Source organism: Brevundimonas goettingensis, from assembly GCF_017487405.1.
In the GTDB taxonomy this organism is placed as follows: Bacteria; Pseudomonadota; Alphaproteobacteria; order Caulobacterales; family Caulobacteraceae; genus Brevundimonas; species Brevundimonas goettingensis.
Genome location: NZ_CP062222.1, coordinates 662,672 through 719,807, shown reverse-complemented (window position 1 = coordinate 719,807; position 57,136 = coordinate 662,672). Strand labels below are relative to the sequence as shown.

The 57,136-nt window shown below is 68.7% G+C and carries 49 protein-coding genes and 1 tRNA gene (2 of these 50 cut by a window edge); 33 read left to right on the top strand and 17 right to left on the bottom strand.

The window, feature by feature from the left end; translation table 11 throughout:
- From uvrA to IFJ75_RS03565, 4 genes are all read left to right on the top strand, one after another.
- On the top strand, nt 1-1,144 hold the final stretch of the coding sequence (uvrA, locus tag IFJ75_RS03580) for an excinuclease ABC subunit UvrA (protein ID WP_207871322.1). 1,793 nt of this gene lie to the left of the window's left edge; 1,144 of the gene's 2,937 nt are visible here — the last part of the coding sequence; its start codon lies beyond the left edge, outside the window; the stop codon is at nt 1,142-1,144.
- Between the two features lie 239 nt (nt 1,145-1,383).
- Nucleotides 1,384-1,851: a hypothetical protein gene (locus IFJ75_RS03575; protein ID WP_225896972.1), complete on the top strand. Its 468-nt coding sequence runs from the start codon at nt 1,384-1,386 to the stop codon at nt 1,849-1,851.
- Nucleotides 1,852-1,903: 52 nt separating this feature from the next.
- Nucleotides 1,904-2,362: a hypothetical protein gene (locus IFJ75_RS03570; RefSeq protein WP_207871320.1), complete on the top strand. Its 459-nt coding sequence runs from the start codon at nt 1,904-1,906 to the stop codon at nt 2,360-2,362.
- Between the two features lie 29 nt (nt 2,363-2,391).
- Nucleotides 2,392-2,892 carry a hypothetical protein gene (locus IFJ75_RS03565; RefSeq protein ID WP_225896971.1) on the top strand — a complete coding sequence of 167 codons (501 nt, stop codon included), beginning with the start codon at nt 2,392-2,394 and terminating at the stop codon, nt 2,890-2,892.
- Between the two features lie 48 nt (nt 2,893-2,940).
- Here IFJ75_RS03565 and IFJ75_RS03560 read toward each other — a convergent pair whose 3' ends face one another.
- Entirely contained in the window at nt 2,941-3,108 is a 168-nt protein-coding gene (locus tag IFJ75_RS03560; RefSeq protein ID WP_207871316.1) for a hypothetical protein, read from the bottom strand.
- Between the two features lie 187 nt (nt 3,109-3,295).
- On the opposite strand from IFJ75_RS03560, the gene IFJ75_RS03555 reads away from it, so the two are divergent.
- Both IFJ75_RS03555 and IFJ75_RS03550 read left to right on the top strand, forming a co-directional pair.
- Nucleotides 3,296-6,871 (top strand): polysaccharide deacetylase family protein, encoded by a 3,576-nt coding sequence (locus tag IFJ75_RS03555; protein WP_207871314.1) that lies wholly within the window; start codon nt 3,296-3,298, stop codon nt 6,869-6,871.
- Nucleotides 6,865-8,466, top strand: coding sequence for a pectate lyase (locus tag IFJ75_RS03550; protein WP_207871312.1), 1,602 nt, complete (start codon nt 6,865-6,867; stop codon nt 8,464-8,466). The genes IFJ75_RS03555 and IFJ75_RS03550 overlap by 7 nt, the downstream gene beginning before the upstream one ends.
- 17 nt (nt 8,467-8,483) lie before the next feature.
- On the opposite strand, the gene IFJ75_RS03545 is transcribed toward IFJ75_RS03550, so the two are convergent.
- Nucleotides 8,484-9,152: a hypothetical protein gene (locus IFJ75_RS03545; RefSeq protein ID WP_207871310.1), complete on the bottom strand. Its 669-nt coding sequence runs from the start codon at nt 9,150-9,152 to the stop codon at nt 8,484-8,486.
- Between the two features lie 187 nt (nt 9,153-9,339).
- Between IFJ75_RS03545 and IFJ75_RS03540 the strand changes: the two genes are divergently transcribed.
- Nucleotides 9,340-9,999 carry a CPBP family intramembrane glutamic endopeptidase gene (locus tag IFJ75_RS03540; protein ID WP_207871309.1) on the top strand — a complete coding sequence of 220 codons (660 nt, stop codon included), beginning with the start codon at nt 9,340-9,342 and terminating at the stop codon, nt 9,997-9,999.
- A 50-nt stretch (nt 10,000-10,049) separates the two neighbouring features.
- Here the strand turns inward: IFJ75_RS03540 and IFJ75_RS03535 are convergent.
- Nucleotides 10,050-10,126, bottom strand: a tRNA-Lys gene (locus IFJ75_RS03535).
- A gap of 195 nt (nt 10,127-10,321) precedes the next feature.
- On the opposite strand from IFJ75_RS03535, the gene IFJ75_RS03530 reads away from it, so the two are divergent.
- The 4 genes from IFJ75_RS03530 (at nt 10,322) to IFJ75_RS03515 (ending at nt 17,789) form a co-directional block, all read left to right on the top strand.
- The gene (locus IFJ75_RS03530; protein ID WP_207871308.1) at nt 10,322-10,579 is read left to right on the top strand and encodes a hypothetical protein; all 258 of its coding nucleotides are present in this window, start codon (nt 10,322-10,324) and stop codon (nt 10,577-10,579) included.
- 142 nt (nt 10,580-10,721) lie between these two features.
- On the top strand, nt 10,722-12,497 hold the full coding sequence (locus IFJ75_RS03525) for an autotransporter assembly complex protein TamA (protein WP_225896970.1): 1,776 nt from the start codon (nt 10,722-10,724) through the stop codon (nt 12,495-12,497).
- Complete coding sequence (locus IFJ75_RS03520; protein WP_207871306.1) at nt 12,494-16,729, top strand: translocation/assembly module TamB domain-containing protein; 4,236 nt, start codon at nt 12,494-12,496, stop codon at nt 16,727-16,729. The genes IFJ75_RS03525 and IFJ75_RS03520 overlap by 4 nt, the downstream gene beginning before the upstream one ends.
- A 7-nt stretch (nt 16,730-16,736) precedes the next feature.
- Entirely contained in the window at nt 16,737-17,789 is a 1,053-nt protein-coding gene (locus IFJ75_RS03515) for an NAD(P)H-dependent flavin oxidoreductase (protein WP_207871302.1), read from the top strand.
- Here IFJ75_RS03515 and arsC read toward each other — a convergent pair.
- Complete coding sequence (gene arsC, locus IFJ75_RS03510) at nt 17,786-18,127, bottom strand: arsenate reductase (glutaredoxin) (RefSeq protein WP_207871299.1); 342 nt, start codon at nt 18,125-18,127, stop codon at nt 17,786-17,788. The genes IFJ75_RS03515 and arsC overlap by 4 nt on opposite strands.
- A gap of 1 nt (nt 18,128) precedes the next feature.
- Complete coding sequence (locus IFJ75_RS03505; protein WP_207871297.1) at nt 18,129-18,644, bottom strand: hypothetical protein; 516 nt, start codon at nt 18,642-18,644, stop codon at nt 18,129-18,131.
- Between the two features lie 102 nt (nt 18,645-18,746).
- On the opposite strand from IFJ75_RS03505, the gene IFJ75_RS03500 reads away from it, so the two are divergent.
- The 5 genes from IFJ75_RS03500 to IFJ75_RS03480 all read left to right on the top strand — a co-directional run bounded on the left by IFJ75_RS03500 (nt 18,747) and on the right by IFJ75_RS03480 (nt 25,199).
- Nucleotides 18,747-19,997 carry a hydrolase gene (locus IFJ75_RS03500; protein ID WP_207871295.1) on the top strand — a complete coding sequence of 417 codons (1,251 nt, stop codon included), beginning with the start codon at nt 18,747-18,749 and terminating at the stop codon, nt 19,995-19,997.
- 3 nt (nt 19,998-20,000) lie between these two features.
- Complete coding sequence (locus IFJ75_RS03495; protein WP_207871293.1) at nt 20,001-21,008, top strand: arginine N-succinyltransferase; 1,008 nt, start codon at nt 20,001-20,003, stop codon at nt 21,006-21,008.
- A gap of 8 nt (nt 21,009-21,016) precedes the next feature.
- On the top strand, nt 21,017-22,435 hold the full coding sequence (gene astD / locus IFJ75_RS03490) for a succinylglutamate-semialdehyde dehydrogenase (protein ID WP_207871292.1): 1,419 nt from the start codon (nt 21,017-21,019) through the stop codon (nt 22,433-22,435).
- Nucleotides 22,432-23,781 carry an N-succinylarginine dihydrolase gene (gene astB, locus IFJ75_RS03485; protein ID WP_207871291.1) on the top strand — a complete coding sequence of 450 codons (1,350 nt, stop codon included), beginning with the start codon at nt 22,432-22,434 and terminating at the stop codon, nt 23,779-23,781. The genes astD and astB overlap by 4 nt, the downstream gene beginning before the upstream one ends.
- 128 nt (nt 23,782-23,909) lie before the next feature.
- Complete coding sequence (locus IFJ75_RS03480; protein ID WP_207871290.1) at nt 23,910-25,199, top strand: MFS transporter; 1,290 nt, start codon at nt 23,910-23,912, stop codon at nt 25,197-25,199.
- Nucleotides 25,200-25,202: 3 nt separating this feature from the next.
- Here IFJ75_RS03480 and phhA read toward each other — a convergent pair whose 3' ends face one another.
- Both phhA and hspQ read right to left on the bottom strand, forming a co-directional pair.
- Nucleotides 25,203-26,078, bottom strand: a complete 876-nt coding sequence (gene phhA, locus IFJ75_RS03475) for a phenylalanine 4-monooxygenase (RefSeq protein ID WP_207871289.1) — start codon at nt 26,076-26,078, stop codon at nt 25,203-25,205.
- A 45-nt stretch (nt 26,079-26,123) separates the two neighbouring features.
- A complete protein-coding gene (hspQ, locus tag IFJ75_RS03470) occupies nt 26,124-26,438 on the bottom strand; it encodes a heat shock protein HspQ (RefSeq protein WP_207871288.1) in 315 nt (104 codons plus the stop codon).
- A 147-nt stretch (nt 26,439-26,585) separates the two neighbouring features.
- On the opposite strand from hspQ, the gene IFJ75_RS03465 reads away from it, so the two are divergent.
- The gene (locus IFJ75_RS03465; protein ID WP_207871285.1) at nt 26,586-27,737 is read left to right on the top strand and encodes a Ppx/GppA phosphatase family protein; all 1,152 of its coding nucleotides are present in this window, start codon (nt 26,586-26,588) and stop codon (nt 27,735-27,737) included.
- A 3-nt stretch (nt 27,738-27,740) separates the two neighbouring features.
- Here IFJ75_RS03465 and IFJ75_RS03460 read toward each other — a convergent pair whose 3' ends face one another.
- The 4 genes from IFJ75_RS03460 to IFJ75_RS03445 all read right to left on the bottom strand — a co-directional run bounded on the left by IFJ75_RS03460 (nt 27,741) and on the right by IFJ75_RS03445 (nt 30,924).
- The gene (locus IFJ75_RS03460; RefSeq protein ID WP_225896969.1) at nt 27,741-28,757 is read right to left on the bottom strand and encodes a peptidylprolyl isomerase; all 1,017 of its coding nucleotides are present in this window, start codon (nt 28,755-28,757) and stop codon (nt 27,741-27,743) included.
- 23 nt (nt 28,758-28,780) lie between these two features.
- Complete coding sequence (locus tag IFJ75_RS03455; RefSeq protein WP_318781059.1) at nt 28,781-29,701, bottom strand: peptidylprolyl isomerase; 921 nt, start codon at nt 29,699-29,701, stop codon at nt 28,781-28,783.
- Nucleotides 29,698-30,186, bottom strand: coding sequence for a pantetheine-phosphate adenylyltransferase (gene coaD, locus IFJ75_RS03450; RefSeq protein ID WP_207871284.1), 489 nt, complete (start codon nt 30,184-30,186; stop codon nt 29,698-29,700). Before coaD ends, IFJ75_RS03455 begins: the two co-directional genes overlap by 4 nt.
- A gap of 87 nt (nt 30,187-30,273) precedes the next feature.
- Nucleotides 30,274-30,924, bottom strand: coding sequence for a response regulator transcription factor (locus tag IFJ75_RS03445; protein ID WP_207871282.1), 651 nt, complete (start codon nt 30,922-30,924; stop codon nt 30,274-30,276).
- Nucleotides 30,925-31,204: 280 nt separating this feature from the next.
- Here IFJ75_RS03445 and IFJ75_RS03440 point away from each other — a divergent pair, with 280 nt between their 5' ends.
- The 6 genes from IFJ75_RS03440 (at nt 31,205) to mdoH (ending at nt 39,910) form a co-directional block, all read left to right on the top strand.
- Nucleotides 31,205-31,732, top strand: coding sequence for a DUF4402 domain-containing protein (locus tag IFJ75_RS03440; RefSeq protein WP_207871280.1), 528 nt, complete (start codon nt 31,205-31,207; stop codon nt 31,730-31,732).
- Nucleotides 31,733-31,820: 88 nt separating this feature from the next.
- Nucleotides 31,821-32,708, top strand: a complete 888-nt coding sequence (locus tag IFJ75_RS03435) for a fimbrial biogenesis chaperone (protein ID WP_207871278.1) — start codon at nt 31,821-31,823, stop codon at nt 32,706-32,708.
- Nucleotides 32,705-35,431, top strand: a complete 2,727-nt coding sequence (locus IFJ75_RS03430) for a hypothetical protein (protein WP_207871277.1) — start codon at nt 32,705-32,707, stop codon at nt 35,429-35,431. The genes IFJ75_RS03435 and IFJ75_RS03430 overlap by 4 nt, the downstream gene beginning before the upstream one ends.
- Nucleotides 35,431-35,937, top strand: coding sequence for a hypothetical protein (locus tag IFJ75_RS03425; protein WP_207871276.1), 507 nt, complete (start codon nt 35,431-35,433; stop codon nt 35,935-35,937). Before IFJ75_RS03430 ends, IFJ75_RS03425 begins: the two co-directional genes overlap by 1 nt.
- 78 nt (nt 35,938-36,015) lie before the next feature.
- Nucleotides 36,016-37,830 carry an acyltransferase family protein gene (locus tag IFJ75_RS03420; RefSeq protein ID WP_207871275.1) on the top strand — a complete coding sequence of 605 codons (1,815 nt, stop codon included), beginning with the start codon at nt 36,016-36,018 and terminating at the stop codon, nt 37,828-37,830.
- Nucleotides 37,831-37,981: 151 nt separating this feature from the next.
- Nucleotides 37,982-39,910 (top strand): glucans biosynthesis glucosyltransferase MdoH, encoded by a 1,929-nt coding sequence (gene mdoH, locus IFJ75_RS03415; protein ID WP_207871274.1) that lies wholly within the window; start codon nt 37,982-37,984, stop codon nt 39,908-39,910.
- Nucleotides 39,911-40,003: 93 nt separating this feature from the next.
- On the opposite strand, the gene gcvA is transcribed toward mdoH, so the two are convergent.
- Complete coding sequence (gene gcvA, locus IFJ75_RS03410; protein WP_207871272.1) at nt 40,004-40,933, bottom strand: transcriptional regulator GcvA; 930 nt, start codon at nt 40,931-40,933, stop codon at nt 40,004-40,006.
- Between the two features lie 127 nt (nt 40,934-41,060).
- Between gcvA and cysG the strand changes: the two genes are divergently transcribed.
- The 6 genes from cysG (at nt 41,061) to IFJ75_RS03380 (ending at nt 47,214) form a co-directional block, all read left to right on the top strand.
- Entirely contained in the window at nt 41,061-42,446 is a 1,386-nt protein-coding gene (gene cysG, locus IFJ75_RS03405; protein WP_207871271.1) for a siroheme synthase CysG, read from the top strand.
- Nucleotides 42,443-42,721, top strand: a complete 279-nt coding sequence (locus IFJ75_RS03400) for a DUF2849 domain-containing protein (protein WP_207871269.1) — start codon at nt 42,443-42,445, stop codon at nt 42,719-42,721. The genes cysG and IFJ75_RS03400 overlap by 4 nt, the downstream gene beginning before the upstream one ends.
- Nucleotides 42,721-44,388 (top strand): nitrite/sulfite reductase, encoded by a 1,668-nt coding sequence (locus tag IFJ75_RS03395; RefSeq protein WP_207871268.1) that lies wholly within the window; start codon nt 42,721-42,723, stop codon nt 44,386-44,388. Before IFJ75_RS03400 ends, IFJ75_RS03395 begins: the two co-directional genes overlap by 1 nt.
- On the top strand, nt 44,381-45,502 hold the full coding sequence (locus tag IFJ75_RS03390) for a phosphoadenylyl-sulfate reductase (protein ID WP_207871267.1): 1,122 nt from the start codon (nt 44,381-44,383) through the stop codon (nt 45,500-45,502). The genes IFJ75_RS03395 and IFJ75_RS03390 overlap by 8 nt, the downstream gene beginning before the upstream one ends.
- A 46-nt stretch (nt 45,503-45,548) precedes the next feature.
- A complete protein-coding gene (locus IFJ75_RS03385; RefSeq protein ID WP_207871265.1) occupies nt 45,549-46,577 on the top strand; it encodes a cysteine synthase A in 1,029 nt (342 codons plus the stop codon).
- A 100-nt stretch (nt 46,578-46,677) separates the two neighbouring features.
- The gene (locus IFJ75_RS03380) at nt 46,678-47,214 is read left to right on the top strand and encodes a hypothetical protein (protein ID WP_207871263.1); all 537 of its coding nucleotides are present in this window, start codon (nt 46,678-46,680) and stop codon (nt 47,212-47,214) included.
- A gap of 3 nt (nt 47,215-47,217) precedes the next feature.
- Here the strand turns inward: IFJ75_RS03380 and IFJ75_RS03375 are convergent, their stop codons facing one another.
- Complete coding sequence (locus IFJ75_RS03375) at nt 47,218-48,993, bottom strand: SLC13 family permease (protein ID WP_207871261.1); 1,776 nt, start codon at nt 48,991-48,993, stop codon at nt 47,218-47,220.
- Between the two features lie 146 nt (nt 48,994-49,139).
- Here IFJ75_RS03375 and IFJ75_RS03370 point away from each other — a divergent pair, with 146 nt between their 5' ends.
- Nucleotides 49,140-50,195: a mechanosensitive ion channel family protein gene (locus IFJ75_RS03370; protein WP_207871256.1), complete on the top strand. Its 1,056-nt coding sequence runs from the start codon at nt 49,140-49,142 to the stop codon at nt 50,193-50,195.
- Here the strand turns inward: IFJ75_RS03370 and IFJ75_RS03365 are convergent.
- From IFJ75_RS03365 to rlmJ, 4 genes are all read right to left on the bottom strand, one after another.
- A complete protein-coding gene (locus IFJ75_RS03365; protein ID WP_207871254.1) occupies nt 50,192-51,277 on the bottom strand; it encodes an HlyD family secretion protein in 1,086 nt (361 codons plus the stop codon). The genes IFJ75_RS03370 and IFJ75_RS03365 overlap by 4 nt on opposite strands.
- Nucleotides 51,278-51,309: 32 nt before the next feature.
- Nucleotides 51,310-52,986 (bottom strand): MFS transporter, encoded by a 1,677-nt coding sequence (locus IFJ75_RS03360; RefSeq protein WP_207871252.1) that lies wholly within the window; start codon nt 52,984-52,986, stop codon nt 51,310-51,312.
- The gene (locus IFJ75_RS03355; protein WP_207871250.1) at nt 52,983-53,537 is read right to left on the bottom strand and encodes a TetR/AcrR family transcriptional regulator; all 555 of its coding nucleotides are present in this window, start codon (nt 53,535-53,537) and stop codon (nt 52,983-52,985) included. The genes IFJ75_RS03360 and IFJ75_RS03355 overlap by 4 nt, the downstream gene beginning before the upstream one ends.
- Nucleotides 53,538-53,638: 101 nt before the next feature.
- The gene (rlmJ, locus tag IFJ75_RS03350) at nt 53,639-54,454 is read right to left on the bottom strand and encodes a 23S rRNA (adenine(2030)-N(6))-methyltransferase RlmJ (protein ID WP_207871248.1); all 816 of its coding nucleotides are present in this window, start codon (nt 54,452-54,454) and stop codon (nt 53,639-53,641) included.
- A 105-nt stretch (nt 54,455-54,559) separates the two neighbouring features.
- Here rlmJ and IFJ75_RS03345 point away from each other — a divergent pair, with 105 nt between their 5' ends.
- The 3 genes from IFJ75_RS03345 to IFJ75_RS03335 all read left to right on the top strand — a co-directional run.
- Nucleotides 54,560-55,594, top strand: a complete 1,035-nt coding sequence (locus tag IFJ75_RS03345; protein WP_207871247.1) for a DNA topoisomerase IB — start codon at nt 54,560-54,562, stop codon at nt 55,592-55,594.
- Between the two features lie 71 nt (nt 55,595-55,665).
- Nucleotides 55,666-56,067, top strand: a complete 402-nt coding sequence (locus IFJ75_RS03340) for a hypothetical protein (protein ID WP_207871245.1) — start codon at nt 55,666-55,668, stop codon at nt 56,065-56,067.
- 105 nt (nt 56,068-56,172) lie between these two features.
- Nucleotides 56,173-57,136: the start of a TonB-dependent receptor gene (locus tag IFJ75_RS03335; protein ID WP_207871243.1), read on the top strand. It continues 1,481 nt past the right edge of the window; the window shows 964 of its 2,445 coding nt (coding positions 1-964); its start codon is at nt 56,173-56,175; its stop codon lies beyond the right edge, outside the window.

The window sequence follows — 57,136 nt, the reverse complement described above, 5'->3', positions numbered from 1 at the left end:
CAAGTACCTGACCGGCGAGCGCGAGATCGAACTGCCGCCCGAGGGCCGCCGTCCCGTCAACCGCAAGAAGATGCTCAGGATCTCGGGCGCGACCGGGAACAACCTCAAGACCGTGACCGGCGAGATCCCCGTCGGCCTGTTTACCTGCGTCACCGGGGTGTCGGGCGGCGGCAAGTCGACCTTCACCATCGAGACACTCTACAAGGCCGCCGCGCGCCGCCTGCATCAGGCCTCCGACGCCCCCGCCCCCCACGACCGCATCGAGGGGCTGGAGAATTTCGACAAGGTCATCGACATCGACCAGTCGCCGATCGGCCGCACCCCGCGTTCGAACCCGGCGACCTACACCGGCGCCTTCGGTCCGATCCGCGACTGGTACGCGGGCCTGCCGGAGTCCAAGGCGCGCGGCTACGGCCCCGGCCGGTTCAGCTTCAACGTCAAGGGCGGCCGCTGCGAGGCCTGTCAGGGCGACGGCCTGATCAAGATCGAGATGCACTTCCTGCCCGACGTCTACGTCACCTGCGACGTCTGCAAGGGCAAGCGCTACAATCGCGAGACGCTGGAAATCGTCTTCAAGGGCAAGAGCATATCCGACGTTCTGGACATGACGGTCGAGGAAGCCGGGCAGTTCTTCAAGGCCGTGCCGCCGATCCGCGACAAGATGCTGACCCTCAGCCGGGTCGGCCTCGACTACGTCAAGGTCGGCCAGTCGGCGACCACCCTGTCCGGCGGCGAGGCCCAGCGGGTCAAACTGTCCAAGGAGCTGTCCAAGCGCGCCACCGGCAAGACCCTCTACATCCTCGACGAGCCGACCACCGGCCTGCATTTCGAGGACACGAGGAAGCTGCTGGAGGTGCTGCAGGAGCTGGTCGACGCGAGCAACACCATCGTGGTCATCGAGCACAACCTCGATGTCATCAAGGTCGCGGACTACCTGCTCGACTTCGGCCCCGAAGGCGGCGACGGCGGCGGCGAGATCGTCGCGGTGGGCACGCCCGAGGAGGTCGCCCGCAACGAGCGCAGCTGGACCGGCAAATACCTCAAGGAGGTCCTCGACCGCCACGAGACCCGCCGCAAGGCTCGCGTCGCCGCACTGACGGCGGAGAACAAAGCCAAGCCAGCAAAGGTCCGCAAGACGGCGTGAGCGCCATGGTGAGCAAGAGGTGAAGAGTGAGCGTAGGAGTGAGCAACAGGTCAGGCCTCAAGGCTCCTTGCTCACTCGTCACTGACCCAACCACAATCTGGAGGTCCGGAAGTGCGGCCTTTCGGGGGTTCGCCGAACGCGCGTTAAATTCATCACAGGACGAACAATCGTTAACAGCCGTTAAGCTGAACCGTGAACCGCCTCGTAGCTCTCGCGTTGGTCCTGCGAATGCGAGTTTGATGATGTTCAAGGTCCTTGTCCCTGCTGTCGCCGCCCTCGGTCTGGTCGCCTTCGCGGCCAAGACCCAGGACTGGTCGCACGAAGACGCCGAGCCCTCGGCCGTCTCCGCCATGGCCCAACCGGTCATGGGCTGGCACCTCAGCTATGAGGGTCCGATGGCCAAGCTGGCGTACGGGGTCGAGAACTCCGACCAGCTGGCCCTGATGGTCACCTGCGCGCCGGGCGACCGGTCCGCTGTGGTCTATGGCGACGTCCTGCCCGCCTCCCCGCGCCTGGCCCAGGCCTCGCTGGGGTCGTTGGAGGACGAGGCGCGCATCCCGGTCACCGACCCGGCCCTGCAGAGCCTGGCCCGCAACGGGGTCATGCCGGTGGTCGGTGAAGCCGGTCCGACCCGCATCCACGCCAGCGACGCGGAACGCCGGGTCGTCTCGGGCTTTCTGTCCTATTGCGACCAGGCTGCCGCCTGACCATCTGCAAGCCTGACCATTCGGGGTTCACGACATCAGCGGGGGCTGAGCCATGACCACTACCCTCACCGCCCTGACGGCGGCGACGCATCTGGCGCTCGCCCTGTTGTCTGGCACGGCTGCCCAGGCGGCCGCCTGGACCTGGACCCTCTACGAGGGCGAAGGCCCCGTGGTTCTGGCCAATGAGGTGCCCGACACGCCGCAACTGAAGGCCACGCTGGAGTGCACGCCGGGATCGGGCGTCGCCCGGGTCTCGGTCTATGGCGGACCGCTCGCCGCCGGCATCGCCACCGTCACCTCCCAGGGCGGCTCGGCCCAGGCCCAGACCGAGGCCCAGGCCGGACGCGGCGGCAAGCTCGGCTTCGCCCTGCGCACCGACCATCCGGTCTTCGGCCAGTTCGTGGCCTCGGGCGACCTGACCGTCGCCGTCGGCGACCAGCATCAGGACGTCGAGATCGAAGCCGCCCACCTTGCCAAGCTGCGCCGCTTCGCGGACCTTTGCAGCGGATGAGACCCATTCACTGCAACCGGGACCGCTACGTGACCCCTGCCAGACTGCTGATCATCGCCGGTCTCGGCGCCCTGGCCACGGCCTGTTCAACCACCCGCGAGGGCGCGCCCGTTTCAGGCGCCTCCAGCGGATCGCCGCAGCCGGTGGCGGGGCTGGACTGGTTCTACCATCCGGACGCGGGCGAGGCGAAGCTGCTCTACGGCGTCGAGACCTCGGACGACCTGCGGCTGGGCCTGGCCTGCCAGAAGGGCGCGGGCCGGCTGGAGATCACCGCCAACGCCCCCCATGGGACCCGCGAGATCCATCTCGAGTCGGGCGGCGAGACCGAGCGCTTCCGCGCCGAGGGCGAGGCGTCGGAGCTGACCGACGGCGACTTCCTGACCGCCGAGGCCGCGACCTCGGCCCCGGTCTTCCAGCGCTTCCGCCGTGTCGGCTGGCTGGCCCAGTGGCAGGGCTCGCGCCGCGAGACCTATGTCCCCCACCCGTCGTCCGCCCCAGACATCGAGCGCTTCTTCGCCTTCTGCGGCTGACGCCGCTGGGGGCCTTCTGCGGCTAACGCCGCTTGGGGCCTTCTGCGGCTAACGACCCTCAAGCCCGCGCCGCTTCTCCTCGGGCGTCTCGTCCGGCTCCCCGTCGGCGTCGGCGTCGGTGAAGCGGGTCGGCCCCGTCCGCCCCGGATTGATGGCCATGGCGAACAGGGCGCCGATCAGGATCAGGACGCCCATTCCGACGATGAGGGTCTGCATGGCGGCTCTCCGAAGGGGACCCTGAGCCAACGCGGCCGGGACCCGGCGGTTGCCCTCCGCCGGCCCCGGACCAAAGACAGGTCGCCCCCGGACCTTGGCCGTAGGAATGTCCGGGTTCGGGCGCCGTTCTGACAAGGATCGGGATCACAGCGCCAGACGCGACTTCCCGCACCGATCGCCGATATCCATGACCGACGCCCCTGACGCCTCGCCCTCCCCCACTGGTCACGGCCATGGCGGCGGAGGGGGCGGCAAGCCGATCTTCCTCGACGCCACCGGGCGGCGGGCGCGGCGGCTGCGCTGGGCGGCCATCGCGGTGGCGGCGGTCGCGGCCGTGGTTCTGGCCAGCTTCGTCGCTAGTCTGGTGATCCTGCCGCGCCTGACCCATCTGGCCGTCGTCAGCCCCGCCTATTCCGGCCATGTGAAGCACGGCGGCCGTCACGCCGGGAACGCCCTGCTGCATCGCATCGCCCTCGACGACCGCCGGAACCGGGCGAAGCCGGTCTCCGCGGCCGGGACCATCGCCGGGGCCTGGTTCGCGCCCTGGGAGGACGGGGCGCTGGACAGCTTCCGCCATCACGCCGCCGACCTGACCCATGTCTATCCGACCTGGCTGGAGCTGAGCCCCGACGGCTCGGGCGTGCTGACCAAGGACTACGACCCCGCGAAGAACCCTACCACCGCGCCGCTGGTGCAGGCGGCGCGAGCCAATGGGGTGCGCATCGTTCCCGTCGTCGGCAACGCCACCGAGGGCTTGTTCGACCCGCACCGCATCGACCGGATGCTGGACGGCCCCAACGGCGAGGCCGTTATGAACCAGCTGGTCGGCTTCGTGGACCAGCACGACTTCGCGGGCCTGCAGATCGACTTCGAACAGTTGACGCCTGAGCAGATCCGGCGCGTCGTCCCCTGGCTGAGCCGCCTGCATCAGCGCCTGTCCGCACAGGGCAAGGAGCTGTCGATCGCGCTGGAGGTCAGCCTGTCCGACGCCGACATCCGGTCCCTGGCGGCGACCGTCGATTACGCCGCGGTCATGGCCTATGACGAGCATGGCGAGACCAGTGTCCCCGGGCCTATCTCCTCGGCGGGCTTCGTCGACCGGTCGCTGGACCGGTTCACCCGCCTGGTTCCCGCGAACAAGCTGATCCTCGGCGTCGGCGTCTACGGCTATGACTGGAAGGTCGGGACCGAGGCGGCCGACTCGATCACCAACACCGCCGCCCTGACCACGGCGCAGGGTTATCGTCCCGAGGAGGCCCCCGCCGAGGTGATCGACTTCGACCCCGTCGCCCTGCAGCCCACCTTCAGCTACCGCGACGACGCCGGCCGGATGCACGAGGTCTGGTTCCAGGACGCCGCCTCGGTCGCCAACGCCATGACCATGGCGCAGGGACGCGGCCTGCGCGGGGCCTCCCTGTGGGCGCTCGGCGAGGAAGACCCGACCAGCTGGAAGGTGTTCGGCAAGCACGCGGTCCCGGCGCCCCAGGCCGATGCGGCCATGCGCACCGTGACCCTGGCCCAGGCCATCGCCTTCACCGGCGAGGGCGAACTGCTGACCGTCACCCACGAGCCCCGCGCCGGACAGCGCACGCTGGAGCGCGATCCGTCCAGCGGTCTGATCACCGACGAGAGCTGGAGCGCCTGGCCCTCGGCCTGGACCATCCGCCGCCGCGGCGCGCCCGACCACGTCCTGGCCCTGACCTTCGACGACGGCCCCGATCCGGAATGGACGCCGAAGATCCTCGACATCCTCAAGGCCAAGCGGGTCAAGGCGACCTTCTTCATGATCGGCGACGAGGCCGTGGGCCATCCCGATCTGGTCCGCCGCGTCCAGGCCGAGGGCCATGAGATCGGCAACCACTCCTTCACCCACCCCAACATGGCCCATGTCGGGGACGAGCGGGTGCGGCTGGAGCTGACCGCCGCCGACCGGGCGCTGGAGAGCCTGACCGGACGCCAGATCACCCTGTTCCGCCCGCCCTACAACGCCGACTCAGAGCCCGACTCCTACGGCGAGATCGCGCCGATCGCGGTGGCCTCGCGCCTGGGCTATTCCACCGCGGGCGAGTCGATCGACCCCAACGACTGGGACCTGACCCGCAGCACGCCCGGCGGCGGGACGCACCGGCTGCGGCCCCAGGAGATCGTCGCCTCTGTCCTGGCCCAAGCCGACAAGGGCCACGCCATCCTGCTGCACGACGCCGGGGGCGACCGCTCGGCGACCGTGGCCGCCCTGCCCGCCATCATCGACGGCCTGAGGGCGCGCGGGTACGCGCTGACCACCATCGGCGGACTGGTCGGCCAGACGCCGGAGCAGACCATGCCCACCCTGCCGAAGGACGAGCAGTCGCTGATCGCGGCCGATCAGGCGGCCTTCGGCTTCACCCATCTGCTGGGCGTCATCCTGTTCTGGGGTTTCAGCCTGGCCATCGGCCTGGGCCTTTGCCGGATCGTGCTGATGCTGGGACTGGCCTCGGGCAAGCGCGCCCGCCCGCTCCCTGCGGCAGGGAGCGCCCTGCCCCGTCTCGACGTCATGGTCGCGGCCTATAACGAGGTGGAGGTCATCAACCGGACCATCGACAGCCTGCTCACCAGCCGCGACGTCGATGTGCGGGTGCTGGTCATCGACGACGGCTCGACCGACGGGACCTATGAGGCGGTCAAGGCGGCCTTCGGTCAGGACCCGCGCGTCCTGCTGCGCCGCAAGCCCAACGGCGGCAAGGCCTCGGCCCTGAATGTCGCCCTGGCCGAGGCGACCGCGCCGGTCGTGGTCGGGGTCGACGCCGACACCCAGCTGTCGCCGGACGCCCTGGCGAAGCTGGCCGCCTGGTTCGCCGATCCCCGCGTCGGCGCCGTCGCCGGCAACGTCAAGGTCGGCAACCGCCGCAACATCGTCACCCGCTGGCAGGCGCTGGAGTACATCACCAGCCAGAACGTCGACCGGCGCGCCCTGGCCCGTCTGAACGCCGTGACCGTGGTGCCCGGCGCCATCGGCGGCTGGCGCACCGAGGTGCTGCGCGCCGTCGGCGGCTATCGCTCCGACACCCTGGCCGAGGACATGGACCTGACCTGGCGGGTGCGCGAGGCCGGCTGGGTCATCGCCAACGAGCCCGAAGCCCTGGCCTTCACCGAGGCGCCAGATACGCTCGGCGGCCTGCTCAAGCAGCGCTTCCGCTGGAGCTTCGGCACCCTGCAGTGCCTGTGGAAGCACCGCCGGTCGGTCGGCAAACACGGCTGGTTCGGCGCCCTGGCCCTGCCCAGCCTGTGGCTATTCCAGATCGCGGGTCAGGTGCTGGCGCCCCTGATCGACCTGCAGCTGCTGATCGCCCTCGTGATCCGCCTGCTGTCATGGTGGGCGGCGGCGCAACACGCCGACATCAGCGCCAGCCCGGACACCACCCTGTGGCTGACCGTGGCGATCTACGCCACCTTCACCATGCTGGAGCTGGCGGCCAGCTGGATCGCCTATGGCTTCGACCGGGAGAACCGGCGCGACCTGTGGCTGCTGCCGACCCAGCGGCTGGTCTATCGCCAGATCATGTACGTCGTGGTCTGGCGGGCGCTGGAACGGGCCCTGACCGGCCTCGGCCAGGCCTGGGGCAAGCTGCGCCGCACCGGGGACGTGGTGCTGGAAGCCGGGAATGACACCGCTGGACATCTTGCCGGGCGCGCCGGATTAGTCATACAAATCTTCCCAAGAGATCGGCCCCGGGACGACGCTCCGTCCAACCCGCGGCGTCCCCCGGAGGAAGACCCATGCTGACCCGTCGTCGGTGGCTGCTGAGCGCGGCCGCCCTGCCCGTCGCCGCCAATCTCGTTCCAAACCTCGCCGTCGCCGAAGCGGCCACGCCGGAAACGGTGAAGGCGGCCATGAGCCGCGCGACCGCCTTCATGACCGACAAGGTCGCGTTGCACGGTGGCTATGTCTGGTCCTATCTGGCCGACGGCTCGCGCCGCTGGGGCGAGATGGAGGCCTATCCGACCATGATCTGGACCCAGGCCCCGGGCACGCCGGAGATGGGCCAGATCTTCCTCGATGCCTATCACGCCACCGGCGACGAACAGTACTACCGCGCCGCCGAACAGGCCGCCGACGCCCTGATCGCGGGCCAGCATCCGGCGGGCGGCTGGAACTACATCATCGACTTCGCGGGCGAGGACTCGCTGAAGCGCTGGTACGAGACCATCGGCAAGAATGGCTGGCGGCTGGAGGAATTCCAGCACTACTACGGCAACGCCACCTTTGACGACCACGCCACGGTCGAGTGCGGTCGCTTCCTGCTGCGGCTCCACATGGAGAAGGGCGATCCGAAGTACCGGGCGGCGGTCGACCGGGCGGTCGGCTTCGTCCTGGACAGCCAGTATCCGAACGGCGGCTGGCCGCAGCGGTATCCGCGGATGGGCCAGTTCTCGAACCACGGGCGGCCCGACTACACCGGCTTCATCACCCTGAACGACGAGGTGGCGGAGGAGAACATCAGCTTCCTGCTGGTCGTGCTGCAGCAGTTGAAGGACGAGCGGGTGCGCGCGCGCCTGATCAAGGCGATGGAGCTGATCATCGCCCTGCAGCAGCCGCAGCCGACGCCCGGATGGGCCATGCAGTATACGCCGGACCTGAAGCCCGCGACGGCCCGGACCTATGAGCCCGCTTCGATCACCCCGCACGGGACGGCGGCGGCGGTGGACCAGTTGCTCGACTACTACCGGCTGACCGGCGAGCGGAAGTATCTGGCGCGGGTCCCGGAGGCCATCGACTGGATCGCCAGCGTGGAGCTGCCGCCCGAGAAGCGCGCCCCGGACGGCCGCAACTTCTATCGAAACTACGAACCCGGGACCGGGCGGCTGATCGGCACCCACCGGCGGGGCTCGAACGCCCAGAACGGGGAATACTGGTCGGACTTCGACACCGAACACACCCAGCCGGAGAAGCACATCAATGTCGCCGCCCTGCGCCAGCGCTATGAGCGGGTGGCGGCGATGACGCCGGAACAGGCGACGCGGGATTCGGCGCTGCTGGGACGGGGCCCGTCGCTGCTGCCGCGCTATCTGATCACCTCCGACGTCGGCGGCTCGGACCTGAACGTCACCGAGACGCGGCAGGCGGCGGACGACGCGACCCTGCTGGTCAGTGAGCTGAACGCCGAGGGATACTGGCCGCTGGAGCTGCGCACCACCAGCCACCCGTATCAGGGCGACGGTCCGCCGGCCCCGCCGCCGGGCTTCGTCGACCGCGGCCAGGTGGGCGACGACTGGGACACCTCCCCCTTCACCGAGCCGTCAGGGCCGATGGGGATCTCCACCGGGACCTACATCAACAATATGAGCCGGCTGATCCGGTATCTGGACGGGCGCCGATGAAGCGCTGAAGCCCGCCGTCAGAACAGGGCCAGCACCACCAGCACGGGCACGAGGATGGCCAGGGCGCGGACGATGGCCCAGAGGGCGATGGCGGCCGCCTTCACATAGCCGATCGACAGCTTGTGGCGGAACCAGACGGTCTGGACGATCAGGAACCAGACCGCACCCACGATCATCACCGTCAGGCCGATGAGGTTGGGAATGTCGTGGCGCTGGAAGACGATGCCGCCCGCCGAGACGACCATCACGCAGGGCGCGGCCAGATAGCACTGGGCGTAGAAGGGCGCGCGCAGCGACTCGCGGCTCAGCCTCTTGCCCTGCCGGTGCACGAGGCTGGCCGCCGACACCAGCGGGATCAGGCTGAACACCAGCGAACGGAACAGCACCAGGTTCTGCTGCGACGCCGTCAGGGTCTTCATCGCGGCGGAGCCCGCCTCCAGCTCGGGAACATGGGCCTCTATGCCGATCAGGTTCCACAGGACGATGGTGGCCAGCAGGACCAGAGGCGGGCTCAGCGCGTCGTCGTAGCGCTTCTCTTCCGAATCCGCCTGTTCGCGGTCGGAGTAGTCCATCGTGGCCAGCGGCCGACGGATGATCCGCCACATCGTCAGGGGATAAAAGATCAGCCAGCTGGTGGCCTCGAAGATGAACTCCTCGAAGCTGCGCAGGATTTTCATGAAGTCCATTCGGGCCTCTCCGCGCCTGTGTGGGGATCAGCCTGACGAACACCGATCGCCTGTTCAACCCTGAATGGCTGCGATAGCCTCGCCTTAACCACGAAGGAGCCGCGCCATTACCCGTTCACCCCCGCCGGCGCGCGACTTTCCCTTCTATGCCGGCGTTCCCGTCGCGATTTCAGCGGGCGGCTGGTTGATGGTTATGGCGACCTGCGCCCTGGGCTTCGCCGCCCTGGTCTTCCAGGGCCTGATCTGGCCGACGGAGGCGGGCCGCTGGGCCGCGGTCGCCCTGTTCGTCGGCCTGCCACTCGCGGGCCTGCGGATCGCCGCCGGCGTCCACTGGCGCGCCCTGTTTGCCCCCATCAGGCTCAGGGACCTCGGCATCGGCCTCGCCTTCATGCCGCTGGTGGTGCTGGTCAGCGCCATGATCGCCCTGCTGGTGATGCACGCGGGCCCGACCGCCGCCAACCCGATCTTCGAGCAGTTCGGCAAGATGAGCGGGGCGCAACTGGCGCTGTTCGCCGCCAGCACCCTGCCGCAGCTGTTCGGCGAGGAGCTCATCACCATCCTGCCTCTCCTCGCCGTTTTGACGGCCTTGCGGTCAGGCGTTCGGATGCCGCGTCGGGCGGCCCTTCTGATCGCCTGGATCGTCTCGGCCCTGATCTTCGGCGCCCTGCACCTGCCGACCTACGGCTGGCATGTGGCCCAGGCCCTCGGCGTGATATTCGCGGCCCGCCTGGCGCTGACCCTGCCCTATCTGGTGACGAAGAGCCTCTGGGCCTCGACCGTGACGCACATCGTCAACGACTGGGCCGGCTTCCTGCTGGTGATGGGCATTACCGCCCTGAAGGGCTAGGCGGAGGGCCGTTTCGACGGGCGCGATGCGCTTCCGGAAACAGGCCCCCATGGTACGTCCTCTCGGGCTCGAACCGAGGACCCTCTGATTAAAAGTCAGATGCTCTAACCAACTGAGCTAAGGACGCGCCGTGGGGTGGGGGGCCTTCTGTTGCATCGCGCCATTCGGGTCAAGCCCGTGTCGCATCCTGAACGCAGGAAATGATCCGAAAGTCGCAGAACCGGCGCACGGAATCGCCACGGCAGGGGTGACCGGGGACCGGATGAGCGATATGGAACGGGTCTGTCCGGAGCGCGTTTTCGCCGGACGGGGGAGGACGACGATGAAACGACTGATTCTGGCGATCGCCATTTGCAGCGCAGCGGCCCTGGCCGCATGCGACGACGTCCGTCAGCCCCAGACCGAAACCGCCCCGCCTCCGCCCGAGGCCCCGCCGGTCGCCGAGGCTGCGCCCGATCACACCGCGCCCGCGTCGGACACCGTTCCCACGCCCCCGCCGCCGGTCGAAGGCACCCTGCCGCCCGACCAGCGTCCGTCCGAAGAGACGGTGAAGCCCGAAAGCGAAACCCTGTTCTACTGACCCCCGCCACAGGGTCGCCATCAGGGGATGATTTTCGCATCCCCCGGGCGGGCTTCAGGCAGACGAAGGCTCCAGTTTGATTTCACGGCCATTCCAGCCGGCCGACCGACCCCGGTGTCGCAAGGGCCCGTTCCGGATTGAAGTGCGGCTGGGGCTGATCGCCGCCCTTCTCGGCGCCCTCGCCTCCCCCGCATTGGCCGAGCCCAAGGCCCAGATTCGCGGCGAGATCGATGCCGCCCTGCGCGCCCAGCTGGCCCGCGCCGTGGGCGAGGTCGACGACGCCCCGGCCAACCGCTTCGAGGCCCGCCGCCGCGCCCGCTCCTCGGTCGAACTGGCCCAAGCCCTGCTGCGCTCCGAAGGCTATTACCAGGCGACCGTCGAAGACGTGGTCGAGGGCGAGGACACCCCCGTCGCCGCCATTAACGTCATTCCCGGTCCGCGCTTCCTGATCAGCCGGCCGGTCATCGACTGGATCGCCCCCGCACCCGCGCCCGAGGTGGAGACCGCCGTCAACGGCGAGCTGGGGTTGAACGTCGGCGATCCAGGCCGGGCCGTGGACGTCATCGCCGCCGAGGGCCGGATCGTCGCCGGCCTGACCCGCCGCGGCTATGCCGACGCGAAGACCGAACCGCGCCGGGTGGTGGTCGATCATGCCGGGTTCACGGTGCAACCGACCTACAAGATCGTCTCGGGCCTGCTGGTCCGGCTGGACGGGGTCAAGCTGGATACCGAAGGCTCGACCAATCCGAACTGGGTCGCGGGCCTGGCGCCCTGGCGAGAGGGCGACACCTTCGATCCGGACAAGGTCGCCGAGCTTGAGCGCCGGCTGCTGGACACCGGGGTCTATGACGGCGTCGGCGTAGCGCTTGCCCCTGCCGATCAGGCCAATGCCGACGGCAACCGGCCGGTCATCGTCAGCCTGAACGACCGGCCGCGCCGCATCCTGGAAGCCGGGGCCAGCTTCTCGACCGCCGAAGGCTCCGGCGTCGACGTCATCTGGACCTGGTTCAACCATTACAACCGCGCCGACACGATCAAATTCCAGGCCCGCGCCGCCAATATCGACAGCCGGCTGGGCGTCGATCTGTCCCTGCCCCACTGGCGCCATCCCGGCCAGACGCTGAAACTGTCGGTCGCCGCGGTCAACGAAGACACCGACGCCTATACCCGCACCGCCTTCACCACCTCGGCCGACCTGCAGCAGCGCATCGGCCGGACGTCCTATTACAGCTACGGCCTGGGGCTGGACGCCGGACGCTACTACGAAAACCGGTACGACCCGGTGACCCAGCTGCCGCTGAGCTTCGACCGCGACCTGGTCATCCTGACAGGCCGGGGCAGCGCCTATCTGGATCAATCGAACGACCCGCTGAACCCGACCAGGGGCTATCGCGTCACCCTGAATGTCCAGCCGACGGCGGTGGCGGGCGAGGACACGGTCCTGTTCCTTCGCGCCGAGACGCAAGGGACGATGTATGTCCCGATCGAGAAGGACGCCCATACCGTCCTGGCCGGGCGGATCCGGATCGGCTCGATCATCGGCGGGCAGGAGCTGACGGTGCCGTCGGACCGCCTGTTCTATTCGGGCGGCGGCGGTTCGGTACGCGGCTATGAGTACCAGGGCGTCAACCCGCGCCTGCCCGACAACACCCCGCGCGGCGGCCTGTCCCTGTTCGAGGGCTCCATCGAGGTGCGGCGCGACATCGGAGAGAGCTGGCAGGCCGTGGCCTTCGTCGACGCCGGGGCCATCGGCTTCCAGGAAACGCCCAACCTGACCAATATGCGTTACGGCGCCGGCGTCGGGGCTCGCTTCAAACTGCCGTTCGGTCCCGTGCGCGCCGACCTGGCCTTCCCGCTTTCGCCGCAGGAAGGCGACAGCAAGTTCCAGATCTACATCAGCATCGGTCAGGCGTTTTGACCGAGGAACCCGACATCGTCGAAGCCTTCAAGGCCGAGCCGGACACGCCGGCCAAGAAGGCGGTGAGGAAGCGCACGCGACTGCAGCTGGCGGCCTTCATCGCCGGGATCGTGACGGCCTCGCTGGTGGCCATCCTGCTGATCGGCCTGATCGGCGGGCGGATGTATCTGCTTTCGGACTCGGGGCGCGGCCTGGTCACCAGCTTCCTCGCCGGGACCAAGATCAGCCGTTATGGCCGGATCAATGTCGAGGGATTGAAGGGCGACCTGTTCGACGACTTCACGCTCGACCGGGTCACCATCACCGACAAGAAGGGCGTCTGGCTGGACGCGCGCAATGTGCGCGTCGACTGGTCGTACCTGCCGCTGCTGACCCGCCGCTTCCATGCCGACGAGATCAGCGCCGACAAGATCACCCTGATCCGCAGGCCCGAGATCGATCCGCCGGACGGCAAGCCGCCCCAGCCCGCCCCGATCAGCGTCGACATCGACCGGTTCGCCGCCAATATCGAGCTGCTGGAGGGCTTCTCCAAGGAATACGGCAGGTGGCGGCTGACCGGCGCCGCCGACATCCCGCGCTTCGGGGCCAAAGACGCCGAGGTCAACGCCTACAGCCTGAACCGTCAGGGCGACTATCTGCGGATGACCGCGACCTTCGGCGGCAAGCCCGAGGACCTGCGGCTGAACCTGCGCGCCAATGAGGCGCAGGGCGGACCGATCGCCGGCTCGCTGGGCTATTCGCCCGACCAGCCCTTCTCGGCCGTGGCCCTGATCAACGGGGAGATCGTCGATGCCACTGTGAAGACCGGCCAGTTCGTCCCGCTGGTGGTCAGGGGGCACTATGGCAAGGCCGGCGCGCGGATTTCGGGCTATGCGGACTTCAGCGGCTCGGACCTGCTGGAGCCTTTCGTCAAACGGATCGGCCGGACCGCCCGCTTCGGCTTCGCCGCCGTGCCGGACGAGACCCGCAAGGGATACCAGGGCGTCGGCTGGCGCTTCATTTCCGAGAATTTCAACTCCAACGCCCGAGGCCTGATCCGGATGTCGGACCGGTCGGCGCCCGACGGGATCCAGTTGGAGGTCGAGACCGGCTCCCTGACCCGGCTGCTGGGTCTCACGCTCGGCGGGCGCACGGCCTGGAGCGGGACCTTCCGCGGCGACGCGGCGACCTGGAGCCTGACCGGCCGCGCCACCATGCTGGCCGCCGACATAGCCAGCTACAAGGCGACCCGGATGACCGGCCCGCTGCATATCCAGGTCAAGAATGGCCGGATGGACATCGACGGCGACCTGATCACCAACGGCGGCTCCACCGAGGGGGTCATCGGCGCCCTGTTCGGCGCGACGCCTCGCCTGAAGGTCGAAGCGGCCCGGATGAAGGACGGCGCCTTCCTGTTCGAGAAGATCGACCTGGTCGGCCAGGGTCTGCTGGTGAACGGCGCCGGCACGCGCAACCTGACCGGCGGCCTCGGTTTCCGGGGTACGGCGCGGATCACCGACATCGGCCGGGTGCAGAAGGGCGCGAGCGGTCAGCTGGCCGGGACCATCACCGCCTCCAACCGCTCGGGTCAGCCGTGGCGGCTCGGCTTCGATGGACGCGGCCAGAAGGTGCTGACCGGCCTGTCCGAGCTGGACCGACTGCTGGGCCCGACCCCGCGCGTTCAGTTCGAAGGGCGGATGGAGCATGAGCTGACGGTCGACAAGCTGCTGGTCACCGGGACCATGGGCGAGGCCGCGGCCCGTGGGCTGATGGGCTTCGACGGCCGGCTGCGGCTGGCGCTCAACTGGAACGCCCGAGGGCCGTTCGGCGTCGGGCCGGTGGCCATCGACGGCGCCATGGTCGGCAACGGCGCCCTGACCGGCACCCTGGCCCAGCCGCGCGTGGATCTGACGGCGGGCTTCGACAAGGTCGACGCCGGGCCGCTGAAACTGACCCAGACCCAGCTGATCCTGAGTTTCCGCAAGGGGCTGGACGCCTCCGACGGTCGGGTGACCATCACCAGCGCCTCCAACTATGGCCCCGCCGCCGCCTCGGGCAGCTTCTTCCTGGGCGGAAAGGCGATCCGCCTGACCGATGTGGACGTCGACGCCGGGGGGGTGAAGGCGCAAGGGGCCATATCGCTGTCCGACAGCATCCCGTCGAGCGCCGACCTGACCTTCAGCGCCCGGCCCGGAGCCTTCATCGCCTCGGGCAGCGCCGAGGGCCGCGTCCGCCTGACCGAGGGAGGAGGCGATGACACCGCCATCCTGGACGTCACGGCCAAGAACGCCCGCCTGACCGGCTCGACCTATACGATCCGCAGCCTGGATCTTGAGGGGCGCGGCACCCTGTCCCGCCTGCCCTTCACCCTGGCCCTGGACGTCGGCGGCGACGTGCCGATCCAGTTCAACGGCTCCGGCGTCTATGCCCGCCCCAACAATACCGACCAGAGCGTCACCCTGCGGGGCGGCGGCCGGGTGCGAGAAATCAGCTTCACCACCCGCAACCCGGCGGTCATCGCCCTGGCCGGGGACGGCAAGGTGGCGCGGGTCGACCTGAACGTCGGCGGCGGCGTCCTGCTGGGCGAGCTGCGTCAGGATTCCAATGCGGCGGTCATCGAGGCCGACCTCAGCGCGGTGGAGCTCGGCTCCCTCGTCTCGGACCTGCGCGGCCAGATCACCGGCAAGGTCTCGCTGCGCGGCGCCGGCGATGATCTGGACGGCATCGCCAATGTGACCCTGAAGCAGATCCGCAGCGTCGACGCCCCGCGCGGCCTGGCCGTGGACGGCACCCTGAACGCGACCCTGAACAACGACGTCCTGCATGTCGTCGCCGCCGCCAATGACGACACGGAAGTTCGCGCCAACGTCGACCTGACCCTGCCGGTCGAGGCCTCGGCCGCGCCGCTGCGGCTGGCGGTGGTGCGGACTCGTCCTATGTCGGGCACGGTCTCGGTCCAGGGTCAGATCCAGCCGATCTGGGACCTGTTCCTGGGCGGTGAACGCTCCCTGGCCGGTCAGGTCAACGGCAATGCGACCATCGCCGGCACCATCGCCGAGCCGCGCATCAACGGCCGGCTGGACGTCAGGGAGGGCGCATTCCGCGACAACGCCACGGGCCTGCGCCTGAACGGCCTGACCATGGCCAGCCGGTTCGACGACACCACCGCCCTGATCGAGACCTTCGCCGCCAACGACGGGACCGGCGGCACGGTGACCGGCGACGGCCGCATCGGCCTGCGCGAAGGCTCGGGCTCCAGCTTCGAACTGGCGCTCGCGAAGTTCAGGATCATCGACAACGATATCGCCGAGGCCCACGCCTCCGGGCCCATCACCGTGGTGCGCGGCGCGGACGGCAACATCACCCTGACCGGCCAGATCGCGATCGACGATGCGAAGATCGAGGCCAATCCGCCGGGGGTGAACGGCGTGGTCGGCATGGATGTGGTCGAGATCAACCGCCCCGGCGGCGATCCGCCGGATCAGGACACGGCGAAGCAGCGCGGCCCGCAGTTCGGCCTGAACATCCGCCTGACCTCGCCCGGCGGCGACATCCGGGTGGTCGGGCGCGGCCTGAACGTCGAGATGCGCGTCAACGCCCAGGTCACCGGCACGATCGCCCAGCCGGTCCTGACCGGAAACGCCAGCGTGGTGCGCGGCGACTATGAGTTCGCGGGCAAGCGCTTCGTGTTCGACGACCGGGGCACAGTGGCCCTGTCGACCGATCCGGCCCTGATCCGGCTGAACCTGTCGGCGACGCGCGACGACCCGACCCTGTCGGCGACCGTCAAGGTCACAGGCACCGCCGCCGCACCCAAGATCGAACTGACGTCCACCCCGTCCCTGCCCCAAGACGAGATCCTGTCCCAGGTGCTGTTCGGCCGGTCGGCGTCGCAGCTGTCGGGCTTCGAGGCGGCGCAGCTGGCCTCGGGGGTCGCGTCCCTAGCCGGCGGCGGCGGCTTCGATGTGATCGGCAACCTGCGCGAACTGGCCGGGCTGGACCGGCTGTCGTTCGGCGGCGAGGCCTCGGCCCTGACGGTCGCGGGCGGGCGCTACATCACCGACAACGTCTATCTGGAGATCATCGGCGGCGGCGAAGGCGGGGCGGCGGTCAACGTCGAATGGCAGGTCCGCCGCAGCCTGGCCATCAGCTCCAAGGTCGGGGGCACCGGCGACGCGACCCTGTCGATCCGCTGGCGCCGTCAGAGCCGCAATCCCGGCGGACGGGCCGACAGCCGGCCGAACCGGAACTGACCGGGCGATGAGCCTTCTCGACCGGCTGAGCGTGTCGCTGCCCATCCTGCAGGCGCCGATGGCCGGGGTCTCGACGCCGGAGATGGCGGCGGCGGTCTCCAACGCCGGAGCGCTGGGCGGGATCGCGGTCGGGGCCACGGATGCGACCGGGCCGGCGGCGATGATCACGGCGGTGCGCGCCCTGACCCCGCGTCCGTTCAATGTGAACGTCTTCGTCCATACGACGCCGGTTGCGGACCCGGCGCGGGAGGACGACTGGCTGGGGGTCCTCGCGCCCCTGTTCGCCGGGTTCGGAGCCGAACCGCCGGCGCGGCTGAAGACGATCTATCAGAGCTTCAATGACGATGCGGCGATGCAGGCCCTGCTGGTGGAGACGGCCCCGCCGGTGGTCAGCTTCCACTTCGGCCTGCCCGGCGCGGATGTGATCGCGGCGCTGAAGGCGTCCGGCTGCGTCCTGCTGGCGACCGCGACGAGCCTCGCCGAGGCCCGCGCCGTCGAGGCGGCCGGGATCGACGCCGTGGTCGCCCAGGGCTGGGAGGCCGGCGGCCATCGCGGCGTCTTCGATCCGGACGCGGCCGACGACCGGCTGGGGACGATGGCCCTGACCCGACTGCTGGTCGAGCGGACATCCCTGCCCGTCATCGCGGCGGGCGGGATCATGGACGGGCGCGGCGTGCGGGCGGCGCTGGACCTTGGCGCGGTCGCGGCCCAGCTGGGCACAGCCTTCATCGCCTGCCCGGAGAGCTTGGCCGACAGCTTCTATCGTGAGGCGCTGGCCAGCGAGGCCGCCGACCATACGGTGATGACGCACGCCATCTCCGGTCGACCCGCCCGCTGTCTGGCCAACCGATTTACCGCATGGGGTCAGGCGAACGCCCTGCCCGCTCCCGCCTATCCCATCGCCTATGACGCCGGAAAGGCGCTGAACGCCGCCGCCAAGGCTCACGGCGACGGCGGATTCGGCGCCCAGTGGGCCGGTCAGGGCGCGCCCCTGGCGAGGTCCATGCCGGCAGCGGAACTGGTGGCTCGTCTCGTGCGGGAGATGGCCGCGGGGGTCTAGAGGACCTCCAGCACCCGTTCGATCGGGCGGCCGATGCGGGCGCCCTTGTCGGTTTCGAGGATGGGGCGTTCGACCAGGATCGGCTCGGCGATCATGGCCTTGAGGATGGCGGCGTCGGAGGCGTCGGCGGCGAGGAGGATCTTGGCGCCCTCCTCCTTGGTCCGCAGCAAGCCCCTGAGACCGCCGCCGGTCTCCGAAGCCAGCCGGTTCAGCGTCGCGGCGTCCCAGCCGGTCTTCAGATAGTCGACGATCTCCGGCTCGACGCCCCGCTCCCGCAACAGCGCCAGCGCATTGCGCGAGGTGCTGCAGCGGGGATTGTGGAACAGGCGAACGGTCAAATCAGTAGGCCGAGTTGGCGGCGTCCAGCTGGATCTGGTCGAGCTTGGAAATGCCCTTCAGTCCGGTGATGTGCAGGACGAACTGAATGATCTGGCTCACGACCGACAGGGCCGTCAGCCAGATGGGCGCCGACGGCATGCCGGGGACCATGCCCGAGAGAACCTGGGCGCAGGCGGTGGGCAGAAGGCCGAACAGAACGATCAGCACCATGAAGAGGATGGCGATCCACTTGGCAGGCTTTTGCCACTGCACGATGCCGAAGATGGCCGAGACGACCAACAGGGCGTAGCCGACGTACTCGCCGATCTTCGCGCCCGCCGCAGCCCCGGGATTGCTGCCCTGCATCTGGGACTGGGCGGCGGCGACGGCTTCGGCGAACTGGGGGTTCATCAGGGTCCAGAGCGCGCCGATGATTCCCACCACGACGCCGATGAAAATAGCGATGGCGCTGGCCCGGGCGGCCTTCAGGGCCTCGGCCTCGTTGGTGATCGGGGTGGTCGGCAACAGATGGGTCATGGGTGCTTCCTCAAGCTGACAGACGGCAACCCTAGCTTGCCGAACGGCGGAGCGAAACCGCCGACCTTCACCTTTTCGCTGGGGAAGCCTAGGGTCCCCCGGATGCGGATTCTCACCCCCGATCAGACCGTGCTGGACCATGTGGCGGCGCGGGAGGCCGCGATCATCGGCCGGGCCGTGGACTGGGCCGGGATCAACTCGGGCAGTCGCAACGCCGCCGGGCTGAACGCCATGCTGGACGTGCTGGAGGCCGAGGCGCGGCGCCTGCCGGCCGAGGTCGTGCGTATCCCGACACAAGGCTCGACCACCGTCGGCGACGACGGGACGGTGAAGGCCGAGGCCCATGCGGATGCGCTTCAGATCACCGCCCGGCCCGAGGCGCCGGTGCAGGTCGTCCTGACCGGCCATTACGACACAGTCTTCCCGGCGGAAAGCGGCTTCCAGTCGGTCGCGATGCGCGCCGACGGCGCCCTGAACGGGCCGGGCGTCGCCGATATGAAGGGCGGCATCTCGGTGATGCTGGCGGCGCTGGAGGCGTTCGAGACCCATCCGGATCACGCCCGGGTCGGCTGGACGGTGCTGCTGTCGCCGGACGAGGAAATCGGGTCGCCTGCGTCGGCGCCCCTGCTGGCCCGACTGGGCGCGGCGGGCCATGTCGGCATGACCTATGAGCCCGCCCTGGCCGACGGCACCCTGGCCGGCGAGCGCAAGGGCAGCGGGAACTTCCACCTGATCGTCACGGGTAAGGCCGCCCATGCGGGTCGGGCCTTCCACGAGGGGGCCAACGCCGTCGCCGGGGCCGCCATCATCGCCGCCGCCCTGCACGGCCTGAACGGCCGCCGCGAGGGGGTGACGGTCAATGTCGCCAAGATCAGCGGAGGCGGAGCCCTGAACGTCGTCGCCGACAATGCCGTGGTGCGGTTCAACGTCCGTGTCCCGGACGCCCAAAGCGCCGCCTGGATCACTGAAGCGATCCACGAGATCGCCGCGACGCCGCCGTACGAGGGGCTGACCCTGGATTTGCACGGCGGCATGACCCGCGCGCCCAAGCCGATGGACGCCAGCCAGACCGCTCTGTTCGAGGCCGTGCGCGAGACCGGCGCCCTGCTGGGCCAGACCATCGCCTGGACGCCGTCCGGCGGGGTCTGCGAGGGCAATAATCTGCACGCCGCAGGCCTGCCCAATATCGATACCCTCGGCGTCCGTGGCGGCGACATCCATTCGGATCGGGAGTTCGCCTGGCCCGACAGCTTCGTCGAGCGCGCGCAACTCAGCGCCCTGATCCTTTGTAAACTGGCCTCGGGCGAGATCGACGCCCAACGCCTGAAATCCCTGCGTCTGGAGACGATGTAAGAAATGCTCGTCGTCCGACCTGCCCTGCCCGCCGACCTCGACCATTTGCTGGAGCTGGCCATCCTGTCCGGCCCGGGCTTCACCAGCCTGCCCGAGGATCCGGACCAGCTGACCGAGCGTCTGGACCTGAGCCGCGACAGCTTCGCCGCCGCCATCCCGGCCGAGCAGCGCTGGTACACACTGATGCTCGAGGAGAGCGACACCGGCGACATCGACGGCATCGGCAGCGTCAAGGCGGCGGTGGGGCTGAAGCGGCCCTTCTTCTCCTATCGCGTGGTCAACAACGCCTCCTCTTCGCCGTCGCTGAACATCCGCCTGGAGCACCAGACCCTGGTGCTGGTCAATGAATGCACCGGCTGGACCGAGGTCGGATCGCTGTTCCTCAAGGCCGATCGGCGCAAGGGCGGGGCCGGGCGGCTGCTGAGCCAGTCGCGCTACATGCTTATCGGGGCCGAGCCCGACCTGTTCGCCGACACGGTGCTGGCCGAGCTGCGCGGCGTCTTCACGCCCGACGGCGCCTGCCCCTTCTGGGACCACGTCGCCCATAAGTTCTTCCCCATGCCGTTCGATCAGGCGGACATGATGACGGGCTCGACGGACAAGCAGTTCATCCTCGACCTCGCCCCGCGCCACCCGATCTATGTCGACCTCCTGCCCGAGCCGGCGCGGGCTGTGATCGGCAAGGTGCATCCGCAAGGGGTGCCGGCCATGGCCCTGCTGGAGAGCGAAGGTTTCCGGCCTAACGGCCTGATCGACATCTTCGACGCCGGTCCGACCGTCGCCTGCGGCCGCGACAATATCCGCACCGTCCGCGACGCCCGCTCCATGTCCGTCGCCATCGCCGAAGAGGTCGAGGCCGAGCTGCCCAGCCTGATCTCGACAAACAGCGTCGGGGCGTTCCGCGCGGTGCGCCAGCGTGTCGCTCTGGACGGCGACGTCGCCACCGTCTCGACTGAAACCGCCGACGCCCTGAAGGTCCGGGCCGGCGACACCGTACGTATCAAGGCCTGAGTGCAATCATGACCGTGTTCCAGTCGACCGACCCCGCCACCGGCGAAACCGTCTGGGAGGGCGAGGCCGCCTCCGCCGCGGACGCCGCCGCCGCTGTCGCCGCCGCCCGCGCCGCCTTCCCCGACTGGGCCGACCGTCCGCGAGGTGATCGGGTCGATGCGGTGAAACGCTATCAGGCCGTGCTCAAGCGCCGCGCGCCCGAGATGGCCGAGGCCATCAGCCGCGAGACCGGCAAGGCCCTGTGGGAGACCAGCACCGAGCTCGCCTCCATGGCCGGGAAGGTCGACATCTCCATCCGCGCCTATGACGAGCGGACCGGCGAGCGCACGACCGAGACCGCCTTCGGTCACGCCACCCTGCGGCACCGTCCGCACGGGGTCGCGGCGGTGCTGGGCCCGTTCAACTTCCCGGGCCATTTGCCTAACGGCCATATCGTCCCGGCCCTGCTGGCGGGCGACACCGTCGTCTTCAAGCCGTCGGAGGAGACGCCCCTGACCGGCCAGCTGATGGCCGAATGCCTGGCCGAGGCGGACCTGCCGACCGGGGTGTTCAACCTGCTACAGGGCGGGCGCGACACCGGCGCGGCCCTGCTGGACCAGCGTATCGACGCCCTGATGTTCACCGGCTCGGGCGCGGCGGGGGCTTACTTCCGCAAGAAGTTCGCCGACGATCCGCATGTGATCCTGGCGCTGGAGCTGGGCGGCAACAACCCGCTGGTGGTCTGGGACGCGGCCGACGCCGAGGCCGTAGCCGGGATCGCGGTCCAGTCGGCCTTCGTCACCACCGGCCAGCGCTGCTCCTGCGCGCGGCGTCTGGTCGTGCCCGAGGGACCGCAGGGGGACGCCATCGTCGAGGCCGTGGCGGCCCTGTCGGACCGTCTGGTCTTCGCGCCTTGGGACTCGTCGCCCGAACCCTATGCCGGGCCCCTGATCTCCGAGAAGGCCGCCAACGCCGCGCTTCAGGCCCTGCAGCAACGCATCGATCTGGGCGCGAAAGTGATCCGCGCCTCGGGTCCGGTCGACAACCTGCCGGGCGCCTTCGTCAAGCCGGCCATCATCGACGTCACCGGGCTGAAGGTGCTGGACGAGGAGATGTTCGCCCCCTTCCTGCAGGTCATCCGCGTCCCGAGCTTCGAGGCCGCCGTCGCCGCCGCCAACGACACCCGCTACGGCCTGTCGGCCGGTCTGGTGTCGGACGATCCGAAGACCTGGGATCGCTTCATCCGCCGCATCCGCGCGGGCGTGGTCAACTTCAACCGACCGACCACCGGCGCCGCCGGCGACATGCCCTTCGGCGGCCTCGGCGACAGCGGCAACCACCGCCCCAGCGCCTGGTACGCCGCCGACTACTGCGCCTATCCGGTGGCGAGTTTCGAGGCCGGGGCGGTGAAGAACATCGAGAGCGAGATCAAGGGGCTGCGGGGGTGATCTCCGCCGTCGAAGCCAATGCCGACGGTCTGATCGGTCCGACCCATTCCTATGCGGGCCTCAGCCCCGGCAACCTCGCGGCCAGCCTCAGCAAGGGCGAGGCGTCGAACCCGCGCGCGGCGGTGCTGCAGGGTCTAGACAAGATGAAGCGGCTGGCGGACCTCGGTCTGCCGCAGTTCGTGCTGCCGCCGCATGAGCGGCCCGACATCGGTTTCCTGCGTTCCCTCGGCTTCGATGGGACGGACGCCCAAGTGCTGGAGCGGGCATGGAAGGACGCGCCGGCCTATGTCGCCGCCGCCGCCTCGGCCTCGCCGATGTGGGCCGCCAACGCCGCGACGGTGACGCCGAGCGCGGACTCAGCCGACGGCCGGGTCCACTTCACCCCGGCCAATCTGCACACCAATCTGCACCGGTCGCTGGAGCACCGGCAGACGAAGCGGGCGCTGGACGCCCTGTTCCCCGACCCGGCTCAATTCGCGGTCCACGACGCCCTGCCTGCCCATGCCCAGTTCTCCGACGAGGGCGCGGCCAATCACGTCCGTCTGTGCGCCGAACAGGGCGCGCCGGGCGTCAATCTGCTGGTCTGGGGCCGCGAGGCGCACGAGCCTTGGGACGGCGCCTGGCCCGCCCGCCAGACGCTGGAAGCCTCGCAGGCCGTGGCGCGCCGCCACCAGCTTCTGGGAAACGGGGCCGGCCGCCCGGTCTTCCCGCGCCAGGGCAAGACCGCCATCGCCTGCGGGACCTTCCACAATGACGTGGTCTGCGTGGGATCGCTGGAAACCCTGCTGTTCCACGAACTGGCCTTCGAGGACACGGCGAAGACCAAGGCCGACATCCGCAGCGCCGCCGAGCGCCTGTTCGACCCGATCTTCGTCGAGATCGCCGAGGCCGACCTGCCGCTGGCTGACGCCATCCAGTCCTACCTGTTCAACTCCATGCTGATCCAGATTCCGGGCGAGGACCGCCTGACCCTGATTTGCCCGACCGAGACGCGCGACAACGAACGCGCCCATGCGGTCGCGCAGGGGCTGGCGGCGTCGAACGGCCCCATCGGCCGGGTCGAATATGTCGATGTGCGCCAGTCGATGCGGAACGGCGGCGGGCCGGCCTGTCTGAGGCTGCGGGTCGTGCTGACCGATGCGGAGCTCGCGGCGACCAATGCCGATATGCGGCTGACCGAGGGGCTGCACGGGGCGCTCAGCGTCTGGGCCGTCAACTGGTATCGTGATCGCCTGAACCCCGCCGACCTGGCCGATCCGGCCCTGCTGGACGAGAGCCGGGGGGCGCTGGACGAGCTGACCGGCATTCTGGGCCTCGGCTCCGGCTTCTATCCGTTCCAGAGGTAGTTTCGCGGTGAGCAAGGGGTGCTAGTGAGCAAGAGGTGAGCACAGTCCGCCATTCCGCATTCGGCTCACTCCTTGCTCACTAGCACCCCTCGCTTACCCCCGTATGCTCAAGGCCGAAGGAGTCGTTCATGACCGATCAGCCCATGACCCCGGCACGCCGCCTCCGGAACATCATCGGAGGATCCGCCGGCAATCTGGTGGAGTGGTTCGACTGGTACGCCTATGCGGCCTTCACCCTGTATTTCGCCCCGGTCTTCTTCCCCGACGAGAACCCGACAGCCCAGTTGCTGAGCGCGGCGGCCGTCTTCGCCGTTGGCTTCCTGATGCGGCCGATCGGGGCCTGGATCATGGGGGTCTATGCCGATCGCAAGGGACGCAAGGCAGGCCTGACCCTGTCGGTCAGCCTGATGTGCGCGGGCTCCCTGATCATCGGCTGCGCGCCCGGCTACGCCCAGATCGGCATCGCCGCCCCCATTCTGCTGCTGTTCGCGCGTCTGCTGCAGGGCATCAGCGTCGGTGGAGAGTACGGGTCTTCCGCCACCTATCTGTCGGAGATGGCCACGCCGAAGCATCGCGGCTTCTGGTCCAGCTTCCAGTACGTCACCCTGATCTCGGGCCAGCTGCTGGCGCTGCTGCTGCTGATCGTCCTGCAGCGGACGCTGAGCACGGAGGCGCTGGGGAGCTGGGGCTGGCGCATTCCGTTCTTCGTGGGCGCGCTGCTGGCCGTGGTGGTGTTCTGGCTGCGTCGTCGGCTGGACGAGACCGCCGCCTTCAAGGCCGAGGACGTTCGCACCGCGCCGAAATCCAGCGCCCTGCAGCTGGTCATGAAGCACCCGAAGGAGGCGTTGATGGTTCTGGGCCTGACGGCCGGCGGCACCCTCGCCTTCTATACCTACACGACCTACCTGCAGAAATTCCTGGTCAACACCTCGGGCTTCTCCAAGACCACGGCGACCGAGATCAGCGCCGGCGCCCTGCTGATCTATATGCTGCTCCAGCCCGCCGTCGGGGCCCTGTCGGACCGGATCGGGCGACGGCCGGTGATGATCGCCTTCGGGGTGCTGGGCGTGCTGTGCACCGTGCCGATCATGTCGGCGCTGGCGGTGACCACCAACGCCTACGCCGCCTTCGCCCTGGCCCTGACGGCCCTCGTGATCGTCTCGGGCTATACGGCCATCAATGCGGTGGTGAAGGCCGAGCTGTTCCCGGCCCATATCCGCGCACTGGGCGTCGCCCTGCCCTATGCCATCGCCAATGCGCTATTCGGCGGCACGGCCGAATACGTCGCCCTGTGGTTCAAGCTGGAGGGCGCCGAGAGCCGCTATTTCTGGTACGTCACCGTCATGATCGGGGTGTCGCTGCTGGTCTTCGTCTTCATGCGAGACACGAAGCATAAGACCCTGATCACCCACGAATAGGGATCAGGCCGCGAAGCGGCCGCCCCGGGCCGCATAGGATTGAGTGCCCCGCGTGATCACCCGGTCGTCCGGCAGGACGACGTCGACGGCGATGTCGGGCTGGCCCTTCAGGGCGTCATAGACCGGGCCGAAATCCTTCAGCGTCACGTCCTTCAGCGCCTCGATCGAGGGGATGACGAAATAGACCTGCTGGAAGTCGTCGATCCGGTAGAGCGTGCGCATGACCCGCTCAAGCTCGAAGCCGATGCGATTGGGCGACGCGTCCTCGAGCGCGAAGACGCTCTCGGTCGCCGAAGAGACGATGCCCGCGCCGTAGATGCGCAGACCCTTGGCCGATTCCATCAGGCCGAACTCGACCGTGTACCAGTAGAGCCGGGCCAGCTGGGGCAGCATACCCAGGGAGGCGGCGCGCTGGCCGCCCTTGCCATAGGCCTGCATATAGTCGGCGAAATCGGGGTCGGTCAGCATCGGCACGTGGCCGAAGACATCGTGGAAGATGTCGGGCTCCTGCAGATAGTCCAGTTGGTCCGGCTTGCGGATGAACTGACCCGAGACGAAGCGGCGGTTGGCCAGATGGTCGAAGAAGACGTCGTCGGGCACCAGGCCAGGCACGCACTCCACGGTCCAGCCGGTCAGGGCCTTGAGCTTGGGATTGAGCACCGCGAAGTCCGGAATGCCGCCGGTGTTCAGGTCCAGCGCCTTGAGCCCGTTCATGAAGGCGTCGGAGGCCCGGCCCGGCAAGATCTTCATCTGCCGCTCGTACAGGGTGTCCCAGGTGTCGTGCTCGACCTCCGTATAGGCGCGCCAGTTCTGGCTGATGGTCCAGTCGGCGGCCGCACCCGGAGGCGGGGCGTCGAAGACGTGTTCGAAATCAGACATGACGCACTCCTCTGACCCCAATCTAGGCGGCTGACGAACGCGCGGCTAGTGGATCGGCTGCCTTGCAGGCGCATGGTGGCCTGCGCCGTCGACCGTAAACCACTGCGCTTCGTCATCAGGGGTCAGGGGGGCGATGTCAGGATCGAGCTCCAGGACGCCCTCGGCGGCGTAAACGAGGAATCCCGAATCGTCGCCCATCGCCAGCACGCGGTAGAAGGGTTGGTCCCGGTGCTCCGGGCCGGGCTGGTCGGCAGGTCCGGCGTAGATCGGGTCGACGTCGACGATCAGGCCGCGAAAGACCTGCTCCCGGTGGCGGACGATCTGGCCGAGGCCGAATTTGGCTGTGTGCTCCTGGGTCATGATCACAAGCTACGGCGCGGGACCTGAGCCGGATCAGTCTGAGCCGTTCATCCGGTCGTCATATTCGCTTGGCGAGCGACGCGGGCTGCGTCTAGGTTGCCTGTGACGGGCGCCGTCTTCGGTTGCGCCCATATGAAAGTTCGGCCCATGCCGGAACCAGACGGCGCGCCTTCGGGGCGCGACGACCGGTCCCAGCGCCAGAGGTCCGACCGCGCTTCGCACCCGGCCAAACCCCGGGGCGGCGGCGCACAGGGCCATGGAGCGTCCGGTCGGGATGCGCCGCTGTATGGCGCGCTCGATCTGGGGACCAACAACTGCCGCCTGCTGATCGCCCGCCCGGCGCGGGAAGGCTTTCGCGTGGTCGACAGCTTCAGCCGCATCGTGCGCCTCGGCGAGGGCCTGAGCCACACCGGCCGGCTGGACGAGGCCGCGATGGACCGGGCCTATGACGCCCTCGCCTCCTGCGCCGAGCGGGTAGTGCGCAAGGGGCTCGATTCGGCCCGACTGACCGCCGTTGCCACCCAGGCCTGCCGCCAGGCCGAGAACGGCGCCGCCTTCATCGAACGCGTCCGCGCGGGCACCGGCCTGCGCCTGCGCATCATCGACCCGGCCGAAGAGGCGCGGCTGTCGGTCGAAGGCTGCCTGAACCTGTTTGATCCCCGGGCCGAGGCAGTGCTGGTCATCGACGTCGGCGGCGGCTCGACGGAACTGTCCTGGCTGCGGAAACAGGGCCGCGAGATGAAGACGGTGGCCTGGATGTCGGCCCCCCTGGGCGTGGTCACCCTGGCTGAACGGCATCCGGAGCCTGACGACGTCGTCGGCCCCGCGGGCGAGGTCTGGTACGAGGCCATGGTCGCCGACATGGGCGCGGCCATCGCCGCCGGCGGCATCGTCGACGCCGACATGCGCGACCTGTTCGGGCGCGGCCGGGGCCATATGGTCGGGACGTCGGGCGCGATCACCAGCTTGGCAGGGATCCATCTGAACCTGCGCCGCTATCAGCGCGACCGCATCGACGGCCTGTGGATGACGCGCAAACAGTGCGAGGCGGCGGCGGATCGGCTCAAGGCCCTGGGCCCGGACGGGCGGGCGGCCGAGGCCTGTATCGGGCCGGACCGCGCCGATCTGGTGCTGGCGGGCGCGGCTATTCTGGAGGCCGTGCAGCGGGCCTGGCCGTGCGAACGCGTGCGCGTCGCCGACCGGGGTCTGCGCGAGGGCCTGCTGCTGCAGAGAATGCGCGAGGACCGCAAGCCGCGCCGTCGGCGTCGGCGTGGACGCCAGCCCGCTGCAGCGGAATAGGGCCTAGCGCGGTCCCGACGCGCCTGCCGGGGCCGTACCGGCCGGAGCCGCCGCGACCACCGAACCGCCCGAGACCTGCACCGGCAGTGTGATGTCGCAGACCGAGAAGTCCGCGCCCCTGGACGCTCGCGTCATATCGACCATCGCCCGGAAGCGCGGCGACGCAGTGTCCAGCACCTGAACGCTGGGCCGGTCGGCCTCGGGCAGGTCGGCGGCGATGCGGACGGTCGTCATCCGGTCGGGATCGGTGACCAGACCGCTGCCCCCGGCGCCGGTCTTGAGATTGCGCACCACGTCCAGGCCCGAAACGACGGTCCCCCAGACGGTGTAGCGCTTGTCCAGCGACGGATAGGGCTGGCGCATCAGGAAGAACTGGCTGTTGGCGCTGTCCGGATTGTCGTCGCGCGCCATGCCCGCCACGCCCGGGCAATAGACGCCCCAGCCATGGACCATGTGGTCGGCCGTCGTCGCCATATAGCTGTCGGGCTGGGTCTGGATCGGCAGGGAGCGGACGAAGCCCAGCACGGCGCCGGCGGGCGCAGCCACAGGCGCGAACGGCAGGTCCGGCCCGCGGCGGAAGGTGAACTCGGCCTTCAGGTCGGGATAGGCGCTCTGGCCGTCACCGGTGCCCAGCGGGTCGCCGGTCTGGGCCATGAACAGGTCGATGACCCGGTGCCATGTCAGGTTGTCGAAGAAGCCGTTGCGGGCCAACAGCCGCATCCGCTCGACGTGCAGGGGCGCGACCTCGGGCGCCAGTTCGACCAGGATCCGGCCCTTGGTGGTCTCGATGACCATCAGGTTCTCGGGCGGCACGGTGCGCCACTCGGAGGGCGGAGCCGAGGCCGGCGCGGGCGGCGGAGGCGGCGGGGCCTCGGCCGCTTGCGTGGCGTGAGCCGGGGGATGGGCCGGGGCATGAGCCGCCGTCTGGGCCAGAGCCCCCGAGGCCATGATGAGGGGGGCCAGAGCCCCCGAGGCCATGATGAGGGCCAGCACGGCCCCCGCCGTCACGGATTTGATCACGCCGTCCCCTCCCCTGCCTGTTCTCAGCCGCCGGTCACGATCGACGGGGTCTCCACGTCGCAGATGCCGAAATTCAGCCCCAGACGGTTCCGGGTCGCCTCATAGCGCTGGGCGAAGGCCGGGCTGGTGGGCAGCAGCACCTTGACCACCGGGCGCTGGGCCTCCGGCATGGCCGACGCCAGCTGGGCCTTGGTCATCACGTCCGGATTGGCGACGGCGCCGTCGGAGGCGTCGGCTCCGGCGTTCAGCGCCTTGACCACATCCAGCCCGCTGACCACCCGGCCGAAGGTGGTGTAGGTCCCGTTCAGATTGGGGTTGGCGCCGGTCATCAGGTAGAATTGGCTGTTGGCGCTGTTCGGGTCAGCCGAGCGCGCCATGCCCGCGACGCCGGGGCAGAACAGGCCGCCGGCATCGACCTTCATGTCGGCGGTGACGAACATCTGGGCGTCGGGCTGGGTCTGGATCGGCAGGGAGCCGAGGATGCCGCGCACGCCGCTGGTCGAGGCGTTGGGCACGATGGCGAAGTCGGGGTTGCGGCCCCGGCGGAACGAGAACTCGCCCGGCACGTCCGGCAGGTCGCTGCTGCCGGCGCCGGTGCCCAGGGGGTCGCCCGTCTGGGCCATGAAGCCCCGGATGACGCGGTGGAACTTCAACCCGTCATAAAAGCCGCGGTTGGTCAGGGTTCGGATGCGCTCCACGCTCTGAGGCGCGACGCGGGGCTCCAGCTCCACCAGGATGCGGCCCTTGGTGGTGTCGATCACCAGAAGGTTGTCGGGCGACACCGTGCGCCAGTCGGCCGCATCGGCGGGCGGCAGAGGCGTCGCGGGCGGAACCGCGCCCTGGGGCGGGGGCGGAGCAATCACCTGGGCCCCGGCAGGACCGACGGCGAGGGCCATGACGCCGGCGACGGCGGCGGAGAGAACGGTGAGCGGACGCGAGTTCATACGTGTTTCTTTACCCTGGCCCGCACGCGCGCGGCGACGGCGGGGCTGACGAAGCTGTCGATATTCCCGTCCAGACGGGCGATCTCCTTGACCAGGCGTGAGGCGATCGCCTGATGGCGCGGATCAGCCATCAGGAACACGGTCTCGATGTCCTGATTGAGGCGCTGATTCATCGCCGTCATCTGGAACTCATATTCGAAGTCGGCGACGGCGCGCAGGCCGCGCACGATGACGCTGGCCTCCAGCTCTTCGGCGAAATGCATCAGCAGGCTCGAGAAGGGTTTGACCACGATGTCGCCGTCGAAGCGCGCCACCTCGGCGGCGACCATCTCCACCCGCTCGGCGGTCGAGAACAGCGGTCCCTTGTCGTCGTTCTGGGCCACGCCGATCACCAGCCGATCGACCAGCTTCGTGGCCCGGCCGATGATGTCCATATGACCGTTGGTCACCGGGTCGAAGGTGCCCGGATACAGTCCGATCCGCATTTTTCCGACTGGCATAAGGGGTCGCCCTCCCGCTTCACACGGCGGTGTTAGCAGGTGCGGCAGAGGTGGCCTAGAGGCGCAGCTCGCTTACTCGGCCTCGCCTGCGTCCAGCCCCTTTAGGTAGGGACGGGCCGCCAGGATGGCCTGGCTGCGGTTGCCGACGCCCAGCTTCTTGAAGATGGCCGACAGGTGCTGTTTCACCGTGCCCTCGGTCAGGTTCATGTCGCCGGCGATCTGCTTGTTCAGCCGGCCGTCGGCCAGGGCGACCAGGACACGCAGCTGGGCCGCGGACAGGGACGAGATCCGCTGCTGGAAATCCACTGCCGCCGGAGTGGCTGCGGGCGTCTCCGGGAAGGCGACCGCCTCACCCCGCATGATTGCGCCCACGGCGCTGAGCAACGAGGAGACCGGCGCCGACTTGGACAGATAGGCCGAGACGCCAAATGTCCGGGCCAGGGCCACCGTATGAGCGTCCGCCCGCGAGGAGACGATGGCGATCGGGACGCCCGGCAGAAGCTGCTGCAGACGGATCAGGGCGCTGAACCCCGTCGCATCGGGCAGCATCAGGTCCAGCAGGACCAGTTTGATGCGCGCACCGTTGGCGCGTGCGTAGGTTTCTGCCTCCGCCGCCGTCGTAACCCGGCCGACCTCCAGATGAGGGTAGGCCGCGCCGACCGAAAGTTCGAACGCTTCTCCGACCAACGGGTGGTCGTCGACGATCAGGACAATCCACTGCATGGCGATGAATCAAGCCTCCTTGCCCCATATTCCCCACAACCGGGGAACGAGGCAAACAAGAACGACAAGGTAAACGCAAGTTTACGGAATACTGATCTAAAGTTCGACCGTATTGGTAAATGCGAAGTAACTATAAGATCACTTCATGTATTCAATGCCATAAAACCATATAACCTTGGTGTGTTTTGGCTGGTTTTGAAGGCTGCAGTTGTAGACATCGACGGTTGAGAGGGCTCATCACGGCGTCATCAAGTTGCAAACGCCCCACCGGGAGAACGTCATGTCCAACAAGCTTTTCTTCGCCGCCGCCGCCCTCGTCGCCGCCGTCGCGAGCCCCGCCTTCGCCCAGTCCTCGGCCTCCACCACAGGCACGGGTTCGGTCACCATCGTCCGTCCGCTGACGATCACCAAGAACGCCGACCTGGCCTTCGGCACCGTGGTTCGCCCGGCGACGGGTTCGGGCACGGCGGTGGTCAGCGCCGCAGGCGCCCGCTCGGTGACCGGCGGCGTCGTCGGCCTGTCCTCGGGCGCCACGCCCGCCGCGGCCCAGTTCACCGTCTCCGGTGAAGGGGGGCAGTCGATCTCGGTCACCATCCCGGCGACCTTCTCGATGGCCAACGGCTCGGACACCCTGACCGTCACGACCTCGAACAACCTGACCGGCTCGGCTTCGGCCCAGACGCTCAGCAACGCCATGGGCGCCGCCGGGACCCTGGCCTTCAACGTCGGGGGCAGCGTGCCGATCGCCTCGACCACACCGACCGGCACCTACAGCGGCTCGTTCACGGTCTCGGCCGCCTATAACTAAAGGCGCATCCGGGACGCCGACAACGCGAGGTTGGGTTAACCCTTCGGCGCTAGTCTGCGGGTCGAAAGCCGCCCCCGGGTCCAGACCAATGCTCAGATCAGCCGCCCCCATCCTTGCTGCAGCGCTCGCTTTCGGGAGCGCCGCAGCGGCCCAGCCGCAAGCCGCCCCGGCCCAGACGCCGCCCGTCGCTCCCGTGGTCACTGCGACGCCGACGGGCGCCGATCTGAACATCTCGCCCCGCCGCGTCACCTTTGACGCGACCCAGCGTGCGGCCTCGGTCTATGTGTTCAACCAGGGCGACGCCCCCGCCACCTACACCGTCGAGCTGGTCGATCGGGTCATGTCGTCGGACGGTCAGATCCGCTCCGTCGCCGATGCGCCCGACGCCCCGCGATCTCCCTCGGCGATGGACCTGATCCAGTACACCCCGCGCCGGGTGACGCTGCAGCCCAAGGAAAGCCAGGTCATCCGGGTCCGCGTGCGTCCGCCGGAAGCCCCGGGCGAATACCGCACTCACCTGACCGTCACCGCCCTGCCGCCCGAGACCACCGGCTTCACCGCCGAACAAGCCGCCGAGAACAATCCGAACGGCGTGGCGCTGCAGATCACCGCCCTGTTCAGCGTAAGCATCCCCCTGATCGTGCGCGAAGGCCCCGTGGACGCCCGCGCCGCGGTCGAAAACGCCCGCCTCCTGCCCGCCGCCGATGGCGCGCCCAACGGCGCCGTCGCCGTCGACCTCGTCCGTCTGGGCGCGAACTCCGTCTATGGCGACGTCCAGATCCGCGCCGGAACGGGCGCTGACGAACATGTCGTCGGCCAGGTGCGCGGCATCGCCGTCTATCCGGAGATCGAACGTCGCGCTGTCGTAGCCCCCCTCGCGGTCCCGGTCGCCGCCGGAGAGTCGGTCCGGGTGGTCTATGTCGACGACGACGCCAACGCCGGCACGGTCCTGGGCTCCGCTCCCGCATCGCGATGATCTCCGCCCGCCCGGCCACGGCGGTCGCCCTGACCGTTCTGGCGGCCGGCGTCGCCGCGCCTGCCCTGGCCCAGAGCTCGAGCCAAAGCGTCGTGACCAATCTGGTCGTCGCCGCCGAGCCGGTCCCCTTCAACGCCGACGACCTTCTGTTCATGGAGGTCCAGGCCGACGGCTATCAGCTGGCCGAAACCATGAACGTCTATGGCTCGCGCGCGGGCGTCTATGTGCCGCTCGGCGAGTTCGCCCGGGTGCTGGACTTCGCCATCGGCGTCTTCCCCGCCCAGCGCCGCGCCGAGGGCTGGATCGGGTCGCGCGACCGCAAGCTGACGATCGACCTCAATACCGGCGTCGCCATCGTCAACGGCAAGGCCATCGCCTTCGCCCCCGGCCAGGCCGCGATCTTCGACAACGACCTCTATGTCCGCGCCGATCTGGCCGAGCAGCTCTTCCCTGTGAAGCTGCGCGCCGACATCAACGCCCAGACCCTGACGGTCAGCCCGACCGAGCCCCTGCCTTTCCAGCAGCGGCTGGCGCGCGAAGCCCGCGCTGCCGGCCTGAACCACCCCCAGGCGATCCTGCGCGTACAGGAGGCGCCGGCGCCATATGGGCTTTTCACCCCGCCCGCCTTCGACGTGAACCTGGGCGGACAGGTGGCGCGCGACGGGGTGGACCAGTCGCAGAGTTTCGACGTCCGCATGGCCGGCGACCTTCTGTACGCGGGCTTCCAGGGCTTTCTCGGCTCGGACCAGAACGGGGAGCCGGCCGCTGCCCGCGTCCTGTTCGAGCGCAAGGATCCGGACGGTCACGCCCTCGGCCGCTTCGGCGCCACCCGCGCGGGCCTCGGCGATGTCTTCACCCCCTCGATGTCACTCGGCGCCGGAAGCTACGGCGGGCGGGGCCTGGTCTATTCGACCGCGCCTCTTGAGACGGTCGATCTCGCCACCCCCCTGAACCTGCGCGGCGAACTGCCGATCGGCGAGGAGGTCGAGCTCTACGTAAATGAGGTGCTGCAGGCCGCCCGATCCACGCCGGATCAGGGCCGCTACGAATTCCTCGACGTTCCCCTGACCTTCGGGCTAAACACCATTCGCCTGGTCTTCTACGGACCACAGGGCCAGACCCGTGAAGAGGTGCGCCGCATCAATTTCGGCTCGGGCCAGATCGAGCCGGGCAAGTTCGTGATGCGTCTGGCCGCCATCCAGCAGGACCGGTCGGTCTTCGAGATCCAGTCCGATCCGACGCCCGACGACAGCCAGGGCGAAGCGCGGCTCGAAGCCCTGTTCGACTATGGGATCAGCACCGCCTTTACGATCAGCGGCGGCCTCGCGCGCTACGCCCCGGCCGGGTTCGATGAACGCACGGTCGGCCTGGCCGGAGTGCGCGGCTCCATCTGGGGCGTCGCAGCCCAGCTGGACGCGGCCCATGACAGCCAGGGCGGATCGGCCGCCATGCTCGGTCTGGCGGCCCGGCCGTTCGGCGTCTCCATCGTCGGCCGCCATGCAGAATACCGCGACGGCTTCGTGGACGAGACGCGTCAGGTCGGCGCCACCCAGGACAGTCTGCTGCGCCGCGCCACCGACCTCCGCGCCGACATGCAGTGGCGGATGCGCGATACCTTCAGCCTGCCTCTGTCGCTCGACCTGCGGCGTCTTGAGCGCATCGACGGCACGGGCGAGACCAACGCCGAGTTCCGCACCTCGGCGCCGGTCGACCGCTATTATCTGTCGACCAGCCTGGCCTGGCAGGACGTCACCACCCTGACGACGCGGCAGAAGCTCCTCATCGGCGCCGCCGACATCGCCACCCTGGTCGCCGCCCGCGCCCAGTTTCGCGGCGGCCTGACCTATACCCTGTCGCCCCGGACCGAGCTGGACAGCGCCTACATGACCGCCGACATCCAGATCTCCGAGCGCCGCACCCTGCGCCTCAGCGCCGTTCAAAGCCTGGGCGAACAGGACGCGACCACGCTTCAGGCCGCCGCCTTCTGGCGTGCGCGCCGGTTCGATATCGCCCTGACAAGCGCCTGGGAGACCCGATCCGGCGAATGGCAGGTGGGGCTCCAGATGGGCTTCGGCTTCGCCTTCGACTTCGCGCGCGGCCGCTACGACGTCGTGCGCCCCGGCGTCTCCGCCGGCGGCTCCATGGCCGTGAACGCCTTCGTCGACGCCAACGGCGACGGCCATCGGCAGCCCGACGAAAAGGGCGTTTCCAAGATCGTGGTCCAGACGCCCGCCGGCGCCGCCGTGACCGGCGCGGACGGGCGGGTCTTCGTTTCGGGTCTCGGCGACGGCGCCGCCGCCTCCATGCGCGTCAATCTGGAGGGCATCGACGATCCCTTCCTGCTGGGCCAGGCGGATGTCATCCGCACCGTGCCCCGTCCGGGCCGCACGGCCCGCGTCGAGTTGCCGCTTCAGCAGTCCGGCGAGGTCGAGATGACGGTCATGCTGCGCCGGGACGGCCAGGACCGCCCTCTCGCAGCCGTCAATCTGCAGCTGGTTCCGGAAGCCGGCGGCGCGCCGATCCCGGCCCGCAGCGATCACGCAGGCATCGTCTTCGTCGAGGACGTGCCGCCCGGCCGCTACAGGGTACAACTCGATCCGCAGCAGGCTGCCGATCTGGGCATGACCCTGGTCGCCGCGCCTGCCGCCGTCCTGCCCGCCGACGGCGGCTTCGTCCGTGCCGGAGCCGTCGTGGTCAGCATCGTTCAAGGAGGAGCCGCCTGATGCGCGTTCTCAAGATCCACAGCATCACCCTCGGCCTGACGGTCGCGAGCGTCATGTTCGCCTCACCCGCCCTGGCCCAGAGCCGGGGCGCGACAGCGACCGGCGCCCTTCAGGTCGAGCGCGCCCTGACCCTGAGCAACGTCCAGTCGATGAGTTTCGTGGCGACCCGCCGGAATGTCGACGGAGCCGGCGCTCCCAACGGAACGGCCGCCGATCCGACCGGCGACGCTTCCGACGCCCCGGCTGTAATCGACATCACTGGCGATCCGGGCCGCGTCTACCGGATCCAACTGCCCGCAACGATCGACACCGATCTGTCTGCGGGTGTCATCTCGGGGTTTCAGGTCTGGAGCGAAACCGTGGGCGACGTCTCGAAGACCATGACGGGTCGCCTCAACGCCGAAGGCCACGACCGGCTGCGCATCTCCGGCGTCCTGACCACCGCTCACGGAATGATCATCACTGACGTGCAGACCGCCGTTCCGGTCAACATCGACTACGAATAGGACGCTCCGGAGCGGGCACAGAGCCAGGAAACATTCTGGCGCGTGGACAGGTCCGGTCGGCTCGCTCATAGGGAGGCCGTGAGCGCCCTTGCCCCAAGTCCGGATTCCCACCCCGCATCGGCCGCCCCGGCGTCCACGCGCCGGCACGATCTGGACTGGCTGCGCATCGCCGCCTTCGCCCTGCTGATCGTCTATCACGTCGGGCTCGCCTACGGCCCCTACGACTGGCACGTCCACAGCGCCCATACTCTGGAGTGGATTCGCGAAGGGGTGCTGATCACCAATCCCTGGCGGCTGACCCTGCTGTTCCTCGTTTCCGGCGCGGCCCTGCGCTTCATGACCCTGAGGAAGACGCCCGCCGAAGTCGCGAAGCTGCGCCTCGCCCGCCTGGGCCCGCCGCTCGTCTTCGGGGTGCTGGTGCTGGTCACGATCCAGTCGTGGATCGAGGCGATGGACAAGTCGCACACCCCGATCAGCTATCCGGCCTGGCTGTGGCACGAGTTCAGCCCCTCGGGGATCGCCGACGGCATCCCCCTGAACCATCTGTGGTTCGTCCTCTACATCACCGTCTACAGCTTCGTCGTCGTGGCCCTGTTGAACCGGCCCGGCTGGATCGCCTGGGCGGAGGCGAAGATCGGCCCGGCGCTGAGCGGCTGGCGGCTGCTGGTCTTCCCGGCGCTGTATCTGATGATCGTGCGCTGCATCCTGTTCCCGCATTTCGGCCTGACCAACAACATCGTCTGGGACTGGTACAACCACGCCCAGTCCCTGGCCGCCTTCCTGTTCGGCTTCCTGGCCGTGCGGCAGGAAACGATCTGGCGCGACTTCCAGCGTTTTCGCTGGGTCGGCCTGGGCGTTGCGGCCGTGGCCCTGCCCCTGATGATGCTCCAGGTCGCCCATCCCGGCGGCGGCGCCTTCTGGGGCATTCCGCGCAACCTGGTCGTGGCGCTGGACCAGTGGTCGGTGATCGTCGCGGCCCTGGGCTTCGCCAGCCTCTACCTCCGGAACACCACCGGCCCGGTCCAGACCTATCTGAACGAGGCGGTTTTCACCCTGTATCTGGCCCACCAGACGGTGCTGGTCTGCGCCATCTGGCTGATCCGCCCCGCCGGCCTGCCGGTCTGGATCGAGGCCCCGACCTTGATCGCCGTCACCATCGGCGGCAGCCTGCTGATCTATGAGATCGTGCGCCGCGCGCCCCTGCTGCGTCCCCTCTGGGGTCTCAAGCCCCTGCCCGGCCGCGGCCTGTTCTCGGGTCTGGCCGTGACCCGCTATCGCCGTCGCCGCATCCTGCTGGGGATCGGGGTCTTCGCGCCCCTGCTGGCCCTCGCGGTCGTCGGCATGGCCATCCTCGCCTACCCGGGCTTCGACAATGCGCGCCAGTATCTCAGCGAGCTGGGCGGCGCCTCGTCGCCCATGCCCCGCATCTTCAACTGGGGCGTCTTCGTCGCGGGGGTGATGGCCGGGTTCGCAGGCGTCGGCTTCGGCCTGGCCGTGATCGCGATCACGCGCGCTCACATCGCCGGCTGGCTGACGGCGATCGTCTTCGTCCTGGCCGGTACGGGCCTCGCCCTGTCGACCCTGTTCCCGTATCCAGACCCCCGGCACATGTACATCAACATGGGTCTGGGCATTCAGGTCGCCCCCCTGCTGCTGCTCTGGGGCCTGGCCGGCAGCCGCGAGCTGTCGCGGCTGAAAGCCTTCCTGATCGGGGTGTTCGTGGTGATGACAGGCCTGACCGTGATGACTTATCATCTGGTCCTGCCCGGCACGGTGAACCCGTCCAACGTCGGCTGGTGGGAGCGGGTCTACGCCCTTGTGCTCGTCGGATGGGTCGGGATCGCGGCCTGGGCCTTGGGTCGGCGGCTGAGGCATCACGCCGAGAGCCCCTGACGGACTCAAGGAATCCGGGGTGGTCGCGAAAAAACACGGGACCATCACAACTCTGTGATTGATTTTCACGAAAATGCGTTCATGCTGCAATGCAGTAGTCCGCGCCTCCTCCGCCTCCCAAGCGCGGACTTTCGGGGAAATCAAAGCCGTCATGAACAGCCTGGCCCTGCGTAGCGAAGACTTCCTGTCCGGAGCCGTCGAATACGGCGCCGATGGATGGCTCCCCGACGAAGCGCCGCTGGACATGCCGCGCCAGGCTTTCGACGTTGAAACCGCGACGGTTTCGGCGCCCCTGCCGACCACCCCCGCCAAGGTCAAGGCCCGCCGTTTGGTGCTGTTGGCCGCCACGGTCGTGGTGACCGCCTTGGCCGCCGTCGCCCCCTTCATCCTCTACGCCCGCCACGGCTTCGACGGGCTGGAAGCCCTCGCCTTCGGCTTGTTCCTGATTCTGATCGCCTCGATCGCCTGCTGGTTCTCCAACTCGGCCATCGGCCTGTGGGTTCTGATGACGGATCGCGAGCAGGACGACCTCGACTTCCGTCCGCACCCGGCGGCGCCGACGACGCGCACCGCCTTGCTGATGCCGCTCTATAACGAGGACGCCCACACCGCCCTGGGCCGTCTGGCCCAGATCGACGCCGGTCTGGCCCGCCTCGGCGTGACCGACGCCTTCGACCTGTTCGTGCTGTCGGACACGAACAAGCAGGAGGCCCTGATGCTGGAACAGGCCGCCTTCGCCGGTTTCCGCATTCGCGCCCATTCCCAAGCTTTCTATCGTCACCGCGAAAAGAACACCGAGGCCAAGTCGGGCAACATCACCGACTGGACGCGTCGCTGGGGCGCAGCCTACGAATTCATGATCGTGCTGGACGCCGACTCGACCATGGCCGGCGAGACCGTCCTGCGTCTGGTCGACGCCATGGAGCGCAATCCGGGCGTCGGCCTGATCCAGACCGCCCCGACCATCGTCAAGGCCTCGACCCTGTTCGCCCGCGTCTCGCAGTTCAGCGTCAAGCTGTATGGCCGCGTCGCCGCCGCCGGCCTGGCCTGGTGGACCGGTTCGGAAGGCTCCTACTGGGGTCACAACGCCATCCTGCGCACCCGCGCCTTCGCCGAGGCCGCCGGCCTGCCGGTCCTGCCGGGCAAGAAGCCGTTCGGCGGCCACATCATGAGCCATGACGTCGTCGAGGCCGCCCTGCTGCGCCGCGCCGGCTGGGCCGTCCACGTCACCGCCGCCCTGGACGGTTCGTGCGAAGAGACCCCGCCGACCATCACCGACTTCATTCGCCGTGAGCACCGCTGGTGCCAGGGCAACCTGCAGCACATCGCCCTGCTGGGTTCGCGCGGCCTGAACGGCGCCTCGAAGATGCAGCTGTTCATGGGCGTGCTGGCCTATGTCGCCTCGCCGCTGTGGTTCGCCTCGCTGGTGACCGGCCTGGTGATCCAGCTCTACTATCCGATCGACTGGGCATCGTTCTTCTACTTCCTGCACCCCGAGTTCTCGCCCTTCATGCTGGCCTCGCTGTTGGCGGGCGTGCTCCTGATCGGGCCCAAGATCATGGGCGCGGTGCTGGTCCTGTCGCGTCCGCGCGAGCGTCGCGCCTTCGGCGGCGGCGTGCAGATCATCAAGGGCATGTGCGCCGAGATCTTCCTGTCGGCCCTGCTGGCCCCCATCCTGATGGTCGCCAACACCAAGGCCGTGCTCAAGATCCTGTGCGGTCAGGACGCCGGCTGGCACGCCCAGCAGCGCGACGCCGACGGCATCACCTGGTCCGACGCCTTCCGTTCGATGCGCTGGCAGATGGGCGTGGGTCTGGGCTTCTGCGCCGCCCTCGCCTTCCGTCCGGACCTGGCGACCTTCTTCATCCCGATCGTGGCCCCCCTGCTGCTGGCCGCGCCAATCGCGGTCTGGACCTCGCGCCGCGCCACCGGCGAGGCTCTGGCGGCAAAGGGCTATCTCGTCACCCCGGCCGGCGACGAGCAGAGCTCGACCCCCTCGGTCCTGCACGGCCCGATGCGTCCCAGCCCGATGCGCGAAGAATCCCGCGTCGCCGCCCTGCGCGCCCTGTCGAACGCGTAAGCGGGACACCAAGCCAGAACAAAAGGCCGCGCACGGACATCGTGCGCGGCCTTTCGCTTCCGGTCCCCGCCTTCGCGGGGACGATCGGCGGGCTTACAGTTGCCCCATCGAGTTGTCGTGATGCACGGCCTGCTGCTTCAGCCAGTCGACGAAGGCCACTGCGCTGGGCGAGGCCGGGCGGTCGCGCGGCAGAACCACATGATAGGCGAAATCTACGGCCTGACTGCCGTCGGCGAAGGGGGCGACCAGACGGCCGGAGTTGAGGTCGGCCTGGGCAAGGGTCCGTTTGGCGAGGGCCACGCCGCGTCCGGCCAGCGCTGCCTCGATCACCATGCTCGCCTGATTGAACCGCGCGCCGCGTCGGGGATCGGGATGCTTCACCCGCCGCGCCTTCAGCCACATGGCCCAGTCGGGCCTGCCCGGATCGCCGTCCTCGGACATGTCGTGCAGCAGGGTGTGATGGGCCAGGTCCGCCGGGGTCCGGATCGGATGTTTGCCGTCCATCAGCGAAGGCGCCGCGACCGGCAGCACCGTCTCGGCCATCAGCCGCTCGACGACATGGCCGGGATAGTCGCCGGGGCCGTAGCGCACGGCCAGATCGGCCCCGCCCTCCCCGAGGGTCGCCGGCTCCATATCGGCCGAGATCCAGACTTCGATCTCAGGATGGGCGGCGTGGAAATCGTCCATGCGCGGCATCAGCCATTTCGAGGCGAAGGACGGAGCGACGCTGATCGAGACCTGCTTCCTGCGCGGCGGCTCGCGCAGCAGGGACGAGGCGTCCATCAGCCGCTCGAACCCCTCGCGCAGCAGGGGCACGGCGCCGCGCCCCAGATCGGTCAGCTGCAGCCCCTTGGCCTCGCGCTTGAACAGCGGCCCGCCGACGATGTCCTCCAGCAAGCGGATCTGCTGGCTGACCGCGCCGGGCGTCACCGCCAGCTCATCGGCGGCGCGCGAGAAGTTCAGGTTTCGCGCCGCGCTCTCGAAGGCGCGCAGGGCATTGAGGGGGAGCAACGGTCTGGCCATGGCCGTTAGAAATCCTATCACCGCGCCAAAGACAATCTGGTTTGTGCATCGCACCCCATGAGCAGAGGGTCAGATCACGACCCACGGACAGGCTTACCCCTACCGATCGAGGCCGGTGGAGCCTGACATGAGAGTTTTTCTGGCGTCCATTCCGATGGACGACGCCCGCATCATCATCGTTGGAAGCGGCGACGCCGCCCTGGCCAAGTTGCGCCTGTTCGGCCAGACCCCGGCTGAGGTCGTCTGGTTCGCGCCGGGCGGCGCCCCCGTCGGCCCCGGCGCCTTGCAGGGCGGTCCCGCCCCCATCGAGCGCAGGCCCGAGGCTGCCGATCTGATCGGCGCCCGACTGGTCTTCATCGCCGTCGAGGACGAAGCGGTCGCCCGCGATCTGGCCGCGCTCGGCCGTGCGGCGGGCGCCCAGGTCAATGTCGTCGACCGTCCGGCGCTCAGCGACTTCCACACCCCCGCCCTGATCGACCGGGACGAGGTCGTCATCGGCGTCGCCACCGGCGGCTCGGCCCCGATCTTGGCGCGTGATGTGCGCAGCCGCATCGAGGCGGTCCTGCCCGCCGGCCTGACGAGCGTGGCGAAGCTGGCCCGCGACCTGCGCGACACCGTTATCGCCTCCGTCCCCGACTTCCTGGCGCGCCGCCGGTTCTGGGAGAAGGCCTTCCGCGGCCCCGCCGCCGACCTGGCTGCCGCCGGCCAGACCGCCGAGGCGCGCCGCGAGATGCTGCGCCTGCTGAACGTCGCGGCTCCTGAACAAGGCGTCGTCCATATCGTCGGCGCCGGTCCGGGCGATCCCGAACTGCTGACGCTCAAGGCCCTGCGCGTGCTTCAGGACGCCGACGTCATCATCCACGACCGTCTGGTGCCTGACGCGATCCTCGAACGCGCCCGCCGTGACGCCCGTCGTCTGTACGTTGGCAAGGCCCGCGCCGAGCACTCTGTGCCGCAAGACCAGATCGAAGCCCTGATGGTCGAGGAGGCCCGCGCCGGCCACCGCGTCGTTCGGCTGAAGGGCGGCGATCCCTTCGTCTTCGGCCGGGGCGGCGAGGAGCTGGAGGCCATGCGCCGCGCCGGCGTCCCCGTCTTCGTGGTGCCCGGCATCACGGCGGCGATCGGCTGCGCGGCCTCGGCCGGCATCCCCCTGACCCATCGCGACCACGCCCAGGCGGTGACCTTCGTCACGGCCCAGGAGAAGCCCGGCGGGATCGCGCCGGACTGGAGCCGTCTGGCCGCGCCCAACCACACCCTGGCCATCTATATGGGCGCCGACCGCGCCGAGCAGACGGCGGCAAACCTGATCGCGGCGGGCCGCTCGCCCGAGACCCCGGTCGCCATCGTCGAGAACGGCAGCCGCCCGGACGAGCGGGTCATCAACGGCGTGCTGAGCGACCTCGGCGGCCTCGTCGCCCGGTCGAGCCTGACCGGCCCGGCCCTGCTGTTCGTCGGCGAATGCGCGGCCTTCTCGGCGGCGCAACTGGATGTGCGCGCGGAGCTGGTTGCATGAAGCTGATCACCGCCAACCGCCTGTCCGACGGCCGCGTCATCTATGTCGGCGAGGACGCCTCCGTGGTCGAGGACATCGCCTCGGCCGCCCTGTTCGACGGCGACGCCGCCGACGCCGCCCTGATCGCCGCCGCCAGCCGGCCCGCGACCTTCGTGAACCCCTATCTGGTCGAGGTCACTGGCCACACCCCCTCAGGCCGCGACCGGCTGAAGGAGACCATCCGTTCGGCGGGTCCCACGGTCGGCAACAGCCTGAGGCACCACGAGACCGCCTGATGTACCGCTATGACGAGTTCGACGCCGCCCTGGTCCGGGAACGGGTCGAGGAATTCCGCGACCAGGTCGAGCGCCGGGCATCCGGCGCCCTGACCGAGGACGAGTTCAAGCCGCTGCGGCTGATGAATGGCGTCTACCTGCAGCTCCACGCCTATATGCTGCGTGTCGCCGTCCCTTATGGCGTCATGAACGGCGGCCAGATGCGCAAGCTGGCCCACATCGCCCGCACCTATGACAAGGGCTACGGCCACTTCACCACCCGGTGCAACATCCAGTATAATTGGCCCGCCCTGACCGACCTGCCGGCGATCCTGTCGGATCTGGCCGAGGTCGAGATGCACGCCATCCAGACGTCCGGGAACTGCATCCGCAACACCACCACCGACGTCTTCGCCGGCGCCGCCGACGATGAGGTGGAGGATCCGCGTCCCTGGTGCGAGGTCATCCGCCAGTGGTCGACCATCCACCCCGAATTCTCGTTCCTGCCGCGCAAGTTCAAGATCGCCGTGGTCGCGTCGCAGAAGGACCGCGCCGCCATCCGCACCCACGACGTGGGGCTGCAGATCGTGAAGGGCGCCGATGGAGGGACGGCCTTCCGTGTCTTCGTCGGCGGGGGTCAGGGTCGCCTGCCGCACATCGGTCAGGAGATCGCCCCGGCGGTTCCGGGCCATGAGCTGCTGGCCTATCTGACCGCCATCATCCGGGCCTGGAACCTGCTGGGCCGCCGCGACAACATCCACAAGGCGCGGATCAAGATTCTCGTCGCCTCGCTCGGCATCGACGCCTTCCGCGAAGAGGTGGACCGCCACTTCGCCACCCTGCGTCAGGAGGCCCTTCAGGTCCCGGCCGAAGAGCTGGCCCGTATCCAGGCCTATTTCGCTGCGCCTGCCTTCGCCGACCTGCCGCGCCAGTCAGCCGCGTTCGATCGCGCGGTCCTGGCCGACCCCGACTTCGCCCGCTTCAGCCGCAACAATGTCCGCCGCCACAAACAGGTGGGCTACGCCTCGGTGATCATCTCGCTGAAGCCCCTCGACGGTGTGCCCGGCGACATCACCGACGCCCAGATGGAGGTCGTCGCCGACCTGGCCGAGCGCTATTCGTTCGACGAGGTCCGCGCGGCCTATGAGCAGAACCTCGTTCTGCCCCACGTCCGGCTGGACGACACCCCTGCCCTGTGGCGCGAACTGCTGGCGACGGGACTGGGCACGCCCAACGCCGATCTGGTCACCGACATCATCGCCTGCCCGGGGCTCGACTACTGCTCCCTCGCCAACGCCCGATCGATCCCGGTCGCCCAGGCCCTGTCGAAGCGTCTCGCCGATCTGGACTGGCAGGAAAAGGTCGGTCCGGTCCGCATCAATATGAGCGGCTGCATCAACGCCTGCGGCCACCATCACGTCGGCCACATCGGGGTTCTGGGCGTCGACCGGAAGGGCGAGGAATATTACCAGATCACCGTCGGCGGCTCGCCCGACGAACAGGCCGCGCTCGGCGAGATCGTGGGTCGGTCCCTGCCCGCCGACGAGGTCGCGCCGGCCATCCAGCGCGCGCTGGATCGCTATCTCGAGGTCCGCATCGAGGGCGAGCGGTTCATCGACACCGTCCGCCGTCTGGGCGCCGATCCCTTCCGCGACGCCATCTATGCACACGAGTTCGCCAATGCCTGAGCTGCAGCTTCTCGACTCCCTCCACAACGGCCCGCGCTTTAGCGTCACCACTCCGCTCGAGGAGGTCGAAGCCGCGGCGGCGACGACCGATGTGCTGGTGCTGGAGTTCGACGCCTTCCGCGACGGGCGCGGCTTCTCCCTGGCCTCGGTCCTGCGCGAGCGGGGCTATACGGGGCGGCTGATCGCCGCCGGCAAGGTCCTGCCCGATCAAGCCCGTCACCTGCGTCGTACCGGCTTCGACGCGGTCGAGCTGAACCCCGGCGCCGATCAGGCGACCTGGCGGCGGATGGATGGTGCGTTCAGCGCCGCCTATCAGGACGCCGTCGACCCCGAGCTCACCATCTGGGAGCGGCGCGCCGCCGCGCGGGCCGCCCCCAATGCTGAGCTCCCCATCGCCCCCACCGAGGCCGAACTGGAAGCGCTCGCGGACCGTCTGAATACCGAGCTTGAGAGCGCTGATGCCGTGACCATCCTCAAGGCCGCTCTGGACCCCAGCCTCGGCCTCAAGGCCGCCGCCATCTCCTCCTTCGGGGCCGAGAGCGCGGCCCTGTTGCACCTGATCGCGAAGGAGGACGCGGCCCTGCCCGTGGTCTTCCTCGAAACCGGTCAGCACTTCTTCCAGACCCTGCAGTACCGCAAACAGCTGACGGAAAGCCTTGGCCTTTCCGATGTCCGGCTGGTCACGCCGGATGCCGCCGAAAAGGCCGATCTGGACGCCCGGGACGACCTCTGGAAGACCGACGCCGACGCCTGCTGCGACCTGCGCAAGACCCGCCCCCTGGCGCGCGCCACCGTCGGCTTCACCGCCCTGATCACCGGCCGCAAGCGGCATCAGAACGCGACCCGTGCGGCCCTGAAGCCGTTCGAGGTGCTGGACGGCGTCCTGCGGGTCAACCCGCTGGCCGACTGGGCCGCCGAGGATATCGAGGACCATCTGACCGCCCACGCCTTGCCGCGCCACCCGCTGGTCGAACAGGGCTACCTCTCGATCGGCTGCCACACCTGCACCCGGCCGGTGCAGGAGGGCGAGGACGCGCGCGCCGGCCGCTGGTCGGGGATGGACAAGACCGAGTGCGGCATCCATCTGGGACGACGTGAGCCCATCGCGGCCTGACCGACCTGCCTGCCCCTCGCCTGCCAGATTTACTGAAAGACCTCCCGTGACCGTTACCCGTTCCGTCACCGACCTGATCGGCAACACCCCGCTGATCCGGCTGAACCGTCTGTCGGAGGCGACCGGCTGCGAGATTCTGGGCAAGGCCGAGTTCATGAATCCCGGCGGCTCGATCAAGGATCGCGCCGCGCTGTCGATCGTCCAATCGGCGCGGGCCTCCGGCGCGCTCAGGCCCGGCGGGACCATTGTCGAGGGCACGGCTGGTAATACGGGCATCGGCCTGGCCCTGGTCGGCGCGGCGCTGGGCCATCCGGTCGTGATCGTCATTCCCCGGACCCAGTCCGAGGAGAAAAAGCAGGCGATCCGCTCGCTGGGCGCCCGTCTGGTCGAGGTCGACGCGGCCCCCTTCTCCAGCCCCAACCACTTCGTCCACTATTCGGGCCGCCTCGCCGCCGAGCTGAACGAGCGCGAAGCCAACGGCGCGATCTGGTCCAACCAGTTCGACAACCTGGCCAACCGCGAGGCCCACTACGCCACCACCGGCCCCGAAGTCTGGACCCAAACCGAGGGCAAGGTCGACGCCTTCGTCAGCGCCGTCGGCTCGGGCGGGACGCTGGTCGGAGTGTCCCAGTATCTGCGCGAACGGAACCCCGACATCCGCATCGGCCTGGCCGACCCGGCGGGCGCGGCCCTTTTCAACTGGTTCACCAAAAACGAGATGAGCTCCGAGGGCTCGTCCATCACCGAGGGCATCGGGGTGGCGCGGATCACCGGCAATCTGGAGGGCTTCACGCCCGACTTCGCCTACCGCATCGAGGACGCCGAGTTCCTGCCGATCCTGTTCGATCTCGTGAAAGACGAAGGCCTGTCGCTGGGCGGTTCGGCGGGCGTCAATCTGGCCGGCGCCGTGCGCCTGGCCAAGGACCTGGGCCCCGGCAAGACCATCGTCACCTGCCTGTGCGACCCCGGTGCGCGCTATGCTTCCAAGCTGTTCAACGCCGACTTCCTGCGCGGCAAGGGCCTGCCGATCCCCGACTGGGCCTCGGACGCCGCGCCGGAGATCGTGGCGGCCTGAGACGATCCGACTAAAGTCATAGGTTGCGGAAAAGACTTCCGAAACCATGACGTGTCACTGATGTCCGGGTCGCTCCGACGTCAGCACGCGCTCAGGATCCATGACCGTCCGCCTTCTCGTCATCGCCGCGGTGCTCTGGGTCTTCTCGGCCCTCGCGGCGCCGGCGCACGCCCAGATTCAGATCGCCTACAGCCCGACGGGATCGCCGGCGCTGGGGCGGATCGTGCGCGACAGCGGAGCCTCGACCTTCACCATCGGCACCAGTGGCGCGGTCACGCGGACTTCCGGCAGCGCCATTCGCCTGTCCAGCGCCTCGGTCACCCCGCCGACGATCACCATCTCCTGCGGCTTCCTCAACCTGGAGGGTCTGTGTGCGCTGCGTCAGGTGCGGGTGACGGTACAGGCGGTGCCGAACGCCAATGCGAAGATCACCCATTTCTACATCAGCGGCCTGCTGGGCAACCTGCTGTTCGCGGGCACGGCGCCGCCGTCTGGGTCCAGCATGAGCTTCGATCTCAAGCCTCTGGGTCTGCTCGGCACCGGCACCTTCACCCTGGGCATGGACGTCTGGATCTCGGGCGGACTGGCGAGCGGCCAGTACAACTTCGATTACGTCGTCACCGCGACCTTCATCTGACGCCTAGAGTGGCCAGAACAGCAGGATCAGGGGCGGACCGGCCAGTAGGACCAGCAGGCTCAGCGGCGCCCCCAACCTCGGATAGTCCGAAAACTTGTAGCCGCCCGGGCCCATGACCAGCGTATTGCACTGGTGCCCGATGGGGGTCAGGAAGTCGCATGCCGCGCCGACGGCCACCGCCATCAGGAAGGGATCGGGGTTGAAACCCAGCTGCCTGGCCAGGGTCGCGCCGATGGGAGCCACGATCAGCACGGTCGCGGCATTGTTAAGAAAGGGCGTCACGGCCATCGAGGCCAGCATGACGCCGCCGACCGCGATCACCCCCGGCATGCCGCCAAAGACGTTCCTCAGCAGGCTCGCGATCAGGTCCGACCCGCCGGTGTTCTGGATGGCGTCCGAGACCGGGATCAGGGCGGCGATCAGGACCAGCAGGGGTCCGTCCAGCGCCGCATAGGCCTCGCGCATCTTCAGACCGCCGAGTGCGACGATGACCACCGCCGCGCCGAAAAAGGCGATGGCGACGGGCACGACGCCGAAGCCGACCAGGGTCATGGCGATGGCCAGGGTCACCGCCGGCAGGAAGCGTTTGCGCACACTGCCCAGCCGCACCTCTCGCTCGGCGAGCGGCAGGAGGTCCAGCGCCTTGAGCGCCGTCGGCAGGCTCTGCTCCGCCCCCTGCAGCAGGACGATGTCGCCGGGCTGGAGTTTGGCCGTCCTCAGGTGCTGGGTCAGCTCATAGCCGCTGCGCGACACGCCCAGCAGGTTGATGCCGTGCTGGCCGTAGAGGTCTGACTGGCGCACCGACTGGCCCTGCAACAGGGAGTTGCGGCCGACCACCGCCTCGACGACGGCGATTTCCTCGCTGGACCTCTCCATCACAATGGGATGGTTCTCGCGCACCAGCCTCAGCTTCGAGCGACCGAGGAATTCCTCCAGCGCCTGCTGTTCACCCTCGACCAAAAGGACGTCGCCGGGGCGGATGACGGTATTGCCCCGCGGGCGGGGTCGGCGCTTGCCGTCGCGGATCAGGGCCATGACCCGCACATCCCCCTCGCCGCATTCGGTCAGGACCTTGATCGACATCGAGCCCGGGGCCCAGTCCTCGGGCGCACGGACCTCGGTGGCGTAGGCGTTGGCGGCCAGGGCCGCGTTCAGGTTCGCTGCCCCCTGCCGGTTCTTCGGCAGCAGCCGATAGCCGAAGGCCAGGAAGGCGAGCGCGATGGCCGTCAGCCCCAGACCGACCGGCGCATAGTCGAACATGGCGAAGGGTCGGCCGAGGATTTCGTGGCGGACCTCGGCGACGATGATGTTGGGCGCGGTCCCGACCAGGGTCACCATCCCGCCCGCCATCGCCCCGAAGGCCATGGGCATCAGCAGCCGCGACGGCGCCGATCCGGTCTTCCTCGCCACCTGAAGCGCCACCGGCATCATGATGGCCAGGGCGCCGACATTCTTGGTCGCCATCGACAGCAGGGTCACAGCCCCGGTCAGGACCGGCACCTGACTGCGCTCGGTCTTCAGGTGCGGCAGCAACCGCCGCATGGCCAGTTCGATGATCCCCGACCGGGCGAAGGCCGCCGAGACGATCAGGGCGCAGGCGATGATGACGGTGACGTCGTTCTTGAACCCGTCGAAGGCCGCGTCCGCCGGGATGATCCCGACCGCCAGCCCCAGCACCAGGGCCACCACCGCCACCAGATCGTAGCGGAACCGCCCCCAGACGAAGGCCCCGATGGTCAGGGCGATCAGTCCGAACGCCAGCCCCTGTTGCAGTGTCACGCGGTGTCAGCCCCTTGGAACGCTCGGGGCCTCAACCCGTGGCGCGCTTGGGCGTTCCGCTGCTCAGGAGTTCGCCCCATTGAAATCCGCAGGCCGGTACGGACCATGCCGCCGGAACCGCCCCGCTGTCCGGACGCTGACGCCCCATGGCCCTGAATGACCTCGAGAAGCTCAACGACACCAAGCTTCTGGTGTTCAGCGGCTCGACCCTGACCATGGGCGGGATGCTGACCGGCACCTTGATCATCGCCGCCTCGATCATTCTATCGAAGATCGTCGGCCGGGGGCTGAAAGGCCTGCGCGAGCGGTCGTCGCAGAAGTCGACGGCGGCGCTCTATCTGCTCGAGAAACTCTCGACCTACGGCCTGGTCATCCTGGGGGTGATCTCGGGCCTGACCACGGCGGGGCTGAACCTGTCCTCCATCGCCGTCTTCGCCGGGGCGATCGGCATCGGCATCGGTCTGGGCCTTCAGGGGGTGGTCAAGGAGTTCGTCTCGGGCCTGTTCCTGATCTTCGACCGGATGGTCTCGGTCGGGGACTATGTCGAGCTGGAGAGCGGGGTGCGCGGCGCCATCATGGAGATCGGCCCCCGGGCGACGCGGCTGCGCACCAATGACAACGTCAACATCATCGTCCCCAACTCGACCTTCATCCAGGATCCGGTGACCAACTGGACGCTGAAGGGGGACACCCGCCGCATCCACATCCCCTTCAAGGTCGCCTATGGCGCCGATCGCGGGAAGGTGCGTGACGCCGTGCTGGAGGCCGCCCGCGCCAGCCCCTTCACCCTTGCGGAGACCGAGGCGCGCAAGAGTCAGGTCTGGCTGGTCGGTTTCGGCGAGAACGGCCTGTCGTTCGAACTGGTGGTCTGGCCGACCCGGGCCGCAGTCAAGCGGCCGGCGGGGATGCACGCCGCCTATACCTGGCTGATCGCCGATGCGCTGGACGCCGCCGGGATCGAAATCCCCTTCCCCCAGACCGACATCCGCCTGCGCAGCGTCTTCGGCGAGGAAGGGGAAGCGGCGATGGAGCATCTCGGCTGGGCGAGGCCGAAGACGAGACGGGAGGCCGCGAAGCCCATCACGTCTGCGCAGACCGCCGCGCCCGCACCGAACGATGCGGCGGAAGAGCTGCTGAGCCCCCAGACCGATCCGACCGACCCGGACAACGAACCGGAAGACGTCGCGGACCGGAAGTCCTAGACGCCCGAGGTGTCGATCCGCGCGACCACCGACATGCCCGGCGCCAGACGGGTGGTCACTTCCTGATTGGGGTCGATGGCGATCCGCACCGGCACCCGTTGGGCTACCTTGGTGTAGTTGCCGGTGGCGTTGTCGGGCTTGATGACGCTGAACTCGGAGCCGGTCGCAGGCGAGATGCGCTCGACGCGACCGAGCAGCTTCGCCCCCCCGAGGGAATCGACCGTCATCTCGACCGGCTGGCCGATGCGGATGTTCTTCAGCTGGGTCTCCTTCATGTTGGCATTGACCCAGATGAGGTTGGGCACCAGCGAGGTCAGCTGCGTGCTGCCGGCGACTACCGACTGACCCAGCCGCACCGCGACCTCGCCGAGACGGCCGTCGGCGGGGGCGACGATGCGGGTGTTGTCCAGATTGATCTGCGCCAGACGGACCTGGGCGCGGGCGGCCTCGACCGCCGCCTCCAGCGAGCCTCTGGAGACCACCGCCGAGGAGACGCCGGTCTGGGCCACGCCCTGCAGGGCGTTGGCCTCGGCGACGGCGGCCTGGGCGGCGCGCAGCGAGGCCTGGGTGGTATCGATCTGGGCCTGGGCGACCCAGCCGCCTTCGAACAGTTTTCGGGCGCGCGTTGCATTGGCCTGGGCCTGAACCAGGGCCGCCTGGGCGGAGGCGATGGAGGCGCTGCGCTGCGCGACCGTCCCTTGCGCCGACGCCTGGGTGTTGGACGAGTTGGCCAGCGCCGCCTCGGCCGCGTGCAGGTTGGCCGTCGCCTGATCCAGCTGCTGGCGATAGATGCGGTCATCGACCGTGGCCAGAAGCTCACCCTGCTTGACCACCTGATAGTCCTGCACATGGACGGAGGTGACGTAGCCCGAGACCTGCGGGCTGATGATCGTCACCTGACCGCGCACGAAGGCGTTGTCGGTGTGCTGGATGGCGCCCGAGAAGGGCGGCAGCTTCCAGGCGTAGAGCACCAGGCCGATGCCCACGAGGGCGACCAGACCCAGGATCACGCCGAACAGGGCGCGTTTCGTCGGGGCGGCGGGAGCCGGTGCGGGGGCGGAGGGAGCGGTGGTGTCGGTCATGACGGGTCTCGGGGGCGCGGGTCTCGGGGAAATCAGTGGGCGGAGGCGGCCGCTTCAGCGGCCTCGCGGGCGGCGGCGCGGTGCGCCTTGATCCTGGGGCGGAAGTGCACGAACGTGGTCCACAGGCAGCCGGCGGCGGCCGCCAGGGCGATCAGCAGGAAGACGTCGTTGTAGGCGAGGACGTGGGCCTGGGTGGTGATCTGCTGGGTCAGCAGGCTGACCCCGTCGCCGGAGCGCAGGATCTGGTCGTTCTGAACCCGAGCATAGGCGCCGCCCAGCTGTTGCAGCCTCAGGACGGTGGCCGGGTCGCCCATGTTGACGGTCTCGGCGATCTGGCTGGAGTGGAATTTCTCACGGATCGTCTCGATGGAGCCGACGAGGGCGGTGCCTGCCAGGCTGCCGACGTTCTGGATCACCGAGAAGGTGACGATGAAGCTGACGAGGTTCTGCGGCGCCCTGGTCAGGACCTGGGTGATGCCGATCATCAGGGCCGGGCCGATGAACAGCGCCGAGGCGAAGGCCAGCAGGGCCTGGCTGAAGTAGAGATTGACCGGCCGGGTCAGGCTGGTGGCGTGGCTGTCGATGTAGGCGCCGACGGCGATCAGGGCCAGGGCGATGGCGATGGGCTTGTAGAGCTTGGCCATGTTCAGGGTCAGGGCGCTGGTCGCCGTCCCCGCCATCATCGCGATCAGGACCACCCAGAAAAGCGGACGCATCTGCTCCAGACCCAGGCCCATCTGCTGCAGGAAGCCGACCGAGCCCGAGGTCTGCTCCGACAGGACGACGCGCAGCAGGAGGATGGCGAGGATCAGCCGGATCAGGTCGCCGCCGCCGAGGAAGCGCAGGTCGATCAGCGGGCGCTTTCGATAGAATTCGATGATCATGGCCGTGGCCAGCAGCAGGATCGAGCCGATCAGGGCCCAGCCGATCCAGGTCGCCTCGGTCCACCAGACGTAGCGGCCCAAACCCAGCACGGCGCACAGCAGGGCGATGCCCGGGGCGAACAGGGCGAAAGTCAGGAAGTCGAGCGGCTGATAGGCGTCGATGCGCTGCGACGGCGGCAGGCGCAGGGCGAATATCCCGGCCAGGGACAGCAGGGCCAGCCCCAGCTGCGACAGGTTGAGCCCCTGCCAGTCGCCGATGTCGAGCAGATGGGTCGAGACGATCCGGGCGATCGGCACGGCGAAGCTGGACAGGCCAATCCCGACGATCAGCCCCTTGAGCCGGTGCGCGGCGGGGAAGGCCTGGATGATGTAGAGGAAGCCCAGCGTCGACATGCCCGCGCCGCAGATGCCCGCTACGGCTCGGGTCACCAGTTCCGATTCAAAGCTGGTGACGAAGACATTGGCGATCGAGACGGGCACGAAGATGCCCAGAATGATGCGGGTAAACGGCTGAAGCCCGTACTGCTGGCGGAACTTGACGAGGATCAGGTTCATGCAGGCGTTGGTCATGATGAAGACCACCGGCAGCCAGGCGGCCTCGGTCGTTGTCACCCCCAGATGGCCGGCGAGGCTCTGGATATTGGCCGTCACCACCGCATTGCCGAGGTTGCCGGTGATGGCCACCAGCAGACCGACGACGCCATAGGCCAGACGCAGCCGCCAGTGGTGGTCGGGCGTCGCCGGGGAGCCGATCAGGGTCGGCTTCTCATGCGGCTGAAGAGTCTTTTCGTACTCTTCCCAAGGCAGGTCGTGCGGGCGGGTCATGCGCGAATCCGGAGTCCGTCCAGCAGCAACGCGCGAATACGCTGTCCGAACATCTCGCGCTCTTCCGGCGTCGGTCGGCTGGCCCCGGCGCCGAGGATCATGGCGATGGCGCGGATGTCTTTCGGGCCCAGATCGGGACGGACCAGACCGGCGGCCTTGGCCCGTTCCAGCGCCCCCTCCCCGGCCTCGACCAGCTTGGTGCGGATGGGCTTGAGGGCGCCCGAGGACTGGGCCTCGCGCAGGGCCGCGTCGAGGCCGGCGTTCTTGCCCAGCACCTCGGCCAGCTGATCGACGAACCAGAAGAAGGCCTCGGGGTCGTCGCCACGCGCGCGGGTGCGCTGGGCCAGGTCCTCAAGCTGTTCCTCGAACACCGCCAGGGCCAGGGCCGTGCGGTCGGCGAAGTTGCGATAGAGGGTCGCGCGGCCGACGCCGGCCTTTTCGGCGATGACGTCCAGCGGGACGTTGTAGCCCTGATCGGCGAAGGCCTCGGCGGCGGCGACCAGCAGGGCGTCGCGTCTTTCGACCGCATCTTTTCGAGGGGCTCGGGCCATGCAGCGCTAAGTGGACACCAATGTCCGCTTTTGCAAGCCCATCAGACAGGTTGGCGGCAGATTTTCTTTCGCAGGTGCGAAATCATGCATGGTTCCGGCCGTCAGAGCCGCCAGACCTCGGACTTCTGACCCTCTTCCCCGAGCGTTCCGGCGACCCACCCGCAGATTTCGGCGGCGGCTTCGTCGGTCCCCGCGGGCGGATTGACCACCACCATGGCGCAGCCGTTCATCTTCATCGGATTGATCAGGGGGCGCAGACGGACCTCGGCGACAACCGCGGGATGGGCGGTCCCAAGCCGACGCAGGAAGCCGTCGAAGGTCTCCAGATCCTTGAGCGGGGTCCAGATGGCGATCGTCGCGTCGCGCCGCACCTTGAGGATGGCGAGGGTGGTGTCGGCGGTGCGCCAGTAGTCGTCAGGCTGCTCGAACGGCGGGTCGATCAGGACCAGGTCGGCAGGCCCGGCCGTGGTTTCGGCCAGCACGGCCTTGAACCCGTCGCCCGGACGGCCCGAGGCGTTCGGATGGCGACGCAGAGCCTCGACCAGCAAGGAGGCGACGTCGCCACTGATGTCGAACCCACCATAGCGGTCGTCAGGTCGAAGATGATGCGCGATCAGCAGGGGCGACCCCGGATAGAAGCGAACGCCGCCATTCGGATTGACCGCCCTCACCTCCGTCGCCAGGGCCTCGATCAGGGGCGGCAGACCTTCGGCCTGCATCAGCCGCGCCACTCCGGCCTCGGCCTCGCGTGAGCGCACCGCGTCGCCGGACAGGTCGTAGAGGCCGGCGCCGGCGTGGGTGTCGAGGACGGTAACCGTGTCGCGCTGGGCCTGACGAGCCTTGAGCAGCCAGAGGACAAGGGCGTGCTTGACCAGGTCGGCGAAATTTCCGGCATGAAAGCTGTGGCGATAGTTCATGCCTGCTCGTCCTCCGCCGACGCGATCAGGTCAAGCGGAACCGGCCACTGTTCCGAGCGCCAGCCGACACAGGAACCGGCGAACCTCGCGGAACGTTCGCCGCACATGCCCGACGGTTCCATCAGCTTCATCCCTGCTCACGAACTTCCCCATGAGGTTCCGAAGGGGCTTACGTATTGCAGCGACGAGAACCCCGGGCTGAGCCGAAGCCGCAGCGGGACGGGCTTTGCCTATCACGACGCGAAAGGCGCCCTGATCCGCGACAAGGCGGTGATCGACCGGATCAGGCATCTCGCCATCCCGCCCGCCTGGAACAATGTCTGGATCTGTCCGCGCGCCACCGGCCACATCCAGGCGACCGGCCGGGATGTGAAGGGGCGCAAACAGTACCGCTATCACCCCGACTGGAGCACGGCCCGGTCCGAGACCAAGTTTGACCGCCTGCCCGCCTTCGCACGCGCCCTGCCCAAGTTGCGCAAACGGGTCGAGGCGGATCTGGGCAAGCGCGGCGCGAGCCGGACCAAGGTTCTGGCCACCGCCGTACGCCTGCTGGAGATCACCCTGATCCGCGTGGGCAACGCCCAGTATGCGAAGCAGAACCGCTCCTATGGCCTGACCACCCTGAACAAGCGCCATCTGGAGGTCGACGGCGCCGCCCTGACCTTCGAGTTCCGGGGCAAGAGCGGGGTGGATCACAAGGTCAGCGTCCGCGATCGACGGCTGGCCACCGTCGTCCGGTCCCTGCGCGAACTGCCCGGCCAGCATCTGTTCAAATACCGGAGCGCCGACGGCGCCCTGTGCCCCATCACCTCCGACGATGTGAACGCCTATATCCGCGAGGCCATGGGCGACGGCTTTTCGGCCAAGGATTTCCGCACCTGGGCCGGGACGGTGTCGGCGGCGCGGGCCCTGCGCGACATGGATCCGGCGACCTCGCCCACAGACGCCAAGCGCCGGATCAACGTCTGCGTGAAGGCGGTCTCGGGCCTGCTGGGCAATACCCCCACCGTCTGCCGCGCCTCCTACGTCCACCCGGCGGTGTTCGAGGCCTATGTCGATGGCTCGCTGCGCAAGGTCCTGCCGGGATCGCAGACGGCGGGCTTCGAAAAGGCCCTGGTCAAGCTTCTGACCCAAGCATGACAAAAAGCTGAGTTGAGCACACGACGTTACGCGAGTATCGACACCCCATCATTCCTGAGGGGGAAATCGTCATGCGCCTGTCCAACGCCTTTCTGCGTCTCGCCGTCGTCTTCATCGTGATCGGGGTCAGCCTCGGCTACTATATGGGCTCGACCCAGAACTTCACCGCCTCGGCGGTGCACGCCCACATCAATCTGCTGGGCTGGGTGTCGATGTTCCTCTACGGCCTTTTCTATCGCGCTGTTCCTTCGGCCGCCGACGGCCGGCTGCCCAAGGTCCATTTCTGGTTCGCGGTGATCGGATTCCTGATCTTCATGCCCGCCCTGCTGGTCGAGGTGCTGCAGATCAAGGCCGCCCTGCCCGTCGCCCAGATCGGCCTGATCGTCGGCCCGACCCTGGTGGTCATCGGCATGTTCCTGTTCGCCTTTATCGTCTTCGGGGCCACCCGGACGCCCAAGGGCGCGCTCGCCTGACGGCGTTCTGCTGGGAGGAATGCTCCCAACTCGCGTTAGAAAATCCCCTTTTGCGAGATAGGGATTAACGGTCACGGTTCTTGGGCACAGCCAGGAGGATGACCCGTGCCCGCGACCTTGCCCCGAACCGCCCGCCGCCGAACGCGTGACCTGATTTCCCTGGCGGCGCTGGCGACCTGCGTCGCCGGGCCAGCGTTCGCCCAGACCGCCTTGCCGAGCGGAGGCGACGAAGGGGGAGCAGCCGCCGCGACACAGACCCGCCCCGTGGTGGATCCCAGCTACGCCAGCGTCGGCGACATCGTCGTCACGGCCCGCCGCCGTGACGAACGGGCCCAGGACGTGCCGATCGCCCTGACGGTGATCAATGAGGAGCTGCTCAACCGCACCGGCGCCTACAACGTCGCCCAGGTCACCCAGCTGGCCCCAAGCGTCCAGCTGCTCAGCCCCAACGCCCGCAACACCGCCATCACCATCCGGGGTCTCGGCGCCAGCTACGGCCTGGCCAACGACGGCCTCGAACAGGGCGTCGGCATCTATATCGATCAGGTCTATTACAGCCGCCCGGCGACGGCGACGCTCGACTTCGTCGACATCGACCGGATCGAGATCCTGCGCGGGCCGCAGGGGACGCTGTTCGGCAAGAACACCACCGCCGGCGCCCTGAACATCACCACCCGCGCGCCCAGCTTCACGCCAGAGGCCCAGGGCGAGCTGTCGATCGGCGACTATAACTTCGTCCAGGCCAAGGCGACGGTCTCCGGGCCGCTGATCGCCGATACCCTGGCTGCCCGCCTGTCCTTCGTCTCGACCCGGCGCGACGGCACGCTCGACAACGCCACCGTCGGTCACGCCCAGAACGCCCAGGAATCGATCAGCCTGCACGGCCAGCTGCTGTACCAGCCGACCGAGAAGCTGACGGTCCGCCTCTACGGCGATTATTCCGACCAGACGCCCGACTGCTGCACCCAGCTCTATGTCCGCGTCGGCGACACCGCCAAGCCCGTCAACCTGAGATTTGCGGCCCTCGCTGCGGGCCTCGGCTATGTCCCCGCCAGCACCAACCCCTATG

Bases quoted from the DNA above. Each gene is read 5' to 3' on its own strand.
- IFJ75_RS03395 (WP_207871268.1), top strand. From the start codon at position 42,721: ATGTACCGCTATGACGAGTTCGACGCCGCCCTGGTCCGGGAACGGGTC.
- IFJ75_RS03365 (WP_207871254.1), bottom strand. From the start codon at position 51,277: ATGACCGACACCACCGCTCCCTCCGCCCCCGCACCGGCTCCCGCCGCC.
- IFJ75_RS03555 (WP_207871314.1), top strand. From the start codon at position 3,296: ATGACCGACGCCCCTGACGCCTCGCCCTCCCCCACTGGTCACGGCCAT.
- IFJ75_RS03355 (WP_207871250.1), bottom strand. From the start codon at position 53,537: ATGGCCCGAGCCCCTCGAAAAGATGCGGTCGAAAGACGCGACGCCCTG.
- IFJ75_RS03465 (WP_207871285.1), top strand. From the start codon at position 26,586: ATGCCGGAACCAGACGGCGCGCCTTCGGGGCGCGACGACCGGTCCCAG.
- IFJ75_RS03370 (WP_207871256.1), top strand. From the start codon at position 49,140: ATGGCCCTGAATGACCTCGAGAAGCTCAACGACACCAAGCTTCTGGTG.
- IFJ75_RS03425 (WP_207871276.1), top strand. From the start codon at position 35,431: ATGCGCGTTCTCAAGATCCACAGCATCACCCTCGGCCTGACGGTCGCG.
- gcvA (WP_207871272.1), bottom strand. From the start codon at position 40,933: ATGGCCAGACCGTTGCTCCCCCTCAATGCCCTGCGCGCCTTCGAGAGC.
- IFJ75_RS03360 (WP_207871252.1), bottom strand. From the start codon at position 52,986: ATGACCCGCCCGCACGACCTGCCTTGGGAAGAGTACGAAAAGACTCTT.
- IFJ75_RS03505 (WP_207871297.1), bottom strand. From the start codon at position 18,644: ATGACCCATCTGTTGCCGACCACCCCGATCACCAACGAGGCCGAGGCC.
- IFJ75_RS03515 (WP_207871302.1), top strand. From the start codon at position 16,737: ATGAGCCTTCTCGACCGGCTGAGCGTGTCGCTGCCCATCCTGCAGGCG.
- mdoH (WP_207871274.1), top strand. From the start codon at position 37,982: ATGAACAGCCTGGCCCTGCGTAGCGAAGACTTCCTGTCCGGAGCCGTC.
- IFJ75_RS03480 (WP_207871290.1), top strand. From the start codon at position 23,910: ATGACCGATCAGCCCATGACCCCGGCACGCCGCCTCCGGAACATCATC.
- IFJ75_RS03570 (WP_207871320.1), top strand. From the start codon at position 1,904: ATGACCACTACCCTCACCGCCCTGACGGCGGCGACGCATCTGGCGCTC.
- rlmJ (WP_207871248.1), bottom strand. From the start codon at position 54,454: ATGAACTATCGCCACAGCTTTCATGCCGGAAATTTCGCCGACCTGGTC.
- IFJ75_RS03455 (WP_318781059.1), bottom strand. From the start codon at position 29,701: ATGAACTCGCGTCCGCTCACCGTTCTCTCCGCCGCCGTCGCCGGCGTC.
- IFJ75_RS03575 (WP_225896972.1), top strand. From the start codon at position 1,384: ATGATGTTCAAGGTCCTTGTCCCTGCTGTCGCCGCCCTCGGTCTGGTC.
- IFJ75_RS03340 (WP_207871245.1), top strand. From the start codon at position 55,666: ATGCGCCTGTCCAACGCCTTTCTGCGTCTCGCCGTCGTCTTCATCGTG.
- IFJ75_RS03550 (WP_207871312.1), top strand. From the start codon at position 6,865: ATGCTGACCCGTCGTCGGTGGCTGCTGAGCGCGGCCGCCCTGCCCGTC.
- IFJ75_RS03500 (WP_207871295.1), top strand. From the start codon at position 18,747: ATGCGGATTCTCACCCCCGATCAGACCGTGCTGGACCATGTGGCGGCG.
- IFJ75_RS03540 (WP_207871309.1), top strand. From the start codon at position 9,340: ATGGTTATGGCGACCTGCGCCCTGGGCTTCGCCGCCCTGGTCTTCCAG.
- IFJ75_RS03390 (WP_207871267.1), top strand. From the start codon at position 44,381: ATGCCTGAGCTGCAGCTTCTCGACTCCCTCCACAACGGCCCGCGCTTT.
- phhA (WP_207871289.1), bottom strand. From the start codon at position 26,078: ATGTCTGATTTCGAACACGTCTTCGACGCCCCGCCTCCGGGTGCGGCC.
- IFJ75_RS03530 (WP_207871308.1), top strand. From the start codon at position 10,322: ATGAAACGACTGATTCTGGCGATCGCCATTTGCAGCGCAGCGGCCCTG.
- IFJ75_RS03560 (WP_207871316.1), bottom strand. From the start codon at position 3,108: ATGCAGACCCTCATCGTCGGAATGGGCGTCCTGATCCTGATCGGCGCC.
- IFJ75_RS03380 (WP_207871263.1), top strand. From the start codon at position 46,678: ATGACCGTCCGCCTTCTCGTCATCGCCGCGGTGCTCTGGGTCTTCTCG.
- cysG (WP_207871271.1), top strand. From the start codon at position 41,061: ATGAGAGTTTTTCTGGCGTCCATTCCGATGGACGACGCCCGCATCATC.
- IFJ75_RS03400 (WP_207871269.1), top strand. From the start codon at position 42,443: ATGAAGCTGATCACCGCCAACCGCCTGTCCGACGGCCGCGTCATCTAT.
- hspQ (WP_207871288.1), bottom strand. From the start codon at position 26,438: ATGACCCAGGAGCACACAGCCAAATTCGGCCTCGGCCAGATCGTCCGC.
- IFJ75_RS03545 (WP_207871310.1), bottom strand. From the start codon at position 9,152: ATGGACTTCATGAAAATCCTGCGCAGCTTCGAGGAGTTCATCTTCGAG.
- IFJ75_RS03445 (WP_207871282.1), bottom strand. From the start codon at position 30,924: ATGCAGTGGATTGTCCTGATCGTCGACGACCACCCGTTGGTCGGAGAA.
- IFJ75_RS03495 (WP_207871293.1), top strand. From the start codon at position 20,001: ATGCTCGTCGTCCGACCTGCCCTGCCCGCCGACCTCGACCATTTGCTG.
- IFJ75_RS03430 (WP_207871277.1), top strand. From the start codon at position 32,705: ATGATCTCCGCCCGCCCGGCCACGGCGGTCGCCCTGACCGTTCTGGCG.
- IFJ75_RS03435 (WP_207871278.1), top strand. From the start codon at position 31,821: ATGCTCAGATCAGCCGCCCCCATCCTTGCTGCAGCGCTCGCTTTCGGG.
- IFJ75_RS03440 (WP_207871280.1), top strand. From the start codon at position 31,205: ATGTCCAACAAGCTTTTCTTCGCCGCCGCCGCCCTCGTCGCCGCCGTC.
- coaD (WP_207871284.1), bottom strand. From the start codon at position 30,186: ATGCGGATCGGACTGTATCCGGGCACCTTCGACCCGGTGACCAACGGT.
- IFJ75_RS03345 (WP_207871247.1), top strand. From the start codon at position 54,560: ATGCCCGACGGTTCCATCAGCTTCATCCCTGCTCACGAACTTCCCCAT.
- astD (WP_207871292.1), top strand. From the start codon at position 21,017: ATGACCGTGTTCCAGTCGACCGACCCCGCCACCGGCGAAACCGTCTGG.